Source organism: Steroidobacter cummioxidans (assembly GCF_003104955.1).
In genome coordinates, this window is sequence record NZ_LSRW01000040.1 from 1 (window position 1) to 56,387 (window position 56,387).

The window sequence follows — 56,387 nt, forward strand, 5'->3', positions numbered from 1 at the left end:
GCAGCGTCAGATGTGTATAAGAGACAGGTCGTCGCGCACGGCGGGTCGTTGCGAGTCTTGCGGTGCTTGATCCTGGGACAACCGGTCGAGGAGCGCTGGTCCTGGTCGCTGAACTGGGGCGAGCACGCCCGCTTCGAGCTCGCCTGAAACTGCCGCGCAATAAAAACCCGCGTTCCCGGTCTACTCCCGATGAACGATGCTGACAGTGCTCGTGAGCGCGGGCGCTTCGAGGCGCTGTGCATGCCGTTTCGGGCCGACGTGTTTCGGTTCGTGTACTGGCTTTGCCGAGATCGGGCTCTAGCGGAGGACGTGGTGCAGGAGACGCTGTTGCGGGCGTGGCGATCGCTGGATTCGCTCGGCGAAGAAAAGTCGGCGCGGCCGTGGCTGCTGACCATTGCACGTCGCGAGCTGGCGAGAGTGTTCGAGCGCAAGCGGCTGCCCATCGTGGATCTCGATGTGGCCAACGAAGCCGAGCCTGAATCGCTGGCCGTCAACGACCAGCACGAAGTCGAAGACATGCGACGCGCGATTCTGAAACTGGACGTGATTCATCGTGAGCCGCTGGTGCTGCAGGTGTTGCTGGGCTATTCCACCGAGGAAATCGCTCAACACCTGGACATCAGTGTGGCGGCAGTGCTGACTCGTCTGTTTCGCGCTCGACAAGTATTGCGTCAGCAGCTGTTGGGCGCGGAGAGTGCGCGGCCATGAACTGCGAAGAACTGCGCACGATAGTTGGGGCCGAGCCGAATACGACCCAACCGGAAGTCCTCGAGCACATGGCAGGCTGCGCGGAATGCACGCGCTATCGCGAGGAACTGCAGGCGATGGATCGATTGATCTATCGCGCACTCGCCGTCGATGCACCGGCTGAAAAGAAAGCCTCGTACTCGAATCAGAAACAAAGCACGACTCGCGTGTGGCGCATGGCTGCGAGCGTGCTCATCACGGTGCTCGTCGGCACCATGGCCTTGTGGCTGCTGACGCCGAGAGAAAGCATCGCCGCCGAAGCCATTGCCCACGTGCAGCATGAGCAATTCTCTCTCGTGCGCACCTCGAAAACTGTCGATGAGCAGCGGTTGGAAAAGGTTCTCGCAGCGTCGCGGCTGCGACTGAAACCGGGCGCGGCGCAAGTTTCATACGCGGAAAGATGCCCGTTCCGAGGTCAAAGCGTTCCACATCTGGTAGTGCAGACGGAACAGGGCCCGGTAACTGCGCTGGTCGTGACGCACGTTCCGACGCAACAGCGCGAACATATCGATGAAGATGGATTTCAGGGCGACATCGTTCCGGCACCGCGCGGAGTGATCGTCGTGCTGGGACAGAATGTCCCGGTGGATGCGGTGGTAAAGACGCTGTTGAGCGCGCTGGAATACTGAGCCGACTGAAGCATCCGGCGGGCCCAAGCTGGCGGGCCCGCCGGTATCGCGATTATTTCTTCAACTTCGCCTTGGCAGCATCGCAATCGGCCTTGCTCAACATCAGGTAGCCGTGGCCCTTGCACGTGTTCTGGCCCGCGCAGGCATTGGTGGCCGTGCTGCAGGCCGAAGTCCCTTTGCACGAATTGACGCCTTCGCATTTCACCTTGGCTTCATCCGCCGCATTCGCGGTGGTGGCGACGGTGCTGAATAGCATTGCCGCGGCGGCGGCCATGGCGGCGCGAGTGGCTTTCTGGGTGCTCATGTTCTCTCCTGATCGGATTTCCCTAGCGGGTATGAAACGGATCGTCATCGATGCCGCGAACAGCATCTTGCCCACAAGACCGGCCCAAAGGCCACCGCATTACAGACCCAGGCCAGTAATAAGCAGCGCTTCAGACCGGTCCTGTCCCGCAACAACGACAATCGGGAGCTGAATATGTTGAGCACCGCCTTGATGGACCCGAAGGGCTCCCTGCCCCGTCTGCTCGACTGCCTGCAAGCACCGTTCGCCCTTGCCTCCCGGATTTATGTGAGTTGGGTGTTCCTGAAGAGCGGCTATCTCAAGATCTCCGACTGGGACAGCACGCTCGCATTGTTCGAGTACGAGTATCGCGTGCCGCTGCTGTCCCCGCACCTGGCGGCAATCGTCGGCACCGCCGGCGAGCTGGTGTTTCCGACGCTGTTGATCCTCGGTCTATTCGGCCGGATCAGCGCGCTCGGGCTGCAGGCCGTCAATGTGCTGGCGGTAGTCTCATATGCGCACGTGCTGCTCCAGGACGGCTTCGCGGCCGCGATCGGTCAGCATTATTTGTGGGGTTATATTCTGCTGGTCCTGACCGTCTACGGGCCCGGGGCATGGTCGCTGGACCACCAACTGCGTGGGCGACGCAAGAATTTGCCGGACACTTGACGATTGCCGGCGCGGACCTCATCCTCGCGCCGCGCGACAAGTTCCCCGTCCAGGGGATTCAAAGGGAACTCGGGTGTGAAACCCGGGCTGCCCCCGCAACTGTAAGTGGTTCGCCGCGCGTCAAAAACCACTGGCGTAAGCCCACGGAACTGGGTGCGCTGGGAAGGTGACGCGAGGACTTCAGCCATCAGCCAGGAGACCTGCTTGCCGCCGTCGTCCATCGATCGGCCGGGGTGTGCCGAGAGAACGGGAATTTCCCTGTAGAGGCGACCGGTGCATGGGTCGCGACGCATTTGTGAGTTGCAGCCCGTGCGGTTTGTGACTTACAGCGGAGCCTTCTGTGACTACCATGCCCCTTTGCCGGCCCACTACCCGGGTCCCGTCTCGCCTTCTTTCCATATCCGTTGCATTGCTGCTGCATCCGGCGCTTGCTGCAATGGCCGCCGATGCCAGCGATGGCATCGAAGATGTCATCGTCAGCGCCAATCGCATCGCGCAGGAAACATCGCGCATCGGCGATTCCGTCACGGTGATCACGGCGAAGGAGCAGCGCCGCAGCCAGAAAACCGCGGTCTCCGACCTGCTTGCGACGACGCCGGGCATCAGCGTGGCGCGCACGGGCGGCTTCGGCGGCACCACGACGCTGCGCATTCGAGGCGCGCAAAGCCATCAAACCATGGTGCTCATCGACGGCGTCAAGCTCAACGATCCCTCCTCGGCGAGCGGTGAGTTCAACTTTGCGGATCTCATCACCACCGACTTTGCACAGATCGAAGTGTTGCGCGGCTCTCAGTCCACGCTTTGGGGCAGCCAGGCCATTGGCGGCGTAGTAAACATCGTGACGCCGGTACCCGAAGGCCCGCTGTCCGGGACCGTGTCCGCCGAGGGCGGCACTCACAACACCGCGATCGTGCGCGGCAACGTTCAAGCGGGCGGTGACCGCCTCGCCTGGCGCGTCGGCGGCAATTACATGACTACCGACGGCATCTCTTCGTACTCGCGTTACCAAGGCGGTCGCGAGGCCGACGGCTATCGGAATGTCGGCTTCAACGCGCGCGGCATTCTGCGCATCACCGACAACGTTTCCGCCGAACTGCGCACGACATGGAGCGAAGGCCGTACGGAGTTCGACGGGTTCCTCGTCGACTCACCCGAATACGGCACCACCGAAGAATTGACCACTTACGGGGGCGTGAAAATCAACGCCTTCGGTGGCCGCTTCGAGAACCGCATCGGCTTTGCGTACACCGACACGGACCGCAAGAACACCGACCCCTCCTCATCGGTGCGCACGACTTTCGATGCCGATGGCCGCAACGAGCGTTGGGAATATCAAGGCACGCTGCGAATCACCGAGCGCCTGAGCACGATCGTCGGCCTCGAGTCGGAACGTTCCAAGCTGAGTTCTGTGTCGCCGGCGACGTGGGATCCGAATCCCACCCCGCTGACCGGCGACGTGCAGATCAACAGCGCCTACGCGCAGGTCAACGTGACGCCGATCGATGCGTTGTCGTTGAGCGCTGGCATCCGCTATGACGATCACGACACGTTTGGCAGTCACACGACGACGCGCGCGTCGGCCGCATGGTCCGTCACTCCGTCCACGATCTTGCGTGCCAGCTATGGCGAAGGCTTCAAAGCGCCAACGCTGTATCAGTTGTACAGCCAGTACGGCAATCTGAATCTCGACGCCGAAGAGGCCGAAAGCTGGGATGCCGGCATCGAGCAGCATTTCTTCGGCAAGCGGCTGGTGGTATCCGCGACCTACTTCAATCGCGACACCACGAACATGATCGACTTCGTCTCCTGCTGGTCCGCGCCCTTCCCGCCGGGCTGTGGGACGCGGCCCGACGGTTATTACGACAACTTCGCGCAAACCAACGCCAAGGGCGTCGAGTTGGGGGCAGTGGCACGCCTGACCGAACAGCTGTCGCTTGCTGTGAACTACACCAATATGGACGCGAAGAGCACAGCGCGCGGCACGGCAAACTTCGGCCGTACGCTGCCGCGTCGCCCGGATGAGATCGCCAACGCGCAGCTGAGCTATGAGTGGCCGGTCGGCCTGACGACCACGGTCGCCGTTCAGCACGCCAGCCGCGCGTTCGACACCATCTCCAACGCCGCCGTGCTCGATAGCTACACGCTGTGCGACTTCCGCGCCTCGTACGCAGTGAGCGATTCGTTGGAAGTGTACGGCCGCGTCGAGAACGCGTTTGACGAGAAGTACGAGACCGCGAAAAACTACGGCACGCTCGGCCGCACGTTCTACGCCGGTTTGCGGCAGACCTTCTGATGAACAGTGGCGCCGACATCGCAGCCGGACGCTTCGCACATCACGGTGGCCGGCTGTGTGTCGCGCGCACGTTGTTTCCTGATGTGCCGCAGCCGTGGATCGACTTATCCACCGGCATCAATCCTTCGTCATATCCGGCGCCGCGAGCTTCGGCTCGCGAGCGCAATCGGTTGCCGGAACCGACCGAGCTGGCAAAGCTCGAAGTCGTGGCCGCGATGGCATTTGGCATAGACGATCCAGCGCGAGTGGTTGCGACTGGCGGAACGGAAAATGCGCTGCGACTGGTGCCGTATCTGTTGAAAACCGCAGCCGCAGCGATTGCAGGGCCGACGTATGGATCGCACGCCGATGCGTGGCTCCGCGCCGGCGTACGAACCGAGATCGTTGCCGACTCGGATCTCGACAGCCGCGCGGCGGGCAGCGTCGCGATGACTGTGGTCAATCCCAACAATCCGGATGGACGTCTGTTGAGCCAGGATCGACTGCAAACGCTGCACGATTCTTTGCAGGCGAATGCCGGCGTACTGATCGTCGACGAGGCTTTCGGCGAGCTCGAGCCACAACACAGCGTCGCCAGCCTGGCCGGAACCAACCGCGCGCCGCGCATGATCGTGTTGCGCTCGTTTGGAAAGTTCTATGGCCTGGCGGGCGTGCGCCTCGGATTCGTGATCGCCTCGCCCGCCATCGCCACTCAACTGCGTCGGTTACTCGGTGATTGGCCGGTTTCCGCAGACGCATTACGAGCAGGACTCGCCGCCTACGCCGATGAGGCTTGGGCTGAGAAAACCCGCGCGCGATTGCATCGAGCGGCGCAGCGACTCGACAAGTTGCTCACTGGCGCCGGCATGACCATCGTCGGCGGCACCTCACTTTATCGACTGGCTCGTGCCCCCAACGCGCGTGCCAGATTCACACAACTCATCTCGCACGGCATTCTTGCCCGGCCGTTCGACTACGACAGCACGCTGCTGCGGTTCGGCCTGCCACTCGCTGCTAACGACTGGCGCCGCCTTGCCGATGCGCTGAAGATGCAACCATGAGCACACCGACCGACGGCCTTTCCGAAGCCGAGAAAGACCACCTGCACGCCGAAGAAATGAAGCTGCGCCAGGCCGAGCGCCGCGCCGAACGCGCGACCAAGAAAGAGCGCGGCGGCCTGCTGATGATTCTCACCGGCCCCGGCAAAGGCAAATCCTCCAGCGCTTTCGGCATGGTGGCCCGCGCACTTGGCTGGGACATGCGCATTGGCATCGTGCAGTTCATCAAAGGCAAGTGGCAGACCGGCGAGAAACATTTCTTCCGCCGCTTTCCCGACCTGGTGACCTTCGATGTGATGGGAGAAGGCTTCACCTGGGACGTGCAGGACCGCCAGCGCGATATCGCCGCCGCTCAGAAGGCGTGGCAGCGCAGCTGCGAGCTGATCGTCGATCCCGACTATGACTTCGTGCTGCTCGACGAGCTGAACATCGCCATTCGCAATGACTACGTCAGCATCGACGAGGTCGTCGCGTTCCTGAAGAATCGGCCGCGCGACAAGCACATCTGCATCACTGGCCGCGACGCACGGCCGCAGCTGTTGGAAATCGCCGATCTCGTCACCGAGATGACGTTGATCAAACATCCATACGATGCCGGCTTCAAACCGCAGCGCGGAGTGGAGTTTTGAAACTCTGGCTCGCGCCGTTGCTCGCCGCCCTGTGGCTCACGCCCGGCGCGCAGGCCGAGGAATCGTCGCCGCACCCGATGCGCATCGTTTCACTCAACATGTGCGTCGACAGCATCTTGATCGAACTGGTCTCTCACGATCGGATCGCGGCGCTGAGTCACTACGCGCGCGATCCGCAGCGTTCGACGATCGCGGACGCCGCGCGTCACCTGCCGATTACTTACGAAACCGCCGAGGAAGTCGTCGCGCTTCGGCCGGACCTGGTGCTCACCAGCCGTCATTCGGCTATCGCTACTCGCAACGCTCTGAAGCGGGTCGGCATTCGATTCGAGCTGTTCGGTGTGCCGAACAGCGTTGAGCAGAGCCTGGCGCAAGTAAGACAGGTTGCAAAGCTGCTCGGCGCGCAGCCCGAGGGCGAAGCACTGGTGGCGCGCATTCAGGCGGCGCTCGACGCTGCTCGCTTGCCTCCGAACGAGCAACCCTTGACGGCTGCGGTTTATCAGCCCGGCGGCTTGTCCGCGGGCGCAAACTCTGTCGTCGGTGAATTGATGGAGCTCACTGGACTGCACAACATCGCCGCGCGTTACGGCGTCGAGCAGTATCGTCCGCTGCCGCTGGAAGTACTGGTCTCATCGCCGCCCGACGTTCTGCTGGTTGGTGAGACTTCGCCCGGCGCGCCCATGCAAGAAGAAAAAATCGTGCGCCATCGCGCACTACGAGCTTTGGAATCTCAAATGACACAAGCCGTGTTTCCAGCGCGCCTTTTGTATTGCGCCGGACCGACCATGGTTCCCGCGGTCGCCGCGCTGGTGCAGGCCCGTGAAGAAGCATTGGCCGCGAAACGGGCCAGGAGCGCGCAGTGACCTCACGTCGGTGGGCCATGCCCGCGTTGTTGGCGCTCGTGGTCGTGCTCGCGATCCTGTCGGTCGCGGTCGGACGCGTGACGCTGACTTGGGATATGTGGAAAGCGCAGGACGCCGTCAGTCGCGCGATCCTGATCGAACTGCGACTGCCGCGCGCCATTCTGGGTGTATTGGTCGGCGCGTCGCTCGGTCTGGCAGGCGCGGCGATGCAAGGCTATTTGCGCAACGCGCTCGCCGAGCCGGGAACTTTGGGCGTGTCGGCGATGGCGGCCCTCGGTGCGGTGCTCAGCATCTTCTTCAACATCGCGGGCCTGCATCCGTGGGTGCTGCCGATCTGCGGCGTGATCGGCGGCATGACAGCCATGGCTGCGTTGTTTGTTTTGTCCGGCGCGGCCGCCAGCGTGCTGACGCTCGTGCTGTCCGGGATCATTCTCAGCTCGCTCGCGATCGCTGGTATTTCGCTGGTATTGTCGCTGTCGCCCAGCCCCTGGGCGGCCGGTGAGATCGTACGCTGGATGCTGGGCGGGCTCACTGATCGAAGTTTCGATGAACTGACGATTGCCGCGCCGTTGATCATCATCGGCTGCATCGCTGTGCTCGGCTGTCGTCGCGCGCTCGATGCGCTGACGCTCGGCGAGACCGGCGCGCGCTCGCTCGGCATCGATCTGAATCGGGCGCAATGGCAGCTCGCGTTCGGCATTGGCCTGATCGTTGGCGGCGGCACCGCTGTCACGGGCGTCATCGGCTTCGTCGGCCTGATCGTGCCGCATCTGATGCGTCCGCTGGTTGGCTCGCGTCCAGGCGCGTTGCTGGTTCCCAGCGCCATCGCCGGCGCGGCCCTGGTGCTCGCTGGAGACATTGCCGTGCGGCTGCTTCCCGGCGGCTCGGAGCTCCAGCTCGGTGTAGTGATGTCACTGATCGGCGCCCCCTTCTTCTTCGTGCTGTTGCACTCCATGCGGCGCAAGCTCACATGACCCGGCCCGCTAGCAACCTGCAGATCAGCGGATTACAGTTTCGGCGTGGTAGCCGCGTCATCCTAGATGGCATCGATCTGCACCTGCAGTCGGGCGCCGTCACCGCGGTGCTCGGTCCGAATGGCGCTGGCAAATCCACCTTGTTGTCGTGCATCGCCGGCTTGCTTAGTCCGGAGCGCGGCTCGATCGAGCTGGATGGAGCATCACTGCACTCACTGGCTGCCATGCAACGTGCCCGTCGCATCGCTTTTCTGCCCCAGACTCCCGAGATCGCGTGGTCGATCGACGTGCAGACCCTGGTCGGGCTCGGCCGCATTCCGTTTCATGGGGTCTGCAGCGACGAGGAAGATCGCGCCGCTGTCGCACACGCCATGACTAGAACCGAAGTCGCCCAATGGGCCGACCGCACAGTGACCACACTATCGGGCGGCGAGCGCGCACGCGTGCTGCTGGCTCGAGTGCTGGCGGGCGAATCGGATTGGATTCTGGCGGACGAGCCGTTCACTGGACTCGATCCGTCCCATCAATTCGAAGCGGCCGAGCTGTTGCGAGCAATGGCGGTCCAGGGCGGTGGCGTGGTGCTGACCATTCACGATCTCACGCTGGCCGCGAGAATTGCCGATCGCGTCATCATCATCGACGCTGGCCGCATCGTTGCGGATGGCACGCCCCAAGACGCGCTGACGCCGCAGATTCTGCGCGACGTCTATAACATCGATGCGCAATGGCTCAACGGCGCGAATGGCACGTCACCGACGATCGCCATTCACGGGCGCGCGACCCGGGGCTAGCGATATGTTCTCCCCCTGGCTGCTGGTCGCTGCGCTGATTGTCGAAGCCTGCGTCGGCTACCCACACGCCGTCTATCGTGCGATTCGTCATCCGGTTGTTTGGATTGGCATCGCCATCGATGCGCTGGAACGTCGCTGGAATCGACCCGAGCTGGGCGATGGCGTACGCCGAGGCTTGGGCATTCTCACGGTCGTACTGGTCGCAGGCGGCTGCGCTGTCATTGGTTACATCGTGCAGACGCTGGCCGGCAATGTTTCTTTCGGCGCGGCGCTGATCGTCTTGGTCGCGAGCACTGGCCTCGCGCAACATAGCTTGTACACGCATGTTCGCGCTGTGCTGCACCCACTGGAGACGGGCAATCTGGTTGCCGCGCGCCGGGAAGTTGGACAGATCGTTGGTCGCGATACCGCAGCGCTGAATGAATCCGGCGTCGCTGGCGCCGCGCTGGAGAGCCTCGCAGAAAGTTTCAATGACGGCATCGTCGCGCCCGCCTTCTGGCTGTTCGTCGGCGGCCTGCCCGGGTTGTTTGCATATAAGGCGCTGAACACAGCCGACAGCTTGATCGGCCATCGCGAGCCACGCTGGCGAATGTTTGGTTGGGCGGCTGCACGCGCCGACGACGTCGCGAATCTCATCCCTGCTCGACTTGCTGGCGCCCTGCTCGCAATCGCTGGCGGCGGCGGATTGCTCGTCATGTGGCGCGACGCGCCGAAACATGCATCACCCAATGCAGGCTGGCCCGAGGCCGCCATGGCAGGTGCGTTGCGCATTCGGCTCGGCGGCCCGACGGCTTACGACGGCGTCATGCATGAACGACCGGTCTTCGGTGCAGGCTCATCGCCGACGGTTGATGATCTCAAGCGCGGGCTGCGCATCTATGTGATTGCTTGTGGCCTGCTCTGGCTTACTGCTGCCGCGGGGGCCTTCGCGATGTCGCAGTGGTTGGGAACGAACGGCTGATGGCTGCGATCATGATCCAGGGTTGCGGATCGGACGTCGGCAAGTCGTTGCTCGTGGCCGGCCTGTGCCGTCTGTTCGCGAATCGCGGCCTGATCGTGCGGCCGTTCAAGCCGCAAAACATGTCGAACAATGCGGCGGTCACCCCCGACGGCGGCGAGATCGGCCGCTCGACGGCACTGCAGGCGCTCGCCTGCCGGACGCCGCCAACCGTCGATATGAATCCCGTGCTGCTGAAGCCGCAGAGTGATGTTGGCTCGCAGCTGATCGTTCGTGGGCGTCGGCAAGGCGTGATGCAGGCGAGTGCGCACGGGCGAGACAAACGCGAGCTGTTGCAGATCGCGGTCGAGAGTTTCCGTCGACTCCAGCAAGAGTCGCAACTCGTGATCGTCGAAGGCGCCGGCAGCCCGGCGGAAACGAATCTTCGCACGCACGACATTGCGAACATGGGATTTGCACATGCGGCTGATGTACCGGTCGTGCTGGTCGGCGACATCGATCGCGGGCATGTGATTGCCTCTTTGGTGGGGGCGCATGCTGTGCTCGACGAGGCGGATCGCGCTCGCATCCGAGGCTTCATCATCAACAAATTTCGGGGCGATGCGAGCTTGTTCGACGAGGGGCTGCGCACGATCGAAGACCGCACCGGATGGCAGCGACTCGGCGTCGTACCCTGGTTGCATCAGGCCGGCGCGCTGCCTGCGGAAGATGCCATGCAGTTGGATCAGTCGGGGGTGGCGCCCGCCGCTGCCGGCCAAGGCCGCATTCGCATCGTCATCCCTCGACTGCCTCATATCGCGAACTTCGATGATTTCGATCCGCTGCGCGCCGAGCCGGGCGTCGAGTTGCTGTTCATTCCGCCGGGGCAGCCTTTGCCGCTCGATGCGACGTTGATCATCCTTCCCGGCAGCAAGGCCACCATCGCCGATCTCGAATTCTTCCGCTCGCAAGGCTGGGATATCGACCTGCTCGCGCACGTTCGCCGCGGCGGCCGCGTGCTCGGCATCTGCGCCGGCTATCAAATGCTCGGCAATGTCGTGCTCGACCCGGAGCGCATCGAAGGCCACCAAGATTCCGCCCGCGGCCTCGGCCTGCTCGATATCACCACGACCATGACCGGCGACAAACAACTCCGCGCCATCACTGGCACGGACGCCGTGACCGGCTCCGCTGTGAGCGGCTACGAAATGCACCTCGGCCTCTCCACCGGCCCCGCGACCGCCCATCCCTTCATCTGCTTCGACAACGGCACCACTGACGGCGCACTCTCCCCCGACACCCGCATCCTCGGCTGCCACATCCACGGCCTGTTCCACTCTCCCGCGTTTCGCTCGGCGTTCCTCGCACGCCTCGGCGCTCAATCCAACAATGAGGATTACGCGCATCGGGTAGAACAATCCCTCGATACGATCGCCAGCCAACTGGAGCAATCGTTGGACATTGAAAAGCTCGCGGGAATCGCGAGACGGGCGATCTAGCCAGCGATCGTCTGGATTCGCTCATGAACCAATTGAGCGCGATCCACCTGGTCATCGCCAGAAGCAATCAGCCCTGGCAGGTAATCGGCAAACAGCGGCGTCGCTAACAGATCCCTACAGCGCCGCGCCAGATACTCACGCAACTCGCCGGGACTCGCGGCTATCTCGTTCAGCAATCCGGGCCTGCCATCGATGACGTTAACGATGTCTTCCAAATCGTGACTCGCCAGCAGATCGCTGGCGCCACGATCGGCATGCGCCTCGAATTTCGTGGCCACGAAAACTGGTGCTGCAATCAAACGGATGTATTCGCCATCTGGCAGCCTGAATGGTGTTGCGCTGCTCACAGCGAGCGGATACCAGCGATTGGAGAAGCCCAGAATGCCTGGATCAGCGGGCATTACATCGACTTCGAGGCCTCGATAGCGCCAGCGACAGATCGGGGCTTCAGCAGCCATGTCACGTTTGAAGCCGAGCCTGGACAACTCCTTTTCAATCCCGTGGTATGCAGACAGCGCGGCAACCGATACTACGAGGTCCACGTCCAACGTAGCTCGCACGGGCGCAGCGGCCTGATCCGTTATGAGCAGGCCGACTGCGCAACCTCCGACGAACACAACTTGTTCGCGCAACGGTCCGAGTGCATGAGCAACTAATTGCAACTTAGCAACATTGGGATCACGCGCTGCCACCGAAATATTTCTCCAACAGCTTCTGCGCCGCCGCTCGCTCGCGCGCTTGGCCGGAACGGTATGCATCGAACAGCGAGAGCACGGCATACAAGTCCGTATCTCGCGGAGCCGCTTCGGGAATGGTGGGATAGAGCGGTGCCAAGCTCACGCCGCGGGCCTTTCCATTCCTATGAGCCCAAACCGGGATCGGGTCGGTGGACGGAGCGATGACGCTCTTTAGCGGCTCCGCTGCATAAGCAGTGGGAACACCGCGACCCACTCGGCCAAGCACTGCAGGGAAAGCGTACTTGGCACCTCCCAGAACAAACTCCTTCAGCTGGGGCCTAAGTATTGCCGGCTGTCCATCACGGATGACCGCCAAGCCCGCAAGCACGGCCCGCTTCAAAGACGCGTGAACTGCTGATGCCGCCAAGCCGGTGCGCTCCGCGAGGCGGGCGTAGGTGGGATGACGTTCAGAGCTGGTGAGCAGCGCCAGCAGGACGTACAGATCCTGGGGTTTCAACACCAGCTGCTGAGTGCTCCGTCGCGCCATATTCTTGATTCTTGAATTGAGAATGCCGGCCTTCGTCGGGACCCTATCAGCCCTGCGGGCCGAGTCAATATTCTCAATTCAAGAATTAAGAATACGCTCACACCAATTTTCAATAAGTAATTGAAAACACGCGATAATCTCTAATGTCGCGTCGGCCGGATAATTTCGCATTTCGACAAATTTTTGGCTGCGCGGCGAAGCCATTCGACATTCCCGCCCGATCCGGGCAAGGTTAGCGCTTTCGATCACACTGACGAGCAAGCCATGGGCCACCGCCTCTCGAAGATCTACACACGCACCGGCGACGACGGCACGACCGGATTGGGTGACGGTTCCCGCGTGGAGAAGACGCATGCGCGCATCGAGGCCTACGGGACGGTGGATGAGGCGAACAGTGCGATCGGGATGATCCTGGCCGTTCCGAACCTGCCTGCCGACGTGGCGGCTGCGCTGACACAAATTCAGCACGAGCTGTTCGATCTGGGCGGCGAGCTGGCGGTGCCGGGGTATCGGGTGATTACGACCGCGCATATCGATGCGCTGGAGGACACGCTGGATAAGTTCAACGAGCCGCTGCCGCCGTTGAAGGAATTCATTCTGCCCGGCGGCGGCCCTGCAGCCGCTACCTGCCATCTTGCACGGGCCATCACCAGGCGGGCGGAGCGCTGCTCGTGGGCGGCGTCGAAGCAGGAAGAAATTGCGCCGGAAGTGACGCGTTATTTGAATCGTCTATCCGATCTGCTCTTCGTGATCGCACGCGTACTCGCGCGGCATGAGAACGGGCAGGAAGTGCTTTGGAAAAAGACCGTGCCGGTCAATTCAAAGCCAGCACGCTGATCAAATCGTCCTTGGGCGTGAGCCGGAGCGTGATTTCCTGCTCCAGCTCGCGCGACACCACCAAGGTGGCCTCGAAGCGATTGACCATCACGGGCTTCACCGTCGCACCGCCCGGCCGGTGGGTCAGCATGAAGCTGTGATATGCGCCGGCGTGAGTCGCCGCGAACTGCACGAGGATGTTGATGCCCTCGCCCTCGCCCTCGTCATTGATGCGCTCATCGCAAATGACCAGGAACGCCTGATCGGCCGGCACTGCAGCGAACGCGCCCGCGCTGCGCAACTCGCTCAAGAAATTGGAGATCTGTCGCGATACGCGCATCCAAGTACCGGCGGCGTTGGGCAAGCCCGCACACCACCGCGTACCGCGCTCGATGGCATTGATGACGAACAGCGAAAAACGCCGCTGTGCCAGATAAGACCAATCTGAAGACGCGCTCGCGCCGCACGCCAGCGTCCGCAGGGCGGGCCATTCGCGATCGGGATTGCGCACCGACTGCAGCACATTGACGCCCATCGCGGCCAGCAGCCAACGATCCGAGCTGTTGACCTCTTTCGCCAGCTTGGCACTGGACCGCAACATCGGCTCGGGCTCGCGCTCCGACACCGCCGCCGCGACCGCCTCACCCGAACGCGACAGCAATCCGGCGACCGCGCCGCCATTGCCAAAGACCTCGGTGCGCCCCCGCAGCCGATCCATCGCCGAGATCCGCGGGAAAAACATCAGCGCGTTGTCACTACGGAAGTCGAGCGCCTTGAGCGAACGAATCGCTTCGGGCGCACTTTCCCAGGACGACGGCGGATCGACGATCAGCATGGCCCGCTTGTCCCGGCAAAACCGGGTCGCGACCAGCAACGCGCTCACGCCCACATCGATGACGCGTGCGAGCGGCGGGATATAGACGAACGCCAGATCGTCGACGCTTTCCAACGCAAACAATCCCGTGCCCCGGGCGGCCGAGCCGATCACGTCATAGTCCGTAATGGGCTTGCCATCATCGCCATCGGGACTGGAGCTCACATAGCCCACCGGCAGATTCGTGCCCGGCATGAGCGTGCGATCGGGCCGGGTCAGCGGCACATTGCCGCGCACCCGCATCAGGTCCGATTCCAACAACACCGAAACGATGAAACGCGGCGACTGCGGATCTACCGACAGGCCGCGGAACGTTTCCTGTTCCTCGACCCGCTCCGAGCCCGGCGAGCGCACCCGTTGAATGACCAGATTGAAGCTGTGTTCGTCGCTGTTATCGACGTGGTCGTAATCGACCGAGGCTCGCAGGAACTCACGGGTTCCGGGCGCCTGGGCTTCCAGACGCAACGTTTCGCGACCGCATTTCAAAGACAGGGTGGCGGGCGCGGCGCCGTTCGCGACCCGAACGATGACCGCCTGGCGACCGCCCTGTTCGAAGAAATGCTCGACTGCGTAGGACAGTGGGCTCGGCTGCCACAAGCCGCCGAAGTGCTGTTGAAAGTCGGCGAAGCTGCGGACGATGATGGGTTGATGCAGCGGGCCGCGAAGAGTACGACCGACGAATGCGGTCAGTTGCGCACTGGCGCGCGCAATCGGCTGATCCGCACTCGACGTTGCCGTGAACTGGATACCAGCGAGCGTTTGCTCCCGCACCGTACCTCCCCAGGTGTGTGCGGAGCGTACGTTAGCATATGTACTGACATGTTAAAGTGATTTCGAGGCGAAAGTATCACAAGCCTGCAGCGAGCCACTCTCCAAACCGCGCTTGAACCATCGCACTCGCTGTTCCGAGCTGCCGTGAGTAAACGATTCCGGCGCTACATAGCCACGCGCCTGTTTCTGCAGGCGGTCATCGCCGATCGCCGCGGCCGCCTTCAAACCTTCCTCGATATCACCTTGCTCCAGCAGCTGACGGGAACGATCGGCGTTGTGCGCCCAGATACCGGCGAAACAATCCGCCTGCAGTTCCTGCTTCACCGATAGAGCATTCGCCTCGACATCGCTGGCGCGTTGCCGCGCCGCCATGTTGCGTTCCGAGATGCCCAACAGGGTCTGCACGTGATGCCCGATCTCATGCGCGACCACATACGCCTGCGCGAAATCGCCCGGCGCGCCGAAGCGGTTTTGCAGGTCCTCATAGAACGACAGATCGATGTAGACCTTGTGATCGCCGGGGCAGTAGAACGGCCCGACCGCGGCTTCCGCGAACCCGCAAGCGGACTCGACCGCGCCGGAGAACAGCACGAGCTTTGGCTGCTCGTAGGTCCGCCCCATCTGGTTGAAGATGTCGCCCCAGGTTTCTTCCGTGTCGGCCAGCACCACGCTGACGAACTCGCGCAGCTGCGCTTCCTCGGGTGTTTCCTGATACGGCCCCTGCTCGGAAGTGGGCGCCGAAGGCTGCACCCCTTGCAGGACCACCGACGGATCCTGGCCGAAATAGATGGCGATCAACGCCAGCACAATGGTGCCGATGCCAATGCCGCCGGCCCGTCCGAAACGGACGCCACGTCGGTCTTCGATGTTCGAGCTGCCTTGCCGACCTTGCCAACGCATGACGCTACTCCGCCGGATTTCTTTGTCGGTAGAGGTTATACGGCTTGCGACGGCAAGGGTTCCAGACGATTGCCGCGGAGGTTATGCCGCCAGCTGTTTGCCCTCGCCGGCAATGAGCGAAGAATACAGCTCGGCCATGCGCGTTGCCGTGGCGCCAGCGGACCAGGTCGATGCGTAAGTACGCGCTTCAGCGGACATCACGCGACGGCGGTCCGGATCATTGAGCAGTTCGACCACCAGATTTGCAAAGCCCTCTTCGTCATCCGGTGCGACGCGAGCACCGCGTTCCGGCTTCACGATGTCGGCAGTTCCCATATACGCGGTCGAAACGACCGGTGTGCCGCAGGCCATCGCCTCCAGCAACACCAACCCTTGCGTCTCGGTCTTGGATGAGAAAACGAACAGATCGCCGGCGTTGTAACAGTCCGGCAGCTCGCGCTCGCGCGACAGGTAGCCGACGAAACGAACATTCGCCGACAACTGCAACGACTCGACATACGATTTGCAGTGCTCGAGCGCGGGCCCTTCGCCGGCCACCACCAGCATGGCCTGCGGCTTGCGCTTCACCAACCGAACGAACATCCGCAACAGAAAATCGATATTTTTTTCATGCGCGATGCGCCCGACGTGTACCAGCGTCGGCCGATCGGCGGGAATGCCGAGCCGCTCACGAAAGCGACGGCCGTCGCCGTTGGCGAAACGTTCCATTTCCATACCGGTGGGAATGATGTGCATGGGACAGCGCACACCGTAGTCTTCCAAGGCCTTCTGCATGGCCATCGAAGGCACGACCAGCGCATCGAGCGCTGAGCATTGCGACACAGTGAAGCGACGCGCAACGAAGCGCATCACCGACCGGGGAATCAGCGGCACATAGTGGTGCAGATACTCCTCGAAGTAGGTGTGATACGTCTCGATCACCGGCACGCCGAGCTCCCGGGCAACGCTGACTCCGTAGTAGTGAGCGATGAACGGCGTCTGGACGTGCACGAGATCGAAGCCGCCGCGCTTCAGCTCCGACCGCAGCGAGCGCAGCGCGCCCTGTCTCAAGATACGATCTTCGGGATCCCGCGGCAGATAGCGGGAAGGCACACGGATGATGGGCTCCTGGCCCGCATCCGAATATTCGGTGGGATATTCCGGCGCGACCAGCAGCGTTTCGTGCCCGGCCGCGTGCAGGCCGCGGCGGAATGTCTGAATCGAGGTGGAAACGCCGTTGATGCGCGGAAAATAAACATCCGAGATCATCAAGATGCGCATGCCGGCACTCGCGACTAACGATGGGCGCGGAGCCTATGGCGTTTACGTGACGTTTCGATGAAAAGTGCCGGGCCGATAAAGAAAAACGGCGACCAGGTCCGTAAACCCGGCCGCCGTCGTAGAGAAACGGACTGCGCTGTTTATGCTGCCTGGCGTAGGGCGGCGATGCGCTCTTCCAGCGGCGGATGGGTCATGAACAGCCGCTTCAGGCCGCCGTCCTTCTTCTCGGTGCTGATGCCCAGGGCCTGCATCGAGTCCGGCAGCGGCGTGGAATGCCCATGACGCAGACGCTCCAACGCGCCAATCATGCTCTCGCGGCCAGCCAGCTGTGCACCGCCAGCGTCGGCACGGAACTCGCGACGACGCGAGAACCACATGACGATCATGCTGGCGAGAATGCCCAGCACCAGCTGCGCGATGATCGTGGTGATCAGGAACGCCGGGCCGTGCCCACGCTCGGTCTTGAACACGACGCGGTCGACCGTGTAACCGATCACGCGAGACAGGAACACCACGAAGGTGTTCACGACGCCCTGGATCAACGTCAAGGTGACCATGTCGCCGTTAGCGACGTGACTCACCTCATGCGCGAGCACGGCTTCGGCTTCGCGTTGTGACATGCCACGCAGCAACCCGCTGCTGACGGCCACGAGGGCGTTGTTGCGATTGGCGCCGGTCGCGAATGCGTTCATGTCGGGCGCGTCGAAGATGCCGACTTCAGGCATGCCGATGCCGGCAGCCTGCGCCTGCTTGCGCACGGTTTCGACCAGCCAGGCTTCGGTGGCGTTGCTCGGCTGCTCGATCACCCGCACGCCCATGCTGCGCTTGGCGACGAACTTCGACATGGCCAGCGAGATCAGCGAGCCGGTGAAACCGACGATCGCCGAGAACACCAGCAGGTTGTTGTAATCCAGACCGGTGCCTTGCTCGTTGAGGATGCGATCCACGCCGAGCAGGCGCAGGGTGACGCTGAGGACCAGCAGGATGGCCACGTTCGTGGCGACGAACAGGAGTATGCGTTTCATAGATGACTCGGGGGTCGGTGGATCGATTCCTGAGAAACGTCGAATACAGGGTCAAACGTAGGCAAGCACAACGGACACGCGGGAACATCGAACGCAGCTAACCTGCGCACGATATGCGGCCGGACGCCCGCCGCTTCAAGCGGGCACCCGGTCGCAATAAACGAGGAGATTTAGGAGCCGCTGGCGGCGCCAGCAGGCTTCGCGGCAGTGTTTTTGACTTTGGGCGGCGTCTTCTTGGGCAACGGCTGACCGCTGCGCACCGCTTCGAATTGTTCGGCGAGGAACAGACCTTCTTCGGTGTAGTTCCAGGTGGCGCCCTGCGGCACCCGATTCTCGACATGACGGGCATTGGCGAGATAGGTCTCGACCGTTACGTTCCGACGCGACACCGGCATGGCGATGCCACGCGGCTGCGCGATGATTTGATTCAGCAACTCGAGGTCGACGGCCGCGGCGTGCTGTTGCAGCTTCTGCGACAACTTGTCGTTGATGCCGGCGGTGAGCAATTCCTCGGCACCCTTGGGATGCTCGCGCTCGTCATCCTCGAGCACCGGGAATACCTGCACGTACATCGCGTCCTTCTGCCAGCCGAACACGAACGGCTGGTTGACGACCGTCACCTTGGTACCGACCGGAATCTGCTCGTACAGATCGGCGATGTCTTCCGGATAGAAGCGAATGCAGCCGTGGCTGGAGCGCATGCCGACGCCGTAGGGCTTATTCGTGCCGTGGATCAGATAGCTCGGCCAGCCGAGCGTCATCTTGTAAGCACCGAGCGGATTGTCCGGGCCCGGCGGCACACGCGCCGGCAGCGGATCTCCGGCCTCTTTGTGCTCCTTGCGCACCGACAGCGGCGGCGTCCAGGTCGGGTTCTTTTGCTTGGCGGTGACTTTGGTGCTGCCTTCCGGCGTCTGCCAGCCGATCTTGCCAATGCCGATGGGATGGGTGATGACGGTACGCATGCCGTCATCGACTTCGCCTTTCTTCAGCTTGGCCGGCTTGGGAAAGTAGAAGACGCGCAACTGTGCAAGATTTACCACCAGACCGTCGCGAGGCGCATCCGGCAGTACGAACTGCGTCGGCACCACGATCTCGCGACCGACGCCTGGGAGCCACGGATCGACGCCGGGGTTGGCGCGGAGAATTTCCTCATAGCCGACGTTGAAGCGCCGTGCGATGTCGGACAGCGTGTCCTCGCCCTGCACGTGGGTGATCTGCACCTGGCCGACCACTTCGTCGTGCGCGGGATCGAAGCGGAATTTATGCGTAGCGAGCGGTGCTTCGATCGGCGGGGGTGCGGGCGGAGGCGGTGGCGGCGGTTCGACCGGACGGGTGATCTGGCAACCCGCGGCTGCCAGAGCCGCTGCCAAGACCACCAGACGGCTCAAGCCGGAACGGATCGACAGATTCATAGGGATACTTATTACCTCATTGAGCCACGCTTTGCCATGTTCGTACCTACCCGGCGTCGACCATCGACCCTCACAACAGCGTCGGGCGGTCCGGCAGCTCGTTGCGATCGGCCACCGGGAAATGCCGCGCAATGAGCGTGCCCGCGGCCTGAATGCCAGCAATCAGCGCTGCTGCCGCCGACTCCTGGCTGAACAGCCGCTCCATGCGATGACAGACCTCGCTCCACTCCTGGGCGGTAATGCGCCCGTTGAAGCCACGATCGGCAACGATCTCCACGTCGTGGTCGGCCCAAAGGACATAGATCAGCACACCATTATTTAGTTCGGTGTCCCACACGCCAAGGTGGGAAAATGCCTGCAGCGCTCGCTGACGCGGCGAGATCTCCCTGAACAGCTCGGCCGGATCGAGGCTCGCCTCGAGCGCCACGCGAATCTCACCGCCGTGAGTTCGCTCGGTGTCGGTAATTGCCTTCTCAATGGCATTCAGCGCGGCCTCGTCGAAAGCACGACGCAAGTGACGCCGCGGCATGAAGAGGTGTCGGCTGAGTCGGGCGAAATTCATGCGCTCACCACCGCCCCGAGGCGCCGCCGCCACTGAAGCCGCCACCGCCGCCGCTCCAACCACCACCACCGCCGAATCCACCGCCGCCGCCGAAACCGCCGCCCCAGCCGCCACCGCCCCAACCGCCGCGACGGCGATTGCTCCAGCCGCTGCCGCCGCCGCCGCCGAAACCACCGCCACCCGTGAGCAGCGCGAACAGGAAAGCCAGCACCGCCGCACCGATTGAAAGCGCCATGATGCTGGTCAATACCCACATCAACAGACCGGCAATGCCCGCGGTCGCACCGGCGCCGCCAACTCTGCCAAGCATGCTTCGCAATATTCCGCTGCCGACGAAAACAAACATCAGCAGGATCGGCAGTGCATTGCCAATGCCGCCCAGGCCTTCGGGCTGACGCGACGAGCGCCGCTCGGGCTCGGGCAGCGGCTCGCCTTCGATCACGGCGATGATGCGAGTGATCGCTGCGTTGATGCCGCCGGAGAAATCGCCTTCGCGAAAGTGCGGCACGATGACCTGCGAGATGATGCGATTGGCGATCACATCGGGCAGCGCGCCTTCCAGGCCAGTCCCGACTTCGATGCGCACCGCGCGATCGTTTTTGGCGACCAGCAGAATGACACCGTCATCCGCCTTCGTACGACCGACCTTCCATGCATCGGCGACGCGAATGGAATATTGCTCGATCGACTCGGGCTGGGTGGTCGGCACGATCAGCACGGCGATCTGACTGCCCTTCTGTTTCTCGAATTCCAGCAGCCTGCTCTTGAGCGCCGCAGCTTCTTCGGGGCGTAGCGTGCCAGTGAGATCCAGCACCGGCGCGTCCCTGGGCGGTGCTGGCACCGGCACCAGCGTCTGCGCAAACGCGGAGACTGCCAGCAGCAGCGTCAACAGCAGCAGCCAGGGAAGCGCAGCCCGCGGCGCTGGCAAGCGTCCGCGGGAAGTAGCGAAGGCGGCCATCAAAGTGTTCGCGCTGTTCTTCGGCCGTGCGTCCGCTTCAACCCTGCTTTTCAACCTGCGGCGGTTGCGGTTGCTGTTGCTGCGGCCCGGACTCCGTCCGGCCGAAGTCCACTGCGGGCGGACGCGCGATCTCGCGCTCGTTCTCCACCGAGAAGTTCTGCTTCAGATCGTGTCCGAACACTTTCGCGGTGAGGTTGGTCGGGAACGAGCGCACGGTGACGTTATAAGTTTGCACCGCCTCAATGTAACGTTTGCGCGCGACGGCAATCCGATTCTCGGTGCCTTCGAGCTGCGCCCGCAGATCGTCGAAGCCCGAGATGGATTTCAGCTCGGGATAGCGCTCCACGACCACCATGAGTCGCGACAAAGCCTGGCTCAACTCGCCCTGCGCCGCCTGCCACTGCTGGAACGCCTGTGGATTGTTGATCAGCTCCGGGGTCGCCTGAATCGACGTTGCGCGGGCTCGGGCTTCCACCACACTATCGAGAATGTCCTTCTCGGACTGAACCGCGCCCTTGACCGTGTTCACCAGGTTGGGCACCAGATCGGCACGGCGCTGATATTGGTTCAGCACTTCCGACCAAGCCGCAGTCACCTGCTCGTCCTGTTGTTGCAACCGGTTGTAACCACACCCGGTCAACAGCGCTCCGAGCAGCACCAGCAAACCTACGCGCAGAAAATGCATGACGGAGCCCTTCATAATAAATAGTCGTCGTCGGGGCATCTGGCCCAGCGTCGCCGGCAGCGCACGTCAGCCGTGCATGCCGGACCCGTCAGCGAAACCGTCCGGGATCGGTGAGAGTTCCGCCGACAACGGCTGTTAAATTGGGGAAATTTTGCGCCGGTTTCAAGCGCCTGCCGGTGAATGCGGCAAAGTTACCGGCGACCTCACCAAATTCGTACACGGTCGGCGGGGGCTTTGTACATTTTGTCGCCCGGCTGCACGTCGAATGCTGCATGGAACTCCGGCAGGTTCGACACGACGTTATTGGTGCGGTACTCGCTCGGGCTGTGCGGGTCGGTCAGCAAGCGGCGCCGCAACTCGTCGTCGCGGTACTTGCGGGCCCAACCCTGGGCCCAGCCGATGAAGAAGCGCTGCTCGCCGGTATAGCCGTCGATGACCGGCGCGGGCCGGCCTCGCAACGACAGTTGCCAGGCGCGGTAGGCCATGGCGAGCCCGGCCACATCGGCAATGTTCTCGCCCATGGTGAGATCGCCGTTGACGAACAGGCCTGGCAACGGGCTCAGCGCGTTGTACTGCGCACCGAGTTGCTTGGCGCGCCGCGTGAACTCGGCGTTGTCTTCGGGCGCCCACCAGTCGTTCAGGCTGCCGGTGCCATCGTAGCGCCGGCCTTGATCGTCGAAGCCATGACTGATCTCGTGGCCGATGACCGCGCCGATGGCGCCGTAGTTGATGGCGTCCTCGGCGTCCACATTGAAGAACGGCGGCTGCAGGATGGCCGCCGGAAACACGATCTCGTTGGTCGGCGGGTTGTAGTAAGCATTCACCGTGTGCGGTGTCATGAACCATTCAGTGCGATCGATCGGTCCGCCGAGCTTGCCAAGATTGCGCTCGAACACCACCGTCGAGGCGCGCAGCTCGTTGCCGACCAGATCGTCGCGGCGAATCTCGAGTTTGGACCAGTCACGCCACTGCGTTGGATAACCGATCTTCGTGGTGAGTCGCTGCAGCTTGGCGTGCGCCTTTTCTTTGGTGGCCGGCGTCATCCATTCCAATGAATCGATCCCTTCGCGGTAGGCCGCCAGCAGATTGCCCATCAGTTCGTCCATGCGCCGCTTCGCGTCCGGGCTGAAGTGACGTTCCACATACATCTTGCCGATCAGATCGCCCATCGCGCCGTCGACCGTATCCACCGCTCGCTTCCAGCGCGGCTTGACCTCTTCGATGCCGGACACAGTGCGCTGGCTGAATTCGAACTGCAAATGCGCGTACTTGGCTGGCAGATCCGGCGCGTAGGTACTGATCAGCTTGTAGCGGAAGTAGCCGCGCCAATCGGCCACCGGCGTAGTCGCGATCAGCTTGCCGAGCGCTTCGAAATAGCTCGGCTGCGAAACCACCAGCGCCTGCGTCTTGTCCATCGGAATCTGCGCGCCGGCGAAGAATGCGTTCCAGTCAAAGCCCGGCATGAGCTTGGGCAACGCCGCCACTTCGTAACGGTTGTATGTTTTCTGCGCGTCGCGATTCTGCACACGCGTCCAATGTGACTTCGCCAGCTGCGTTTCGATCGCGACGATCTTCTGGGCGACGCTGTCGGCTTGCGGCGTGCCGGTCGCAGCGAGCAGATCCTGCACGTAAATCTGATACTTCTCGCGAATGCCCTTCAGCCGCTCGTCGCTGGAGAGATAGTAGTCGCGATCGGGCATGCCCAGCCCGCTCTGCGCGATGACGCCCGTGTACTGACTGGAGTTCTTGCGGTCGACGGAAACGTAATACACGAACGGATGCATCACCGAGATGCGCTGGCTGTAACCGATGTGACGTGCGACGTCCTGCTTGGTCTTCAAGTCGTCGATGCGCTTCAGCTCGGCCGCGAGCGGCTCCAGCCCGCGCGCTTCGATCGTCGCCTCATCGAGATAGCTGGCATACAGATCGCCGACCTTCTGCACGTCCGAACCGACCGGCGCATTCGCCGCGGCGGCTTCATCGAGAATGACTTTGAGATCCTGCTCGGCGCCATCTTCGAGCAGCGCGAAGGTGCCGAAGTTGGAACGATCGGCCGGGATCGTGGTGTTGGTGAGCCACTGGCCGTTCACGAAGCGATAGAAGTCGTCCTGCGGCCGGACACTTTTATCGAGATTCGAGCTGTAGACGCCGGAGCGCAGCGTCGCCGTCGCAGACGCTGCGGGAGGCGCACTCGTCGGCGGGCTGGAACAAGCGGCAAGAACGACGGCGCAACTCAACGCGGCAAGCAAAGGTTTAGCGTTCATGCCTGGATCATAAACGCGCTCGTTGCCTTCCGGAGCGGCAATTGAACAGTCAGTGCGGTCTACCGACCTTCAGGTGCAACGGCCAGGTCACCGTCTTCGCTGCCACCGGTGAGCCCCAGCTCGGCGCCATTTCCGCCCGCAGCGCGGGCAACGGATCCTGCCCGGTCGCGCGCTTGTAGCGCTGCACGGCCGACCAGGTGCCGAGATAGCCGATCAAGCTGTCCAGATCCCATTGCAGCTGCAGCTGAAACTGCGGCGTGCCGATTTCCTGAAACGGAAACGGCAGATCGCGATAGGCGCTCTCCACCCAACGCCGCTCGGGCGGCCAGTAGCTGCCAACCACGTCGCTGTAAAAGTGCCGGACGATCGCGTCGATCTGCGGCTCGACGTAAGCGAGGCCGTAGGTCCACAGCGCCAGCGCGCCGTCGCGGTTCAGTACGCGCTGCACTTCGGGATAAAAACGTTTGTGATCGAACCAGTGCGCGGCTTGAGCGGCGACGACCAGATCGACCGTGCCATCGCGCAGCGCCGGTTGCTCGGCGAGATTGCCGATGTAGGCAACGTGCGAATGCTGTTCGGCGTTCTGCAGCTGAGACACGCTGCCATCGCTCGCCACCACCAGCTCGAAGTGTTCCGCCAATCCGACCGCCGCCTGCCCGCTGCCGGTAGCGCAATCGAGCGCGACCTTTCTTTGCGGTGTCAGTGACGCGAGATAGTCGAACAGCTCGGGCGGATAGTCGGGGCGATATTTCGCGTACGCGTTCGCGTGGCCGGAGAAATGATCTTTGAAACTCATGGCAGCTCCGCCAGAAATTGATCGAGCGCGGCGCGACACTGCGGCTCGTCGAGTTGCGGCACGTGACCTCTGCCCTCGACCGTCACTCGCTGCAAGCGCGGATGCTCACGTTGCATACGATCGAACACTTCGACGGACAACAGATCGGAGAGCGCGCCGCGAATCGCCAGCGTTGGCGTGTCGCGCAGGGCATTGAATGCGAGCCACATGCCTTGCGTCGCGCCCGGCGGCGGCTGAATGGCGCGGATCGCGTCGCCGATGCGAGGGTCGGCCTCGAGTCGTGGCGAGCCGGTGCTGTCCTCGCTGTAGGCAAGCCGCACGAAATCGCGCCACTGCTGCTCGGTGAAATCCGGCAGCGCCACGCTGAACACATACTTCATCTGCTCGATGGCTTCGTCCCAGCTGCGCGGCGGCGGGAAGCGGCCTGCGTAGCTCCTGATACGCGCTGCGCCGACGGGATCGACTTCCGGCCCGATGTCGTTGAGCACCACACCGGCGAAGGTCTGCGCGCGCACCGCGCCCATCAGCAGAGCAACGAGGCCACCCATCGAGGTACCGATCGCGATGATCCGATCGATCCCCAACTCACGCAGCAACGACCACATATCGTCGACGTAAGTCATCGGGTGATAGTTCATCCACATCGAGTCGTACTGCGACTGACCTCGTCCACGGAAGTCCGGCGTGATGACTCGCCGCCCCGGCGCAATACGCAACGCCAAGGCTTCGAAGTCACGACAGTTGCGCGTCAGCCCATGCAGGCACAGCACGGGCACCTTTTTCATGTCGCCCGGATAGTCGCGGTAGTAAAGCTTCAGCCCGTCGCGGGATCGGTAGGTGTGCTCGGCAAAGATCGGCATGCGTGCAGGATAACCTGCAGCAAAATTCAGGCAAAAAAAAACCCCGAGTTTAGGGCTCGGGGCAGAGAAGCGGACTTTCTGAAGGGAAGTAAAGCCCGCTAGGGGATTCGAGAACAAAGCACTAAATTCATCAGTGCAGCCTGGACCACTGCAGAACCTTGATATCCTTGGTGTCGCATTCGAAGTTCTTGGCCAGCACCGAGGCGGCTTCCTTGAGGTCGCCACGCAGCAAGGTGCGGTTCACTTCGACGACGCCGCGGAACTCACTCATTCCCTTGGGAGCCCGTTCCTGCAGTAGAAAGTGCGTGTAGTACTTGATGCTCATGGGACGGCAGAGTAAAGAGCGGAAGAGTTGGCGACCGTGAAGGATTCCACAGAATTTTCGCCATTTGACGTTATCAGCGACGGCCTTACGAAAGCTTGGCAAACCGGCTCACATGTCCCGTTACCGACCGCCTCAACCAAAAGGTTCAAAGTTCATTACTCCTGTCGGTGCGCAACGACTAAAGGACGAATTGGACCACCTGTGGCGCGTATTGCGCCCGCAAGTCACGCAAGCGGTGCAAGAGGCCGCAGCGCAGGGCGACCGCTCGGAAAATGCCGAGTACATCTATGGCAAACGTCAACTGCGTGAGATCGACCGCCGCGTACGTTTTCTGCGGCAGCGACTCGATGGCATGGTGATCGTCAGCCAACCCCCATCGGATTCATCTCGTGTGTTCTTTGGCGCGTGGGTGACGCTCGAAGACGACACTGGCGTCGAGAGCGAATACCGCATCGTAGGCCCGGACGAGTTCGATGCTGCCAAGGGGTACATCAGCATGGACTCGCCGCTGGGCCGCGCGGTGCTGCGCAAAGCCTTGGACGATGAAGTGCGAGTGGAGATTCCAGGTGGCACCAAGGCTTATGTAATAACCGCCGTGCGCTATGAGGCGCCATCAGGCGGATGATCAAACGCCCGTCACCCCGACCATGACGGGCTGAGCAACTACAGCCCAAATAGGGAGAACAGGCGGCGCACCGGCCCCGCCGCCGCATCCAGATCGCGTTTACGACGCGTATGCATGCGTTTCTGCAGCGACTCCCGACGCTGACTCAACCATTGTTCGCGATCGGCACCGGGCGGCGAATGCCGCTTGGCCAGCTGCGCGGCCCGGAATTTACAGAAGTCGCGATAGCCATCGAGATCGTGATGCAGATCACGGCTGACCAGCTCGATCATGATGGCCTGATCGAGCAGCGCCGAGGATGCGCCCGAAGCCGGTTCGGTGAAGCATGCCAGCGCGTTGACCAGTCGCTGCGAGTCCTCCTCGCTGAGCCGCCAGTCCACGTCGTCCACCATCTCCAGCATGACTCCCAAGCGCGAATAGCGCTCCTTCACGAAGTCGGCGAGATGCGCCTGCACGCCTTTCAAATAAACCTCGCGTGCCGAAGCAACGATGCGCTCGATGGGTTGCGCACGCGCCGCCGACCGCCGCACCTGCGCGACTTCCGCGAGGTGCTGCAGATCGGCGTCGCCGAGATCGAAGCTGACTCTGAATGTCATTGTCGGACTATCCGTAGTCCCGAATATTTAGTCAGCTCAAACGATCACATTCTTGAACTGCCACGGATCGCTCTTGTCGAGCGATTCCTCGAACAGCCGGTTGCGATCGAACAGCGGCGTCCAGTCGCTGTACGCGCCGACCACAGGGCCGAGGTACGGCATGCAGATCTCGAGGATGCGACGGAAATCGATCTCGTCCGGCTCGAGCACGCCGCGATTGGGATTTTCCATCGCGAAGATCATGCCCGCCAGCGCCGCGACACAGACCTGCAAGCTGGTCGCCGTGTTGTGCGGAATCAATTTGCGAGCTTCGTCGATCGACAGCTGCGAGCCGTACCAGTACGCGTTCTTCTTGTGACCCGCGAGCAGCACGCCGAGCTCGTCGATGCCGCCCGAAAGAATTTCCTGATTGAGGATGCGCTTGTGATCCTGCATCCGCCAGTTGCGGCCGGCGAATTCGTACACCGACATCACTGCGTCATCGCACGGGTGATAGGCGTAGTGCACCGTCGGGCGGTACACGACCTTGTCGCCTTCGCGATGTGACAAATAGTCGGAGATCGAGATCGACTCACCGTGCGTAATCAGGAAGCCATGGAAATGGCCGGCCTTCGGCGTCCACGTGCGCACGTTCGTGCCAGCGCCCGGCTGCATCAGATAGATCGCGCTCTGGCGGCCGAACTCGTGACGACGCCCCTGCGGCGGCAATTCCTTCTCGTGCGTGCCCCAGCCGAGCTCGGCCGGCTGACAGCCTTCGCTGACGAACCCGTCCACCGACCAGGTGTTCACGAACTCGTTGATCTTCTTCGGCGTGTTGGCGACCTGCGTGTCGCGCTCGGCGATGTGAATGACTTTCACGCTGAGCTTGGCCGCGAGCGCCGCCCACTCTTCGCGCGTGTTCGGGTTGCCTGCGTCAACGGACGTGTCGGCGGCGATATTCAGCAGCGCCTGCTTCACGAAGTGCGACACGAGGCCGGGGTTGGCACCGTGTGTGATCACGGCCGTCGGCCCGCCCTTCAGTCCGGCGCGCACCTCCAGCATCTGCTCGCGCAGCGCGTAATTGGTACGCAACGACGGCGGCACGTTCGGATCGGTGTAGCCGCCCGGCCACGGCTCGATGCACGTGTCGAGATACAGCGCGCCCTTTTCGTGCGCGAACTTGACCAGCGCGATGCTGGAAACATCGACCGAAAGGTTCAGCAGGAAGTCGCCCTTGCCGACCAGCGGCTCGAGCACCTGACGATAGTTCTCCTGCGTGAGCGGGTTGATGACGAACTTCACGCCGTACTCGGCGGCCTCCTGCTGCCCGAGATCCTCGGCTGTCACAATCGTGATGCGCTCCGGCGGGAGCGCGATGTGACGCAAGATGAGCGGCAAAACTCCCTGTCCGATGCTGCCGAAGCCGACCATCACCAGACGGCCGGGGAAATTGAAATGCACGGGATATTGGGACATGGCGCTCACTTGAGAAACCCACGGAGAATTAGGAACGTCGAACCTCGATTGCGAAAAGCTCGCTTCGGCGACGGCGCGAAGTTTACTGACTTTTGCCGCCGCGTCGACCGTAACGAAAATCGACGCCGATAAGTGCGCCAAGACAGCGCACTTTCAAGGGGCCGGCCGAGGAATTTTTATTCTTTTTCTTTCCAGTGCGGCGGATAGGTTTTTTCGTAGCCCGGCAGCGCTTCGACGCGCTTGATCCAGGCGGCGATGGCCGGGAAATTCGTGTCCAGCGGCAGCAGGCGCGCGCGCAGATCTTCAGCGTCGCGGCGCTCTAGCACGCGCAGCAACTGCTGGATCCCGGGGAACACGACGATGTCGGCGGCGGAGAATGCCTCACCGACCAGCCACGAGGACGTCGCCAGACGATTCTCGATGGTGCGCGCCTCGGCGATCACGAAGTTCAGCGCGCGCTCGATCTCCTCCATGTGCCCCTCCACGCCCTGGAACAGAATCGCGTAGATGAGCTTGGAGAGGTGGTCCTCGGCGTACGACTGGTACTCACAAATCACGCGCGTGATGGTGCCCTCTTCCTCGGCAGTCGCACCGAAGATAGGTATCTCGGGATATTTGCGGTCCAGGTAGCGCAGGATGGCGAGCGACTCGAACACCACATAATCGCCGTCCTTGAGCACCGGCACGCGCCCGCGCGGGTTCATTTGCAGCATCTGCGGCGAGCGGTGCTCCTGCTTGGAGAACTGCACCAGGTGCGAAACGTACGGCAGGCGCTTGTGCTCGAGCGCGAGCAGCGCGCGCCACGAATAAGGACTGCCGCTACCCCACCACAGTTCCAGTGCCATGAACTCGTCCCAGCAAAATGCAAGGTCGGGATTGTAACCAAGCTGGGCGCCGGGGCCAGCGTAGAATGACCGCCCCGGCCCACGGCCTCGCCACGCGCTTGCAGACGCCATGCACACCACACTCGTCAACGCCGGCACGCTCGCCGCGCATCTCACCGATCCACAGTGGTTGATCGTCGATTGTCGCTTCGATCTGACGCAGCCGGCGGCTGGCGAGGCAGCCTACGACGCCGGCCACATTCCAGGCGCGGTTTACGCCCATCTGGATCGCGACTTGTCGAGCCCGATCACGGCCACCACCGGCCGGCATCCGCTGCCGGATCCTGAACACTTTGCGCAGACGCTGAGCCGCTGGGGCGTCAGCGCCGACACACAAGTGATCGCGTATGACGCCGACAACGGCATGTATGCATCACGCCTGTGGTGGCTGCTGCGCTGGGTCGGTCATCGCGCAGTGGCAGTGCTCGATGGCGGCTTCAAGGCGTGGACCGCGGCGGGACACCCGGTGAGCACTGAAATTCCTGCACGCCAGCCCACTCGGTTTCGAGCGCAACCGAATCGCGAGCTGTGGCTCGACGCCGAGCAAGTGCAGGCGCGCGTGCAACAACCCGACTGGAGATTGCTCGATGCGCGGGCGCCCGAGCGCTTCCTGGGCAAAGTCGAGCCGCTCGACAAAGTCGCCGGTCACGTGCCAGGCGCTCACAATCATCCGTTCTCGACCAATCTGTCGAGCGAAGGCCGCTTCAGCGCGCCGGAAGATTTACGACGTCGCTATGAGCAGTCGCAGGCCGGCGTTGCCGACGATCACACCATTGCAATGTGCGGCTCCGGCGTGACTGCATGTCATCTGTTGCTGGCGATGGAAGTCGCAGGCAAGCCCGGTGCGCGCTTGTACGCGGGCTCATGGAGCGAATGGATCACAGATCCACGGCGAAGCGTTGCAACTACTGATTAATTGGCGCGCTTCTTTTTTTACTTTTTGCAGCAATCTGTTTCCGCTATCGTTCGCGCCTTTCTTACACAGGCCCCAACTTCCGAGGCCCGCGCACTTGGACTCCACCGCAAAAAAACCGCTGCCTTTAGGCGTTACCAACGGCTCCTGGGACACCGAGGATTCGCTCGACCTGTATCAGGTACCCGCCTGGGGCAAGCATTACTTCAGCATCAACGCCGCGGGCCACGTGGTGGTGCGGCCGGATGGCTCGCCCGAACGCGAGATCGATTTGTATGAAGTCGTCGAAGGACTGCGTCAGCGCGATCTGACCGCGCCGGTGGTGGTGCGCTTCTCCGACATCCTGCGCCATCGGCTCAGCCGGCTGCAGAAGGCGTTCGCGCAGGCGATCGCCGAGAACGACTACAAGAACCGCTACACCGCCGTGTTCCCCATCAAGGTGAATCAACAGCGCCTGGTGGTCGAAGAGGTGTATCGCTACGGCGATGAATTCGGCTTCGGCCTGGAAGCCGGCTCCAAGCCCGAGCTGCTGGCCGTGATGGCGCTGACCGAAAATGCTCCCGAGCAGCGCATGATCGTCTGCAACGGCTTCAAGGACGACAGCTACATCGAAGCGGTGATCCTCGCCACCAAGCTCGGCCGCACCATCATTCCGGTGATCGAGAATTTCGAGGAGCTGCAGCTGGTGCTGAAGCACGCCAAGAAATATCAGGTGCGGCCGCGCATCGGCGTGCGCGTGAAGCTGGCAAGCGAAGGCGCCGGCCGCTGGCGCGACTCGGCCGGCGAGAAATCCAAGTTCGGCCTGTTCGTCACCGAAATCCTCGAGCTGGTGCAGGTGCTCAAAGCCAATGACATGCTCGACTGCCTGGAGCTGGTGCACTGTCATGCGGGCAGCCAGCTGCATGACATTCGCCGGGTCAAGGACGCGATCAACGAGCTGGCGCACGTGTACGCCGAGCTGAAGCTGATGGGCGCCGGGCTGAAATACATCGACATCGGCGGCGGCCTCGGCATCGACTATGACGGCAGCGGCACCAACTTCGAATCGTCGATGAACTACACGATGAACGAGTACGCCAGCGACGTCGTATATCGCATCGGCAGCGTCTGCAACGCGCGCGGCATCGACCATCCCGTCATCGTCAGCGAGTCCGGCCGTGCCACAGCCGCGCATCACAGCGTGTTGGTGTTCAATGCGCTCGGCTCGTCGTGTTTGGATAAATTCCGCATCTCGGATCGACTCGAGGATGAATACAGCGGCAACAAGGACGAGCTGCCGCAGCCCGTGCTCGATCTGTTCGAAGCCTATCGCACGATCTCCGAGCGCCGTCTGGTCGAGTGCTATCACGACGCCCTGCAGGCGCGCGAACAGGCGCTGCAAATGTTCAACCTGGGCTTGTTGAGCCTGGAGTTCCGCGGCCTGATGGAGCGTTTGTATTGGGCGACCTGCGCCAAGATCCGCGATCACTGCCGCAGGCTGGACCGCGTGCCGGAGGAGCTGGAAGGCCTGGAGCTGATCCTTTCCGACACCTACTTTTGTAACTTCTCCGTGTTCCAGTCGCTGCCGGACAGCTGGGCCATCGGTCAGGTGTTTCCCATCATGCCCATCCACCGGCTCGATGAGAAACCGACACGCAATGCCGTGCTGGCCGATATCACCTGCGACTCGGACGGCAAGATCGACCGCTTCGTCAGCCAGCGCGAAGTCAAGCGCACGCTGGAGCTGCACGAGCTGAAGCCCGACGAGGAGTACTACCTCGCCACCTTCCTGGTCGGCGCGTACCAGGAAACGTTGGGCGATTTGCATAATCTGTTCGGCGATACGCACGTCGTACACATCCGCCTGCACGACGAGGGCGGCTGGTGGATCGAAGAGATCGTCAAAGGCGATACCGCCCGCCAGGTGCTCAGCTACATGGAGTACGACGTGGAACGGTTGTTTCCGCAATTCGCCCGGGACTGCGAGCGCGCGGTGCGCGAAGGCCGCATGACACTGGCCGAAAGCCAGGCGCTGCGCCGGTTCTACGAATCGGAGCTGAACGGCTACACGTATTTGGAAGGATGAACGTCACTCCCCGGCCAGGCGGCTCGCTTGGCCGGGACCCGCAAGGCCGGACCCGGCCCATCGCTGTTTCATTCGCAGCTGCAAAAAAATCGAAAAAAGCGTTTGTCAAGTAGGATCATTGCAGTGGACAAACGGCTGACGTAGTATCGGTCGCGGTCAGCTGAATACGCATTTCAACCTACAAGAGCGACCTTCGGACATACGCGCTTAATAGAGCTCGTCTCCCGCCACGCCCATTCCCATGGTTGATTGTCAGCGACCAAGACACGGCGATCGTACTTTCATCCGGAAGCCCATGAGCTTTGCGGAGGCGATCGTTTGGCTGCAACTTTTGTCTGGCCTCAAAGAGTGACTTCGATGACGACGATCTACGTTGGGAATCTGCCGTTCAGCGCCACTGAAACGGACGTTCGCTCCCTGTTCGAAAAACACGGCACGGTGCAATCGGTCAAGCTGATCAACGATCGCGAAACCGGGCGTCCGCGCGGCTTCGGCTTCGTGGAAATGCCCTCTGGCGATGCCCAGACCGCCATTCAGCACATGAATGGTTTCGACATGGGCGGTCGGCCGCTGCGTGTGAACGAAGCCCGCGAGCGCGAAGCCCGTCCGCCGCGGCAGAACGGCCGCTGGTAGCCAGCTCCGACAGCCTGCTGCAACCAGGCTGCCGTAACTGAACCAGTCCGTCAGCCCAGGCCGCGCTCCGCAGGGCGTGGCCCGGGCTGGTTTTGATTTGCCACTGCTCCATCCACTATCTTCGCGGCTCATCAGGTTGCGAGGAGAAGGAATGAGATTGCCCTGCGTCGCCCGGCCGTTCCACTGGCTCGTGCTGAGCGCGATGATCCTGACTGGCTGCGCGACGACGCCTGCCACCGATCCGGCCACCGACGCCGCACTCGATACCACCCTGCGAGGCGAGCACCGTGCCCTCGAGCATCGCGCGCGGGACAGCTACCGGCATCCCAAAGAGACATTGGAGTTCTTCGGCATCCGCCAGGACATGACCGTGGTCGAAGTGTGGCCGGGTGCCGGCTGGTACACCGAGATTCTTGCGCCCCTGTTGAAGGATCACGGCCAGCTGTACACCGCCCTGCTCGATCCCTCCTTGGGCGATTACGCCAAGGCCACGGTGGATAGCTATAAAGAAAAACTGCGAATGCGGCCGGACCTGTACGGCAAAGTGACCACGACCACTCTGGCCGCGCCGCCAGCGAAGAACGAGATCGCGCCCGCCGGCACGGCCGACCTGGTGCTGAGCTTCCGCAATCTGCACAACTGGATGATGTTTGGCTGGGAGCGCGACGCACTGGCTGCCATGCACAGCGCGCTCAAGCCAGGCGGCGTGCTCGGTGTCGTTGCACATCGGGGCGACCCGCAGCTGCCGCAGGATCCGAAGGCCGCCTCGGGGTATGTGAACGAGGACTATGCGATCCGGATGATCGAAGCCGCCGGCTTCCAGCTGGTCGCACGCTCGCAGATCAACGCCAATCCCAACGACACCAAGGATTACGAGAAAGGCGTGTGGACGCTGCCGCCCGGCTTCGCCGCCGGCGACGATGCGCGTTACAAACAAATCGGCGAGAGCGACCGCTTCACGCTGAAGTTTGTGAAGAAGGCGTCATGAAATCATTGGTCAGATCATGGCTGCTCGGCTGCCTGCTGTGCACGGTCGCCCACTCCGCCGAGGAGAAGCCCGCGCCCACGCCGGCACCCGCCACCATGGAGGGCTCCGAAACTCTGAAGCCCAAGGGCCGCCTGCGATTGCTCGGCAGCGAAGTGCCTCCGGGCACGCGTAAGAAGCTCACTTGGACCAGCGGCGCAGGCATGGAAGGTTTTGTATCGCCGGTGCCGGTGTTCGTGCTCAATGGCAAAGGCCCGGGACCGGTGTTGTGCCTGACCGCGGCAGTCCACGGCGATGAGTTGAACGGCATCGAAGTCGCGCGCCGCGTGCTCGATGACATCGACGTCGAAGAGTTGAATGGCGCGGTCATCGGCGTGCCCATCGTCAACGTCCAGGGCTTTTATCGGGGTGCCCGCTACCTGCCCGACCGCCGCGATCTGAATCGTTATTTCCCCGGCAACCCCAAAGGCAGCGCCGCCACGCGCATGGCGCATTCGTTCTTCACCGAGGTCGTGAAGCATTGCTCGGCGCTGATCGATCTGCACACCGGCTCGTTGAATCGCACCAACCTGCCCCAGGTGCGCGCCGATCTGCGCTTGCCGCAAGTGTCACGCATGACCAAAGCATTCGGCGCGACCGTCGTCCTGCACAGCGTCGGCGAGCGCGGCTCGCTACGACGGGCAGCGACCGAAGCCGGCATTCCTGCAGTGACATTCGAGATGGGCGAGCCGATGCGCGTGCAATCCGAACAGGTCGAGCATGGCGCGAAGGCGGTGGAAACATTGCTTTACTCGCTGCGTATGACCAAGCAACGCCGCTATTGGGGCGATCCGGAGCCGGTGTACTACGCGTCCAAGTGGGTGCGCGTCGATCACGGCGGCATCCTGTTCTCCGACGTGGCCCTCGGCGAGCGGGTCAGCGAAGGCGAGTTGCTGGGCGTCGTGACCGATCCGATCTCGAGCCAACAGCACCGCATCTACGCGCCCACCAGCGGTCGCGTGCTCGGCATGGCCTTGAATCAGGTCGTGCTGCCGGGCTTCGCCGCCTATCGCATTGGCACTGCCACTACGCCGTCGAAGATGTCCAAGCAGTCCGCCGAAGATGCGGCCGAGGAGGACGAGTCGGCGCCCCCCATCGAAGAAGCCGATTCACCACCGGGATGAGTCTATGAGCAGCGCAAAGATCACCCCCGTTTTCACCGGCCGTGTCATCCAGGTAAACGTCGAGGTCGTGCAGCTGCCCAACGGGCACGTCGCGACGCTCGACATAGTGCATCACCCCGGGGGCGCTGCCGTGGTCGCGCTCGACGATGCCGGTCGCGTTTGCCTCGTGCGGCAATACCGTCACGCGGCCAATGGCTACATCTGGGAGTTCCCCGCCGGCAAGATCGATCACAAGGAGCCGCCGCTGCAGACCGCGCAGCGCGAGCTAGAAGAGGAAGCCGGTCGTCGTGCACGCGAGTGGCGGAGCCTTGGCGAGTATCTGTCTTCCCCCGGCATCCTGACCGAAGTGGTCCATCTGTTTCTCGCCACCGGGCTCACCGAAGTCACCCACCAGCTGGAAGCGGGCGAAGTCCTCGAAGCGCATTGGCTACCGTTCGAGCAAGTCATGCAGATGGCGCACTCGGGCGAGCTGCGCGATGGCAAGACGCTGGCGGCGCTGCTGCGCGCAGCTCCTTATGTGCAACCCCCGACACCGTAAGGTGGCTTCGTCACAGGCAACTGTCGGTATTTTTAGCGCTTCGGTGCCATTGTCGAAGCGCGTGACACTCGGCTGTTCGCATCCGGCACTCACATCACACTTTTACAACTTGCCCGCATTGCCGCGAAGCAATTCAATAGCGCCACACATCCAAAGGGATGAGCGGATGTGGAATCTCAATAGGTCCTATGGGTGCCGCCCATAGCGATGACACGGAGAACCGGGCGTTGAATGACGATTTGAAGAAACTGGGTTACCGCCTGCGGCCGCGCGTGGTCGAGCCACAGCAGCCGGGCCGCATCGCCTTCGACGAGCGAGGCAATGCCGTTTATGAGTGGAATGACGATCGCTTCAGCGCAGACGGCGAAGCGGGCGAGCGCGCCCGTCGCAAAGCTCTCGATCACCCGGGCTTGTCGTTCGTCGAGGAAGAGCAGCCGACCAACACGCCCATCCAGAACAACGCCAGGGGCACGCGCATCGGCTACAACCCCTACGAGAGCGGGCTGCTGAAGCGCAAGGCGGCCGCGCCGAAACGCGACCTGCGCGAGCTGTCGAAGTGGATCGAAATGAAAAAGCGCGTTGGCGAGAAGAACCGCGGCGAGTGAATCTCAGACCGCGAGCTGCCTGATCTTTTCCTGGTGACCGCAGCGGAAGAAGCGACGCAGCTCGGCGAGCCACTTCTCCGGCTGCGAGCGTCGCGACTGCAGATAGCGCTGGTCCAGTGACCGGCAGTACCGGGCCGCGTGCCGATTCGCCTCTTCGTAGCGGCGCCGGCTGATCTCATCCAGCTGCGGCAGGAAACTCACTCCGCCGAACATTCTGGCGTGCAATGAGCTCGGGAAAGCGCCTGCGCGCTGCCGGGTGATCAATGCGAGCGCGGTGGCGTACTTGTCCACCTCGGCCTGCAGCTCCAGCTCGAGCAACGACACCGGCCGGCCGCGCGCCAGACTCCAGATCAAGTAATGGAAATGACTGACGCCCTCGAGCGCCGTGCAGAAGTCATGCAGGTTGCGCTCGTCGAGCGCGTCCAGTGGATCGCGACGCTCCAGGCGTTCGATGACGCGCTCATCGATGAATAGACCGATACGGACGCCACCATCTTCCTGCACCACGAATACCTGCTCGTCGCTGAGCGGGCCGCTTTGATCGCCGACCACTTCGCGCAGCCGTTGCGGATCCGAAATCAGGAAATCCTCGGCGTCGTGTTCGACGGGTGCATCGTACAGTCGGGTCAGGAGCGACTGCATCCGACGCAGCAGCATGTCAGTGCTCCTTTCTCCCGGCATTCACCGGCGCGACACCGAGCCGCTGCAAGATCGCGAACGCGCGCGGGCTGCCGGTCTTCAGCCAGATCTCGTACAAGCGCAGGATGTCCTTATCGGTGTGCTGGTAAGCCATCTCGGCCACATCGTTGAGCACATCGACCAGCTGCTGAAACTTTCGCGCCAGCTCCAGGAACACCGCGGCGAATGCCTGGCCGCGAATCGAGTAGCGCATATTCTCGGCGAGCGTGCCGTAAGCGCGACCGCCCATGGCGATGTGGTAATCGATGTCGACGAGCTTGCGAGCGAAGCTTTGCGCGAAGAAACCGGCGATGAACAAAGAAACATCGCCCAGCCGGCGCAACGCTTCATCCCGCTGCTGGCTGGACTGCGCGGCCGACGCATCCGCCAGCATATGCGCCAGCGGCTTGAGGCGCACACCCTCGGGAGTGCGTTCGTAAAGCTCCTCGGAGCGCGCAAACACGGTCAGCACGTTTACGACGTAGTGCTCGGTGTGATCGTCGACAGCCACGCGCTGATTGCGGAGCGCCTTCTGCACCGAATCGTGGAAGAACTCGCGCAGATTGGGAACCGCAACGACCGTTCCAGAGCCATCGTCACTCATCGCCAGGCACCTCGTGCATGACTACTTGTACCAAGACATCGGCAAGCTTCGTCGAGAATTAAATCCTCAAGTCTTTGATACGGTTCCCGTCGGCAGTTTCGCTATCAGTCCTACCATGAATGTGGCGTCGGCGCGGTAAGAAAGTTCCCTTAGCACTCAACCGCAATGTTTGCTAATCAACCTCGAGGCGCCGGGACCGGCTATTTCGCCAGCTGACTGAGGCTCAGGCCGACCACCAGCGAGCCGATCGGCTTGCCACTATCGAGCACGGGCACCGCGACCTGCAGCTGCTGCAAGCCGGAGGACTCATCGACTTCGACATCGCCCTGCCAGGTCTTGCCGCTCATCGGCTGCTCGTGCTTGGGCTTGTCTTTGTGACTCCAATTGGTCGGCTTGCCGAGAAACGCGACCTTGCCGCCGTCCGCACCCGACAGAAACGCTTCCGACACCCCATCGCCGCGTCTGGTCTTGAGCACTTGCGCCGCCGGTGTCTTGGTGAGGCCGCGCACGAAGGGATCGATGACGCTGGTGTTGGTCCACCTGGCCTGATCCATCGCCGCCGCCTCCGGCGACTTGCTGGCGTTGTACTCCTTCACTGCCGCGACGATGACGGGATCGGCGGCCCACGTTCGCAATTCCTTGATCTTTGCAGTCACGCTCGGCTGCAGCGCCGGATCCAGCGGCGCCGCCGCGGCCACTTGTGACAAACAAAGCAACGTCGCCAGTAGCGAGCCGCCGAACACTTTGACGTTGATCATTTCCATGAGCCTCTCGGATACGCCTGGTTAGAATCGAGTATTGAAATCGAGCATCAGACGATCGAAATCGTGTCGGGTGCCGACTTCCCTGTTGTTGACGTTCTTGAAATACGTGGCGTTCAACACCCAGTTTCTGGTCGGCGCATAGCCGGTGCGAAATACCCAGCCATCGGCATCCGACAGGCCCGCGCCGAAGTCGGAATCGATGTGCTGAGCGAACAGCGCATCTTTTTCGATCAGCTGATAGGCGAGACCGGTTTCCCAGGTGCCCGGATTCGACGCCTTGCCGACCATCGTGCCCATGCTGTACGCCGTGTCGAATTCGGCATCGAGATTGCGCGCGACATCGGCCCACACTTGCAGCGGCAGTGCGCCCAGCCTGGTGTTGTATTCCGCCATGAGGCTCACGACCTGGAAGTCATAAGCCAGACCGCCGGTGCTGGTCAGCGAGTTGCCGTTCGCGGCATTGTTATAAAACGGACGACGGCCTTGGGCCGCGGCAAGATCGTAGTACGACGCCGCGATCACCAAAGTGTTGCCGCCCAAATCGAAACGATTGCCCAACTGCAGACCGTACATCTTCGTGTCGGTCGACGTGGTCGTGGTGGCCGTGGACTGCACGTTCTCGTCGAGCCAATAGCTCCAGGCCGAGCCGAACATCGAGCCGAGGCGGTAGGTCAGCGCAACGCCTTCGGGATTGATGTCGTTGTCCCAGAACAGGCTCTGGCCGGGGCGCACGAACGGCATTCGCATCTTGCCGGCGATGAAATGCGCGTTGTCGGCAAACGTCCAGTCGAAATAAGCCAGATCCAGATACAACGACTTGCGGGAGAACGAGCCGTCGAGCTGCACGTTCGCGCCGCGCGGATTGCCGGGAGCGGAAGAGGTCGCGAAGACGATACCCGCGACGATGCTGTCGTTGATTTTGGCATCCACACCGAGGCGCGCCCGGAGGAGATCTTCCTCGCGTCTGGCGCTCGCACCGTCATCGTCCGTCTGTTGATGACGATAACGAACATCGCCCTTGAACACGACGCGGTTCGGCCCGTCGACGGCTTTCACGGCAGGCACGGACGGCAGCATATCGGCGCTGCGCGCGACTTGTTTGCTCACCTGTTCGGTCTGGGCCCTGAGCCGATCGTTCTGCGCCTTGAGCGCATCGTTTTCGGCTTCGAGCCTGTCGACTCGCTGCATCAAATTTTGCAACTGCGAACGGATCTGCGCGAGCTCGTCATCCGAGGCCGCGTGCGCCGCCGAGCCCAAGCTCAGGGCGGCAGCAACGGCGGCCCCGAGGAGCGGATTCTTCAAGAGGTTCTCCGGTAAGGACCCTATATCGGTGCGTCGCACCGATGTCACATCCGGGTCACACGATTGCAACAATTGGGCATGGTTACCGGCCTGCGGCACTGCCGTCATGCGACTTCGCCTGATGCCCCCCTACGGCCGGACCCGGCAGTTGTGGTTATGTGAATTGGCTCCCAGGCGAGCTGTGACGAGCATCAAAAAGCAAAAACCCCGCGGTATTGCTACCGCGGGGTCTTTGACTTGCACTCAACGAAACTGGGCGAAGCTAGCTTCGTTGTTGGCGCCGCTTACCAGCGGCCGCCACCGCCGCCGCCGCCGCCCGGACCACGGGGGCCACGGCCGCCGCCGCCACCGCCACCCTGGCGCTCCTGCGCTTCATTGACGCGCAGAGGACGACCACCCATGTCCTTACCGTTCAACGATTGAATAGCGCGCTGTGCGTCGGCACGCGGCATTTCCACGAAGCCGAAGCCGCGAGGACGGCCGGTTTCACGGTCGTTGATCAGGGCCACGGACTCCACAGTGCCGTGCTGTTCGAACATCTGGCGAACCTGATCCTCATTTGCCGAGAACGGCAGGTTACCCACATAGATCTTTGTCATAGCGATACAGTCTCTCTGAAAAAGCCTCGAGCGCGATCCCCCTGCTGGGAAATATCATCACTGCGAGGCCTGGTTACATACGGGCTCCGCCCCTGCACTCCCCAGTCAGTTCCAGACTTGAAGTTATGCGGTTTAGGTCCCAGGCCTACGTTCGCGGTCTCGTCGGATTTTTCAGAAGTTGGCCGAAAAGAGGGTCGTCAATGACCCGGCTGGCCAAGCCAGAGAAAAAAGCGGGCAAAGGCACAACGAACGGCGCGGAATGTACGCCAATAAAAGAGTCAAGGCAATCGGCGACAAAGGCCATAGGTCCTTGAAAATAGGGATACAACGGCGAATGTATCCGGTGCGCAGCGCACCTACTGCGCTGTCTCATGGCGCACCCTTGTCACGACTGCAGCCCCAACAGCGTGCCGAGCTCGTGCAAGGTTCGCACTGTATGCACCGGTTCGCCGAATTCGGCCGACCACTGGAACTCGCCCCGGTTGATCCATACCGGGTGCATGCCGGCGGCCCGGGCGCCCACCACGTCCAGCGCCGGATCGTCACCCACATACACAACCTGTTGGGGTGTCAGGCCCGTTCCTTCAATTACCTTGTGGAATAGCAACGGATCGGGCTTGAGCGCACCCACGTCGCGAGCGCCCAGACTGCGCTCGAAATAATGCGCCAGACCGATGCGTTTTAGATCGGCGTTGCCGTTACTGGCGGTAAACAGACGGAAGCGCGGCTTGAGCCAGTCCAGGCCCGGCAGCACGTCCTCGTACAGCACTACTTCGTTGCGTACCTGGTTGAAGGCCTCGAACGCCTGGTCGGCCATGGCCTCGGCGTACCCGAACTCCCGGGCATGATCGGCCAGTGTCTGCCGACGCAAAAAAGTGAAGTCATGCGCCATTTGCGGGTACGCCCGCGCAGTCTCCTGGCGGGCTTTGCGCAGCATCTCGACCGTCATGGCGGCAGTCACGCGCGGGTACCGGAGGGAAAGAAAATCGTACATAGCCTGCTCGGCGCGCTCGATCACCGGCATCACGTCCCAGAACGTGTTGTCCAGATCGAAGCAGACGGCGCGAACGGTCGACAGGTCGCCGGCCGTCATGCCGCCTCCCCGCGAACCGCCGCAAGGCCACGCTCCAGATCGGCTTGCAGATCGCGCACGTCTTCCAGGCCGACCGAGATCCGCAACAAACCTTCGGTGATACCGGCGCGCTCGCGCTCGGCAGGACTGATGCGCGAATGCGTCGTCGTCGCCGGATGAGTGATGGTGCTCTTGGTGTCGCCGAGATTGGCGGTGATGGACAGCAATTTTGTCGCATCGACGAACGCCCAGGCGCCCTTGCGGCCCTGCTCCACGTCGAAGGCGATGATGCCGCCGAACCCGCTCTGCTGACGCTTGGCCAGCGCGTGTTGCGGATGCGACTCCAAGCCCGCGTAGTGGACCTTACTGACCCCCGGCTGCACTTCCAGCCAGCGTGCCAATTGCAACGCCGCCGCCGAATGCGCGCGCATGCGCAGCTCCAACGTTTCCAAACCTTTCAGGAACACCCAGGCATTGAACGGGCTCATGCTCGGCCCAGTGGTGCGCAGGAAGCCGAACACCTCCTTGCCGACCAGCTGCTCGTCGCCGAGCACCGCACCGCCCACACAGCGCCCCTGACCATCCAGATATTTGGTGGCCGAGTGAATCACCAGATCCGCGCCCAGCTCGAACGGCTTCTGCAATGCCGGCGTGCAGAAACAGTTGTCGACGATCAACAACACGCCGCGCTCGTGCGCGATGTCGGCAATGCCACGAATGTCGGCGATCGCCGAGAGCGGGTTCGACGGCGTTTCCAGAAAGAACAATTTGGTGTTGCTCTTGATGGCACTGCGCCACGCCTCGTTGTCGTCGGGGCGCACATACGTCACCTCGACGCCGAACTTCACCAGATAACGATTGATCAGCGCGATCGTCGAACCGAACACGCTGTCGGAACAAACGATGTGATCTCCGGCCTTCATCAAGCTCATGCAGGTCGCCAGAATGGCCGCCATGCCCGACCCGGTCGCGACACATGACGCCGCGCCTTCCATCGCCGCCAGCCGCTCCTCGAAACACCGCACGGTCGGATTGGTGAAGCGCGAATAGATATTGCCCTTCACGCTCTCGTCGAAACGCGCGGCGGCATCGGCAGCGCTCGCGAACACATAACTCGACGTAGTGAAGATGGGCTCGGCGTGCTCGCCTTCGTGGGTACGGCTCTGGCCGGCGCGAACCGCGAGCGTGGCTAAGTGATGTTCAGACATAGTCAACGAGGGTTTAATAAATCTCGGTGGACGGAGCGCGGGGGCGTGCCGCATCCTGCGCGGCTGCCGCCAAACCGCCATTCTGACCAGTCACCCCTCATTAGTCATTACTCACGTCCATGCTTACTTTAGTCATTGGCAACAAGCATTTGTCGTCCTGGTCGCTGCGCCCCTGGCTGGTGCTGAAACACTTCGGCCTGCCGTTCCAGGAGGTGAAGCTGCCGCTGGACACGCCGGCATTCCATCGCGACATCGTCAAGTATTCGCCGACGCGGCGTGTGCCCATGCTGATCGACGGCGAGCTGAAGATCTGGGACTCGCTGGCCATCGCCGAGTACCTCAACGAGAAAGTACAGGGTCGTGCCTGGCCCGCTGACGCCAGTGCTCGAGCGCTGGCTCGCGCAGTCAGCGCGGAAATGCATTCAGGCTTCGCGGCCTTGCGCACTCACTGGCCGATGCAAGCGATCGGCCACTCGACCGTGCAGCTGCCTCCGCAAGGCATGGCGGATGTGGAGCGCGTTCAGCAGCTGTGGCACGAGCACCGCTCGCAATATGTGCAACGTGGGCCGTGGCTGTTCGGCGAGTACTCGATCGCCGATGCGATGTACGCGCCAGTCGCCCTGCGCTTCCATCATTACGGCGCGCAGCTCTCCAGCCCGATCGTCGCGGCGTACCAGCAACAACTCCTCCAGGATCCGCACGTGCAGGAGTGGGTCGCCGAGGCCCAGGTGGAAGTGGACACCGGCTACGGCACTTAACCGAGTCGGTAAATAACGCTCACCTCGCGGCGCCGATCACGACAAAACATTGCGGCGGTGATTGCAGAATGGCATTTAACGAAAGAATGCCTAGAATCGAGCGCTCGACTCGCTTTCAAGCAGGAAGGCTATGCGTTGGGCATCCGCCGTCGACACAGATAATTCACTGCGCGCCGCAGTGGAGCATGCCGCTGAGACCGTGTTCCTCGGTCTGGGTCGTCAGGAGCCGGATCTGGCCATCGCGTTCGTCAGTGCCGAGCACGCAGCGCACTTCGATGCCGTGCCGGCGCTGCTCCAGCGCGAGTTCGAGAACGTCTTCATCTTCGGCTGCTGCGGCGGCGGCGTGATCGGCGGCGGCCGCGAGATCGAGGATCGTCCCGCTTTTTCATTGACGGGCGCAGTGTTGCCGGGCGTGCGCCTGAAGGGGACGCATCTCGACGCGGCCCAAGTGCCCCCGGTGTACGCCGAGGCGCGCGCGTGGGAAGACGCGTTGCGCATCACCGCCAGCCAGCAACCCTCCTTCCTGCTGCTCGCGGATCCTTTCAGCTTCGAGGCCGAGACCTTCATCCGTGGTTTGGACCGGATCTATCCGCTCGCGCCGAAGATCGGCGGCCTGGCGAGTGGCGCGCGGCAAGTCGGCGGCACCGCACTGTATTTGGGGAATCAGGTCTATCACTCCGGCTGCATCGCGCTGGCCCTGACCGGCAACATCGACATCGACATGGTGGTCGCGCAGGGCTGCCGGGCGATCGGCGATCCGATGTTCGTCACCTCGGCGCACGAGAATCTGGTCCGCGAGCTCGATGGCCGCTCGCCCCGCGATGTGCTGTCCGCGCTGTTCGAGCGCCTGCCGGCGGCCGATCGGGAGTTGTTCAGTCAATCGCTGCACCTGGGCATCGCGATGCGCACCGACGCGAGCGAGTTCACGCCCGGCGACTTTCTGATCCGCGGCATCCTGGGCATGGATCCGCAAAGTGGCGCGCTGTGGGTCAGTGCCAATGTCCCGTCGAACAGCGTCGTGCAATTCCATCTGCGCGATGCCGCCACATCCGCGATCGACCTGGAGCGCACGCTGACGGCTTACCGGGCCGCGCATGCGGTCTCAGCCGATGCCGGCGCGCTGCTGTTCTCCTGCCACGGCCGCGGCATTGGCCTGTACGGTCAGGCGGATCACGACAGCAATGCGTTCCGGCGCCTGGTCGCCGACCTGCCCATTGGTGGCTTTTTCTGCGACGGTGAATTCGGGCCGATCCAGAATTCCACCTTCCTGCACAGCTACACCAGCGCCTTCGCCGTCATCCACGAGAAGAAATAGGCGTCGGCAATTATACTGCCGCCCTTTCTGACGGACCGGAGTCCCTTGATGCGTCAGTCGCTGGCCCCTGCCGCCTGTGTGTTGTCTGCTTGTTTGTCGATGCCGCTCGGCGCGATTGCAGCTCCACATCCTTTCAACGTCGAAGACCTGGTCAACATGCAGCGCGTGTCCGACCCGGTGCTCTCGCCCGATGGCCGCACGGTGGTTTACACGGTGCGTGAAACCGACCTGGCGGCGAATCGCGGCCGCACCGATCTGTGGTCGCTCGATCTGGCAACCAAAGGTGCACAGCCGCGCCGGCTCACCACCGATCCGGAAAACGACAGCTCGCCCGAATGGACCGCCGACGGCCGCGAGATTTATTTCCTGTCCTCGCGCAGCGGCTCCAGTCAGGTATGGCGCCTGCCCGCAAGCGGCGGCGAAGCAATGCAGGTCACGAGCCTGCCGCTGGATGTCGGCACGTTTCGCCTGGCCAGCAATGCCGGCCGTCTCGCCGTGACCCTGGAAGTGTTCCCCGACTGCGATCAGCTGTCGTGCACGGTCGACCGGCTCGAGCAGGCCAAGCACCCGAAGGACAGCGGCGAGGCTTACGAGCGCATCTTCGTGCGCCATTGGGATACCTGGGCCGACGGCCGCATCTCGCAATTGTTCGTCCTGCAGTTGAGCAATGGCGTTGCCTCCGAGCCGGTGTCGGTGAGCAAATCGCTCGACGCCGACGTGCCGTCCAAGCCGTTCGGTGACGCCAGCGAATATACGTTCTCGCCGGACGGCTCCAGGCTGGTGTTCGCGACGCGCATCAAAGGCAAGTCCGAGCCCTGGTCGACCAACTTCGATTTGTATGAAGTCGGCGCCGATGGCAACGGCCTGCGCAACCTGACTGAAGACAATCCTGCCTGGGACACGCAGCCGGTGTTCTCGCGCGATGGCAGCCAGCTCGCATGGCGCGCGATGACCCGACCCGGCTTCGAGGCGGATCGTTTCCACATCATGGTCATGGATATGAAGAGCGGTAAGCGGCGCGCTCTCACCCAGGACTGGGATCGCTCGGTGGATGCCCTGGCGTTCGCCAAAGACGGCCGCACGTTGTATGTGACCACCGATCATTTCGGCCAGCATCCGCTGTGGTCGGTCGACGTGAAGAGCGGCAAGCCGACCATGCTGACCGGCCCGGGCCGGGTCGAAGCCTTCAGCGTCGGCGACAAAGAGATCGTGATGGCAACCTCATCGCTGAAGTCTCCGGCCGAGCTGCAGGCGCTGACCATCAAAGGCAGCGATCTGCGCACCCTGCCTCGCATGAACGAGGCGGCGCTGGCGGAAATCAGATTCGGCGAGCCCGAGCAGTTCACGTTCGCCGGCGCCGACGGCGCGACGGTGTATGGCTACGTGATGAAGCCCGCCGACTTCAAACCGGGCACGAAATATCCGGTCGCCTTCATCATCCACGGCGGCCCGCAGGGCTCGTTCTCCAATTCCTGGAGCTATCGCTGGAATCCGCAGACCTATGCGGGCGCGGGCTACGCGTCGGTGTTCATCGATTTCCACGGCTCGACCGGCTACGGCCAGGCGTTCACCGATTCGATCAGTCAGGACTGGGGCGGCAAGCCGCTGGAAGATTTGCAGAAGGGTCTGGCCGCTGCGCTCCAGAACTATCCGTGGCTGGATGGCGCACGCACCTGCGCGCTGGGCGCGTCGTACGGCGGTTACATGGTCAACTGGATCGCCGGCAACTGGTCTGAGCCGTTCAAATGCCTGGTGAATCACGACGGCGTCTTCGACTCCCGCGGCATGTCCTACTCCACCGAGGAGCTGTGGTTCACGGAATGGGAGCAAGGCGGGATTGCCTGGGAAGTGCCGGAGAACGTCGAGAAGTTCAACCCGGTGAATCATGTCGCGAACTGGGACAAGCCCATGCTCGTCATCCACGGTGTGCGTGACTATCGCATCCCGTATGCGCAAGGGCTCTCGACCTTCACGGCCCTGCAGCGCAAGGGCATTCCCAGCCGCCTGCTGATATTCCCGGACGAGAACCATTGGGTGCTCAAGCCGAACAACAGCATCCGCTGGCACCACGAGGTGGAGCAGTGGCTGAATCAGTGGACCGGCAAGAGCACCGAGTAAAACGACTCTGCTGAGATCTTCAGGAGGCCCGCGGCAACGCGGGCCTTTTCATTTGGGCAACTATTCTTCGTCGGCGCGCCAGGCCGCTTGATAGTTGTTGCCCACGCGGATGATCTGTTCCAGCAATGCCGGATACTCGATGCCGGCGGCGAGCGCCGAATCGGCGAAGTCTTCCTGGCGGCTGATGTTCGGATTGCAGTTGGCTTCGAGCACGAACACGCTGCCGTCCGGGCGCATCCGAAAGTCCATGCGCGCATAACCGCTGAGATACAGCGACCGGAAGATACGCTTGGATAACTTATCCAGATAAGCGGCACAGCCCTCGGGGAGGTTCTGCGCGGCGCCGGTGCGGATGCCATGTTTTTTCTGGTAGCGGCGATCCCATTTCACCTTGCGGGTCGCGATGCCGGCCATCACATCCGGCAGCGTGCCGAAATCCATTTCCCAGACCGGGAAGGTCCGCAGCCGGTCGTTGCCGAGCACCCCGACGTACAGCTCGCGGCCTTCGATGTATTCCTCGATCAACGCGTCCGAGCTGGTCTGCTCGTGGATGAACTCGATGCGCTCTTTCAACTTGTCCGCATCCGCCACCACCGACGCTTGTGAGATGCCGAGCGACGCGTCCTCGGTCACCGACTTCACGAACAACGGAAATTTCAGCTTGCGCGGCAGCCGGTAACGCTGCCCTTTCTTGATGACTGCGAAGCCCGGGGTGGGAATGCGGTGATAGGAAAGAATCTGTTTGGAGAGCGCCTTGTCGCGCGAGATCATCATGCCGCGGGGATTGCAGCCCGTGTACGGCAGCTTCATCAGTTCCAGGAACGCAACCACGTACTGGTCGTATGTGACGATGCCCTGGAATTCCTCGAGCAGATTGAACGCCACGTCGGGCTTCCAATCGGTGATGGTGGTGCGCAGCTCGGAGAGGTTGTCGCCCAGACCGAGCGCCTTCACCTCATGACCGGCCTTCTCCAGCGCCGCCTTCACATCGTATTCCGTCCTGAATTCGTCGATTTCCTTGTCACTGAGGCCCTTGAGGCTCGCCGGCGGCACGAGACTCTCATGCATCAGTACCAGGACCCGACTTGGCTTCATAGGGTGTAGCGTTCGCGGTCGCGCCGCAGGATGTCGATCAAGATTCGCTCCAGTACGCCCAGCAACGCGCGCTTGGCCTCGCGCTTGGAAGTATCAACCACCAGATCCAGCTCTCGGCAGCGTGCAATCACCGTCCTCAGCACATGATGCACGAGATAAGGGTACAACCGCGAGCGCCGCATCAACCAACGTTCCAATTCCGGCCGACTCTGACGCACGAACGTGCTCGCTCGTATGCGCCGGCGCCCCTTGTGATGTTTGCCGAAGACGCGCTTGAGCCGCAAGTCATAGGCATCGGGCGTATCGAACGCATAACGGGCGCGTTTGGCGCGATAGTGCTCGGCGAGCGTCGTCTTGTTCTTGCTGATAGGCTCGATCAGCTTGCGATTCATCACGTGCGGCAACGTACCGGACAGCTCGCCCATCAGCCGGTCCACGTATTCCAGCTTCGCGAGCGCTGGCAAGCCCTGATAGTCACGCCGCCAGCGCGCCTTGGGCTGCATCCACACCGCGAAAGTCTCGGCCCAGTCCTCGGTTGGATGGCTCTGCGCGTACCAGTGGCCCAGATGTAGTACGAAATCACGACTCGCCGGCCGCGGCCGGTAAACGTTTGGATAGGGCCGATCCGGATCGCCGAAGGTCTCGCGCCATTCTTTGCGACGGCGGATGCGATAGGCGTTGTCGAGCGCATGCGCGAACTCGTGGCGCATGATGCGGGTCAGCCAGTTGGAATTGCCGCCCTCCACCTCGTCCATCATCTTGCGTTCCAGGCGCATCAGCCGCGGATGCGCCATATAGAACGCGACGGCGATGCCGGGCACGCCATCGGGAGAGAACCATTCTTCGGACAGCCACACGTGCGGCGCGAACAGGATGCCGCGGCGTTTGAGATCGCGCCGGATCTCGCGAATGTGGCCATCGATGACCGTGTGCCGCAGCGTCAGGCGCAAATCACAGAAGCGCTGCTGTAACAACTCCTCATCGCTCAGGCGCGTCCAGGCCGGTTCGCGAGGACGCACTCGACGACGGACCGCAGCTCGCTTGTTCCGAGTCGCCATCGCTCAATGCATCAAATGGCGAGCCAGGGAGCGCAACACAGCTTCTTCGGGCAACTGCCGCTGCAGTTCAGGGGAGATGGCGTCGCTACCCTGATAGGCACCGCAAAGGGCACCACACAGCGCGGCCGCCGACGGCGCCGCTCGCGACGAAGTAAGCACGCGGATCAACGCATCATGCAGTGTCTTGGCAGTGGCAAAGCCGTCCAATGCCACGCATGTTACTGAGAGTGCATCACTCGCATCGGCGCAGGGCTTTGCGCCACGCCCTTCGAGCAACTGTTTGACTGGCGCCTTGAGCTGGCGCTGACGGACCAGCTGCATTGCCGGCCCGCCGAAGCTCAGCAATGTTTGTTTTTCGACGCCCGCGAACGCATCGACGAACAGCGCGGCCCAGACGCGGCACAGATCGAGCACGACTGGCGACTGCTGTGTCGTGCGCGACGCTTCGACCGCAGCCTCGATCGCCGCTTGAGCATCCCCGCGAAGAAACATCGCAACTACCAGCGTGCGCGGCAGAGAGTGCGGATCCAGATTGGCCGGATCATGCGAGCCCGCCAGCTTCTTTCTCGACCATTGCCAACCGGCCAGCGCCCGCCGCACATCCTGCGGCACGCCGATATTGCCGACGCTCTGACTCCAGGCGAGATAGCGCCGCATCTGGTCGTCCGAATCGTTGATGCCGCAGGCCAGGAGACTCTCGGCCAACGCGCGAGTCATGGCCGTGCTCGCGCCGGTGCTGAGGGTGCTCAGGCCGCCGCCAGCGACCAGCGTGGCGGCGTCGAAATTGCTGTTCGCAACCATGCTGCCCAGCGCGTCGCCAAGCGCCAGACCGACGATGCTGGCTTCGTAACGTGCCTGCACATCGACCGCGCTGCCCGGCACCGCCGACTCCCGCCAGCGACGCACGAATTCGATTTGTTCGTCGGTCTCGGGAATGCTCGGCCAGCGGCGCGACCGGCCGCTCTGTTGCCACAGATCCTGCAGTCGATCGAGCGCGTCCTCGCTGCCCAAGCCACTGCGGACCAGATGGCAGCCTACCGTGGTGCCAGTGCGACCGATGCCGGCCCGGCAGTGGACATAAACGCAACGGCCGGCAGCCAGCTCCCCGTCGAGGTAATCCAGAATCCGCACCATGTCGGCGGGCGACTCGGGCAAGCCATGATCGAGCACCGGCAGGCGTCGATAACGGATGTGCTGCTCACTGAGCTCGGCCAGCAACGGATCGTAGGCGGGCATTTCGCCCTCCTCGGTCAAGTCGAGGAAGCTGTTGACGCCCCCGTGCAGCAGCTTCTGTACGCGTTCGGTCGCCTCGGCGCGCGACATCGAGCCCGGATACTCACCGGCGAGCAGCTGCCCTGGGCGCACCCAATAGCTGTTCGGGATCGGCACCGAGGTGACGCCGACGGTGAATGGATCGGTACTCATGGCGGCAATGATAAGGGATGCAGTCGGCATAAACCCGCACGCCGGGCAGTGCGTTCCACCTATTACACGGGTCCCCCAGGAGGGCGGGCTACCGCTCTTGACTTGGCCCCCACCGCCGCCAATTCTGGCAGACCGCTACCCGAGGACTCCGCCATGCAAAAGCTCAACGAACCGGCCGCCACCTCCGCCAGCGGCTATGACCTGCGCCCGCTGGGCAAGGCCGAGCGCGAACGGCTCGCCGCCTCGCTGACCCCGGAAGAGCGCCACATCATTCTGGATCACGGCACCGAGCGGCCGTTCTGCGGCACGTTGCTGAACAACAAGCAGTCGGGGCTGTATGCGTGCCGGCTGTGCGGGCTGCCGCTGTTCCAGGCCAATGCCAAGTTCGAGTCCGGCACCGGCTGGCCGAGCTTCTACCAGCCGTTCGATCCCGAGCACATCACCGAGCTGCGCGATATCAGCCACGGCATGATCCGCACCGAGATCCGCTGCCGCCGCTGCGACGGCCACCTCGGGCATGTGTTCCCGGACGGCCCGCCGCCGACCCATCAGCGTTATTGCCTGAACTCAGCGTCGATGCAGTTCTATCCGGAAGGTCAGCAGCCGGAGCAGCACACGGCCGCCTGAGGCCGGTCCTGCGTCTTCAGCCCGAGGGCGAGATCAGGTCTCGCCCTCGTGATCGTGACTGCCATGGGATTTGGCGGTAATGCGATCGAGCACGCCCATCATCACGGCTGACACTACGAACGTCAGATGGATGATGACGTACCACATCAACGTGTTGCCTCTCTCGGCAAGCGTCGGTGTCTCCATGAAGGCACGCAACAAATGAATCGATGAGATGGCGACAATGGACGATGCCACTTTCAGCTTGAGGGAATTGGCGTCGAGCTTGCCGAGCCAGCTCAACTTTTCGGCGCCCTCTTCCACATCCAGCTGCGATACGAAGTTCTCGTAACCCGAGAACATCACCATGATGATCAGGCTGGCGACCAGCACCATGTCGACCAGCGCCAGCAGCATGAGCACCATCTCGGACTCGGCCATCGCCACGATGCCCGTGAGCAGATGGTACAGCTCCATGAAAAACTTGATGCCGAGCGCGACCAGTGCCAGCGACATGCCCAGATACACGGGCGCCAGAATCCAGCGGCTGGCAAACAACAACTTCTCGATCGTCTTTTCCATTGCTCCGTTCCGGGCGCTCTCGGTAACCGGCCGGGATTCTACCGCATGACCCGCTGAACGTATTGGCTGTCCGGCCCGGTCGGGGGTACAGTCGGTCAGCCTTCCATCGGATTGCAGGCAGATGGGTGCAGAAACTCAACAGGGAGAAGGCAGCGGCAGCCCAGCTTCTTTCGAAGCCGAACGCATGCAACTGGCCAGGCTGCACGCCAGCCCGGCGTCGCGGCTGCGCGACTTATGGTTGCAGCTGGCGCAGATCGCGGCACGCGCCCTGAACGTCGAGCGCGTCGGCGTATGGATTCTCGCCGACGAGAATCGCGCCCTGCGCTGTCGCTATCTGCTGCAGTTCTCCAGCCAGCAAGTCTTTCAGGGCGCGGTGCTGCGCGCGCAGGATTTTCCCGCATATTTCCAAGCGCTCGAGCAACAGCGCACCATCGCAGCCGATGACGCACTGGGTGCACTGACGACGAGCGAACTGCGCGAGTCCTATCTCGAGCCGCTGGGGATCACGTCGCTATTGGACGCCCCCATTTACGTAGGCGGCAAAGTAACCGGTGTCGTTTGTCACGAGCACATCGGCGCACCGCGCAAGTGGAGCGAAGGAGAAAGCGATTTCGCTGCGGCGGTCGCGGACACGATTGCACGCCTTTACGGCGAATATGAGCATCGTCATGCCGAAACCGCATTGGAAAGTTACCAACGGCACTTGATGGAACTGCATCGCATGGAGGCGCTCGGACGCATGGCCGCCGGCGTGGCGCATGACTTTCGCGGCATCGTGAGCATCGCGCTCGGCTTCACCGAATTGATCCGCCGCGTTCCCAATCTTGCACCCCAGGCGGATCACTATGCGCAGCGTGTGATCGAAGCTCTCCAGCGCGGCCAGAATCTCACGCAGGAGATCATGAACTTCGGCAAGGACGACCCGGTATCGCCGCGCGTTCTCGACGTCGGCGCGGTGTTGTCCAAGAGCTCACATATGTTTCGCGTACTGCTCGGCTCGGGTATTCGACTGCGCGTGCGCGGTTCGGGCCCCGTGAGCCGCGTGTTCATGGACCCATCGCAATTCGAGCGAATGATGCTGAACCTGGTGATCAACGCACGCGATGCCATGCCGTCGGGCGGAGATCTGGATATCGATTACCAGGACGCCATCATCGGCGATGAAGATGACGAACGTGCGACATACGTCGCTATCTATGTGCGCGACACCGGCGTCGGCATGGATGAGCTGACACGGCTGAATGCGTTCAAACCGTTCTTCACGACCAAGGGCGCGCGCGGTACCGGGCTCGGCCTGGTGATTGTCGATCAGATCGTGGCTCGTGCCGGTGGCCGAGTGAAGATCGATAGCGAGGTCGGTCGCGGAACGACGCTGCAAATTTATTTACCGCGCATCGCGGCAGCCGCGCGGTAGAGCCCCCGCCGTCCGCTACTTCTTCGCCTCGCGGGCGGCGTCCGTCTCCGCCACCTCATAGTCCGGAAAGGTCGCGAGGAAGCGGCGCCATTCGCGATCGGCCTCCTCTTGCTTGTGATCTTTTCTGAGCTGCCGAATATCTTCCAGCCACGCCTCCGGATCTGCGTAGTTGCGCTGGATCGTCGCCGTGCTGCCGGGGATCGCGCTGATGGGGCGTGAGTAGCTCAACACTGCCTTGGGCTCAGGCGTCTCGACAGTGTCACGCGGGCCAGCCACTTCGTTCTCTTCGCCCCGCGCAACGCGCTGAGTGGCCGACAGCTCTCGTGCACGCGCGGTTGCTTCCAGTTCCGCTTTTTGTCGTTCCGCGTTTGCCAGCTGCGCATCGGAAATCTGCGCATTGTTATCTCTTTGCGCGGCAGCTTTGGCGACTTGCTCCTGTAGCACAGTGTCACCCGCCTCTTTGGCGACCGGCGGCCTGGCAAGCTTCCTGTTCTCCGGCGCAAAAGCGGGAGCGACGGGAGCTGCCGCCGGCGGAGGAGCAGCGACTTGCGCTGGCGGCGGAACGGCGGCCGACTCCTCGCTCATCCTCGTCTCCATCGGCAGTTGCGCCGCTGGCGCAGTGACCAGGGTTTCATCTTTCATGCCCGTCTCGAGCACGATTGAAACAACGAGCACTGCCGACGCCGCCACCGCCAGCGGCGCCGTCCACCGCATCCACGCCGGCCGCGACGGACGTTTCACCGCATCCTCGGCCTGACGCAGCACCAGACGATCGAGCGACGCAGGCACCCCCTCGCCGGGCAGCTGACGATACTGACGTGACACGCTGGAATCCCCCTTCAGGTATTCATCCAGCTGTTGCTCGTCTGGCAACCGCTTGTCGGTGGGTTCAGTCATGACACGCTCGACTGCAGAGACGGAGATTGATGCTGGCGCAGCGCCCCACGCAGCTTGCCCAAGGCATAACGCAAGCGGCTCTTCGCCGTTTCCATGGCAACACCGGTGATGCGGCCGATATCCTCCAGGCCAAGCCCCGTTTCTTCGTACAGCAAAAATACATCGCGCTGTTCCGCTGGCAATTCATCCAACGCGCGCTTGAAATCCGCGCGCAGCTGCGCCTCGGACACCGCAGCATCGGGACTTTCATGACCCGGCCCCGACAACTCGTCCGCCAGCGCATCGACGTCCTGTGCACCTTTTTCCTGCGGCCGTCCGGCGCGCCGGAAATGATCGATCGCACAGTTGTGCGCGATATGAAACAGGAACGTCGTGAACTTGGCTCGCACCTCGTAGCGCTCGCGGCTGGCGATCACCTTGCTCCACACCTCCTGAAACAAATCATTGGCCACCTCCGGGCTGCGACACAGGCGCTGCAGATAACGATACAGCGCCCCCTTGTGCCGCTCGTAAAGCATCTCGAACGCGCGCACGTCGCCCTTGCGATAGCGAAGCATGAGCGTCGCGTCGTCCGGCGCCGAGCCAATGGTCGACACCGTCGCGCTCTCGCCCGCCGCAGTCGGCAGGGGCTGCGAGCCAGGAGTGGAAGAAAGATCCATGCAGCTAGAATATCAGCAATCCCTCATTCTGAAATCCGACTGACCTTACCCACCTCTGGCGACGGCGTCAGGCTCTTGGCCAACGCCACCAATGACACGAATTCCTTTCGATAACCCTCCGCATCCGCACCCAGCGCGCCAGTCGCCAGCTTGGTGACATCGCCATAGCTGAAATCACCCATGTATTTTCCACCCCGCAGCAGCTGACCAAACGCCGCGACGCTGGCAGCGAAGCGGAAGTCCGTAGACACCTTGTCCGTCGCCACGACGGCGTCCTTGCGGATGGGATATTCCAGCAACTGACTGGAATCGGACCCCGGCTTCTTGTAGCGCAGTCGCAGGTTCGCAAGTTCGCCTTTGCCAGCAGCGGCCGGCGGCTTGGCACCGTACCGCAGGGAATCGATCCGTCCCTTCGCGCCCACCGGCACGACTTCATACAAAGCCGTGACGCGATGACCTGCGCCGATTTCGCCCGCATCGACCTTGTCGTTGTTGAAGTCCTCACGCGCCAGCATGCGGTTCTCGTAGCCAATGAGACGATACTCGAGCACTTCGGACGGATTGAACTCGACCTGAATCTTCACATCCCCGGCGATCGTGTACAGCGTCGAGCTGAGCTGTGAAACCAGCACTTTGCGCGCCTCGGACAGGGTATCGATGTATGCATAGTTGCCATTGCCGGCATCGGCGAGGCGCTCCATGAGCTGCTCGTTGTAGTTCCCCGTGCCGAAACCCAGCGTCGTGAGCTCAACCCCCGTGGCACGCTCGCGCTCGACGATATCTACCAGCGCTTCGAAGTTCACCGTGCCGACGTTGAAGTCGCCGTCGGTCGCGAGCACGACGCGATTGATGCCCCCTTTGACGAACGTGTCGTGCGCCAGTTTGTAGGCAAGCTGAATGCCCGAGGCCCCATTGGTCGAGCCGCCCGCCGACAGGCGCGCGAGCGCCTCTTGAATTTGATGCTTCGCATTGCCGGGCGTGGACTCGAGCACGACGCCCGAACTGCCGGCGTACACCACCATCGACACACGATCGCGGCCCGTCAGCTGATCGGTCAGCAGGCGGAACGCATTTTTCAACAGCGGCAATTTATCGGGCGAATCCATCGATCCCGACACATCGATCAGAAACACCAGGTTCGCGGCGGGCCGTTGCTGCGCCTCGATTGCAAATCCTTTGATACCGATACGCATCAGCAACGCTTGTGAATTCCAAGGTGCCGCAGCCAGTTCAGTCGACACACGGAACGGCGTGTCGCGATTGTTTGGAGGGGCGTATTCGTAGTCGAAATAATTGATCAGCTCTTCGACGCGGACGGCATCCTGCGGCGGCAAGCGCCCATCGTTGAGGAAACGACGCACGTTCGCGTATGCGCCTGTGTCGACATCGATGGAGAACGTCGACACAGGCTGCTCGGCGGCGACCTGAATGCCATTGTCCTGCTGATGCTGATAGCGCTCGGTATCTGCCGGATTCGGCATCGCCATTTGCGCCGGTGGCGCAAATGGCGCCGACACCATTTTCATTTCAGCTCTGGCGCGACCAAGCTGATCGGCCGCCGGCGCGGCGACGGGCGGAGGTGGCAGCCGTTGCGGCTGCGCGGAATTCGCGGCGTCAGCGCGAGTGGCGCCCACCACCGCCTCTTCTATCAGGCGAGTGTCGACCTCCTTTTCGTCGCGCTTGGCGGC

The 56,387-nt window shown here is 62.5% G+C and carries 57 protein-coding genes and 1 riboswitch (1 of these 58 running past the window's edge); of the genes, 25 read left to right on the forward strand and 32 right to left on the reverse strand.

Annotated features, from left to right (window positions below):
- The first annotated feature begins 189 nt into the window (after positions 1-189).
- Positions 190-708 (forward strand): sigma-70 family RNA polymerase sigma factor, encoded by a 519-nt coding sequence (locus tag D0550_RS19085; protein ID WP_116810792.1) that lies wholly within the window; start codon positions 190-192, stop codon positions 706-708.
- Positions 705-1,376, forward strand: a complete 672-nt coding sequence (locus D0550_RS19090) for a DUF3379 family protein (protein ID WP_116810793.1) — start codon at positions 705-707, stop codon at positions 1,374-1,376. The genes D0550_RS19085 and D0550_RS19090 overlap by 4 nt, the downstream gene beginning before the upstream one ends.
- A 52-nt stretch (positions 1,377-1,428) precedes the next feature.
- Here the strand turns inward: D0550_RS19090 and bufA2 are convergent, their stop codons facing one another.
- Positions 1,429-1,680 (reverse strand): BufA2 family periplasmic bufferin-type metallophore, encoded by a 252-nt coding sequence (gene bufA2, locus D0550_RS19095; protein ID WP_116810794.1) that lies wholly within the window; start codon positions 1,678-1,680, stop codon positions 1,429-1,431.
- Positions 1,681-1,854: 174 nt separating this feature from the next.
- Between bufA2 and D0550_RS19100 the strand changes: the two genes are divergently transcribed.
- The 9 genes from D0550_RS19100 to D0550_RS19140 all read left to right on the forward strand — a co-directional run bounded on the left by D0550_RS19100 (position 1,855) and on the right by D0550_RS19140 (position 11,351).
- Complete coding sequence (locus D0550_RS19100) at positions 1,855-2,328, forward strand: DoxX family protein (protein WP_116810795.1); 474 nt, start codon at positions 1,855-1,857, stop codon at positions 2,326-2,328.
- Positions 2,329-2,349: 21 nt separating this feature from the next.
- A riboswitch (cobalamin riboswitch) is annotated at positions 2,350-2,550 on the forward strand.
- Between the two features lie 214 nt (positions 2,551-2,764).
- Positions 2,765-4,621 carry a TonB-dependent receptor plug domain-containing protein gene (locus D0550_RS19105; protein WP_161965927.1) on the forward strand — a complete coding sequence of 619 codons (1,857 nt, stop codon included), beginning with the start codon at positions 2,765-2,767 and terminating at the stop codon, positions 4,619-4,621.
- Positions 4,621-5,661, forward strand: a complete 1,041-nt coding sequence (gene cobD / locus D0550_RS19110; RefSeq protein ID WP_116810797.1) for a threonine-phosphate decarboxylase CobD — start codon at positions 4,621-4,623, stop codon at positions 5,659-5,661. Before D0550_RS19105 ends, cobD begins: the two co-directional genes overlap by 1 nt.
- Positions 5,658-6,287 carry a cob(I)yrinic acid a,c-diamide adenosyltransferase gene (cobO, locus tag D0550_RS19115; protein ID WP_116810798.1) on the forward strand — a complete coding sequence of 210 codons (630 nt, stop codon included), beginning with the start codon at positions 5,658-5,660 and terminating at the stop codon, positions 6,285-6,287. Before cobD ends, cobO begins: the two co-directional genes overlap by 4 nt.
- Positions 6,284-7,150 (forward strand): ABC transporter substrate-binding protein, encoded by an 867-nt coding sequence (locus D0550_RS19120; protein WP_206606400.1) that lies wholly within the window; start codon positions 6,284-6,286, stop codon positions 7,148-7,150. The genes cobO and D0550_RS19120 overlap by 4 nt, the downstream gene beginning before the upstream one ends.
- Positions 7,147-8,124 (forward strand): FecCD family ABC transporter permease, encoded by a 978-nt coding sequence (locus tag D0550_RS19125; RefSeq protein ID WP_206606401.1) that lies wholly within the window; start codon positions 7,147-7,149, stop codon positions 8,122-8,124. Before D0550_RS19120 ends, D0550_RS19125 begins: the two co-directional genes overlap by 4 nt.
- Positions 8,121-8,915, forward strand: a complete 795-nt coding sequence (locus D0550_RS19130; RefSeq protein WP_116810800.1) for an ABC transporter ATP-binding protein — start codon at positions 8,121-8,123, stop codon at positions 8,913-8,915. The genes D0550_RS19125 and D0550_RS19130 overlap by 4 nt, the downstream gene beginning before the upstream one ends.
- Before the next feature lie 4 nt (positions 8,916-8,919).
- The gene (gene cbiB / locus D0550_RS19135; protein ID WP_116810801.1) at positions 8,920-9,876 is read left to right on the forward strand and encodes an adenosylcobinamide-phosphate synthase CbiB; all 957 of its coding nucleotides are present in this window, start codon (positions 8,920-8,922) and stop codon (positions 9,874-9,876) included.
- On the forward strand, positions 9,876-11,351 hold the full coding sequence (locus tag D0550_RS19140; protein ID WP_116810802.1) for a cobyric acid synthase: 1,476 nt from the start codon (positions 9,876-9,878) through the stop codon (positions 11,349-11,351). The genes cbiB and D0550_RS19140 overlap by 1 nt, the downstream gene beginning before the upstream one ends.
- On the opposite strand, the gene D0550_RS19145 is transcribed toward D0550_RS19140, so the two are convergent.
- Positions 11,348-12,043 carry a nucleotidyl transferase AbiEii/AbiGii toxin family protein gene (locus tag D0550_RS19145; protein ID WP_161965928.1) on the reverse strand — a complete coding sequence of 232 codons (696 nt, stop codon included), beginning with the start codon at positions 12,041-12,043 and terminating at the stop codon, positions 11,348-11,350. The two genes, D0550_RS19140 and D0550_RS19145, sit on opposite strands and share 4 nt — an antisense overlap.
- Entirely contained in the window at positions 12,030-12,575 is a 546-nt protein-coding gene (locus tag D0550_RS19150) for a MarR family transcriptional regulator (RefSeq protein WP_206606402.1), read from the reverse strand. Before D0550_RS19150 ends, D0550_RS19145 begins: the two co-directional genes overlap by 14 nt.
- A 264-nt stretch (positions 12,576-12,839) precedes the next feature.
- Here D0550_RS19150 and D0550_RS19155 point away from each other — a divergent pair, with 264 nt between their 5' ends.
- Positions 12,840-13,412, forward strand: a complete 573-nt coding sequence (locus tag D0550_RS19155; protein ID WP_116810804.1) for a cob(I)yrinic acid a,c-diamide adenosyltransferase — start codon at positions 12,840-12,842, stop codon at positions 13,410-13,412.
- Here the strand turns inward: D0550_RS19155 and D0550_RS19160 are convergent.
- The 12 genes from D0550_RS19160 to D0550_RS19215 form a co-directional block, all read right to left on the reverse strand.
- Positions 13,390-15,036 (reverse strand): hypothetical protein, encoded by a 1,647-nt coding sequence (locus tag D0550_RS19160; RefSeq protein ID WP_116810805.1) that lies wholly within the window; start codon positions 15,034-15,036, stop codon positions 13,390-13,392. The two genes, D0550_RS19155 and D0550_RS19160, sit on opposite strands and share 23 nt — an antisense overlap.
- 51 nt (positions 15,037-15,087) lie before the next feature.
- Positions 15,088-15,936: a KPN_02809 family neutral zinc metallopeptidase gene (gene ypfJ / locus D0550_RS19165; RefSeq protein ID WP_116810806.1), complete on the reverse strand. Its 849-nt coding sequence runs from the start codon at positions 15,934-15,936 to the stop codon at positions 15,088-15,090.
- Between the two features lie 81 nt (positions 15,937-16,017).
- Positions 16,018-17,196: a glycosyltransferase gene (locus D0550_RS19170; protein WP_116810807.1), complete on the reverse strand. Its 1,179-nt coding sequence runs from the start codon at positions 17,194-17,196 to the stop codon at positions 16,018-16,020.
- 140 nt (positions 17,197-17,336) lie between these two features.
- Entirely contained in the window at positions 17,337-18,221 is an 885-nt protein-coding gene (gene htpX, locus D0550_RS19175; protein ID WP_116810808.1) for a protease HtpX, read from the reverse strand.
- Between the two features lie 170 nt (positions 18,222-18,391).
- On the reverse strand, positions 18,392-19,633 hold the full coding sequence (locus tag D0550_RS19180; protein WP_116810809.1) for a L,D-transpeptidase family protein: 1,242 nt from the start codon (positions 19,631-19,633) through the stop codon (positions 18,392-18,394).
- Positions 19,634-19,703: 70 nt separating this feature from the next.
- Positions 19,704-20,195, reverse strand: coding sequence for a TPM domain-containing protein (locus D0550_RS19185; RefSeq protein WP_116810865.1), 492 nt, complete (start codon positions 20,193-20,195; stop codon positions 19,704-19,706).
- A 4-nt stretch (positions 20,196-20,199) separates the two neighbouring features.
- A complete protein-coding gene (locus tag D0550_RS36425) occupies positions 20,200-21,153 on the reverse strand; it encodes a TPM domain-containing protein (protein WP_116810864.1) in 954 nt (317 codons plus the stop codon).
- A gap of 37 nt (positions 21,154-21,190) precedes the next feature.
- On the reverse strand, positions 21,191-21,838 hold the full coding sequence (locus D0550_RS19195) for a LemA family protein (protein ID WP_116810866.1): 648 nt from the start codon (positions 21,836-21,838) through the stop codon (positions 21,191-21,193).
- A 203-nt stretch (positions 21,839-22,041) separates the two neighbouring features.
- A complete protein-coding gene (locus D0550_RS19200) occupies positions 22,042-24,102 on the reverse strand; it encodes a M13 family metallopeptidase (protein WP_116810810.1) in 2,061 nt (686 codons plus the stop codon).
- A 49-nt stretch (positions 24,103-24,151) separates the two neighbouring features.
- Complete coding sequence (locus D0550_RS19205; RefSeq protein ID WP_116810811.1) at positions 24,152-24,898, reverse strand: class I SAM-dependent methyltransferase; 747 nt, start codon at positions 24,896-24,898, stop codon at positions 24,152-24,154.
- A complete protein-coding gene (locus D0550_RS19210; RefSeq protein ID WP_116810812.1) occupies positions 24,895-25,758 on the reverse strand; it encodes an alpha/beta fold hydrolase in 864 nt (287 codons plus the stop codon). The genes D0550_RS19205 and D0550_RS19210 overlap by 4 nt, the downstream gene beginning before the upstream one ends.
- A 130-nt stretch (positions 25,759-25,888) precedes the next feature.
- Complete coding sequence (locus D0550_RS19215; protein WP_116810813.1) at positions 25,889-26,083, reverse strand: hypothetical protein; 195 nt, start codon at positions 26,081-26,083, stop codon at positions 25,889-25,891.
- 112 nt (positions 26,084-26,195) lie between these two features.
- Here D0550_RS19215 and greB point away from each other — a divergent pair, with 112 nt between their 5' ends.
- A complete protein-coding gene (gene greB / locus D0550_RS19220; protein ID WP_116810814.1) occupies positions 26,196-26,708 on the forward strand; it encodes a transcription elongation factor GreB in 513 nt (170 codons plus the stop codon).
- Between the two features lie 38 nt (positions 26,709-26,746).
- Here greB and D0550_RS19225 read toward each other — a convergent pair whose 3' ends face one another.
- From D0550_RS19225 to D0550_RS19235, 3 genes are all read right to left on the reverse strand, one after another.
- Positions 26,747-27,304: a hypothetical protein gene (locus tag D0550_RS19225; protein ID WP_116810815.1), complete on the reverse strand. Its 558-nt coding sequence runs from the start codon at positions 27,302-27,304 to the stop codon at positions 26,747-26,749.
- Between the two features lie 36 nt (positions 27,305-27,340).
- On the reverse strand, positions 27,341-28,759 hold the full coding sequence (locus D0550_RS19230; RefSeq protein WP_116810867.1) for a homospermidine synthase: 1,419 nt from the start codon (positions 28,757-28,759) through the stop codon (positions 27,341-27,343).
- Positions 28,760-28,935: 176 nt separating this feature from the next.
- A complete protein-coding gene (locus D0550_RS19235; RefSeq protein WP_161965929.1) occupies positions 28,936-29,604 on the reverse strand; it encodes a glutathione S-transferase family protein in 669 nt (222 codons plus the stop codon).
- A 109-nt stretch (positions 29,605-29,713) separates the two neighbouring features.
- Between D0550_RS19235 and D0550_RS19240 the strand changes: the two genes are divergently transcribed.
- The 7 genes from D0550_RS19240 to D0550_RS19270 all read left to right on the forward strand — a co-directional run bounded on the left by D0550_RS19240 (position 29,714) and on the right by D0550_RS19270 (position 36,545).
- Positions 29,714-30,559, forward strand: coding sequence for a sulfurtransferase (locus D0550_RS19240; protein ID WP_116810817.1), 846 nt, complete (start codon positions 29,714-29,716; stop codon positions 30,557-30,559).
- 94 nt (positions 30,560-30,653) lie between these two features.
- On the forward strand, positions 30,654-32,621 hold the full coding sequence (gene speA / locus D0550_RS19245) for a biosynthetic arginine decarboxylase (RefSeq protein WP_206606403.1): 1,968 nt from the start codon (positions 30,654-30,656) through the stop codon (positions 32,619-32,621).
- A 357-nt stretch (positions 32,622-32,978) separates the two neighbouring features.
- Positions 32,979-33,254, forward strand: a complete 276-nt coding sequence (locus D0550_RS19250) for an RNA recognition motif domain-containing protein (protein WP_116810818.1) — start codon at positions 32,979-32,981, stop codon at positions 33,252-33,254.
- Between the two features lie 151 nt (positions 33,255-33,405).
- Positions 33,406-34,242: a class I SAM-dependent methyltransferase gene (locus D0550_RS19255; protein ID WP_206606404.1), complete on the forward strand. Its 837-nt coding sequence runs from the start codon at positions 33,406-33,408 to the stop codon at positions 34,240-34,242.
- Complete coding sequence (locus D0550_RS19260) at positions 34,239-35,402, forward strand: succinylglutamate desuccinylase/aspartoacylase family protein (protein ID WP_116810819.1); 1,164 nt, start codon at positions 34,239-34,241, stop codon at positions 35,400-35,402. The genes D0550_RS19255 and D0550_RS19260 overlap by 4 nt, the downstream gene beginning before the upstream one ends.
- Positions 35,403-35,406: 4 nt before the next feature.
- Complete coding sequence (locus tag D0550_RS19265) at positions 35,407-35,940, forward strand: NUDIX hydrolase (RefSeq protein ID WP_116810820.1); 534 nt, start codon at positions 35,407-35,409, stop codon at positions 35,938-35,940.
- Between the two features lie 188 nt (positions 35,941-36,128).
- Positions 36,129-36,545, forward strand: a complete 417-nt coding sequence (locus D0550_RS19270; RefSeq protein WP_116810821.1) for a hypothetical protein — start codon at positions 36,129-36,131, stop codon at positions 36,543-36,545.
- 3 nt (positions 36,546-36,548) lie between these two features.
- Here D0550_RS19270 and D0550_RS19275 read toward each other — a convergent pair whose 3' ends face one another.
- The 7 genes from D0550_RS19275 to D0550_RS19305 all read right to left on the reverse strand — a co-directional run bounded on the left by D0550_RS19275 (position 36,549) and on the right by D0550_RS19305 (position 42,772).
- Complete coding sequence (locus D0550_RS19275) at positions 36,549-37,202, reverse strand: hypothetical protein (RefSeq protein WP_116810822.1); 654 nt, start codon at positions 37,200-37,202, stop codon at positions 36,549-36,551.
- Position 37,203: 1 nt separating this feature from the next.
- Positions 37,204-37,827, reverse strand: a complete 624-nt coding sequence (locus D0550_RS19280; protein ID WP_174842505.1) for a hypothetical protein — start codon at positions 37,825-37,827, stop codon at positions 37,204-37,206.
- A 200-nt stretch (positions 37,828-38,027) separates the two neighbouring features.
- Positions 38,028-38,591: a hypothetical protein gene (locus D0550_RS19285; protein ID WP_116810823.1), complete on the reverse strand. Its 564-nt coding sequence runs from the start codon at positions 38,589-38,591 to the stop codon at positions 38,028-38,030.
- A gap of 21 nt (positions 38,592-38,612) precedes the next feature.
- On the reverse strand, positions 38,613-39,893 hold the full coding sequence (locus D0550_RS19290; protein ID WP_161965930.1) for a putative porin: 1,281 nt from the start codon (positions 39,891-39,893) through the stop codon (positions 38,613-38,615).
- Positions 39,894-40,177: 284 nt separating this feature from the next.
- Positions 40,178-40,492, reverse strand: coding sequence for an RNA recognition motif domain-containing protein (locus D0550_RS19295; protein WP_116810825.1), 315 nt, complete (start codon positions 40,490-40,492; stop codon positions 40,178-40,180).
- 385 nt (positions 40,493-40,877) lie between these two features.
- Positions 40,878-41,585 (reverse strand): HAD family hydrolase, encoded by a 708-nt coding sequence (locus tag D0550_RS19300; protein WP_116810826.1) that lies wholly within the window; start codon positions 41,583-41,585, stop codon positions 40,878-40,880.
- Positions 41,582-42,772, reverse strand: coding sequence for an O-succinylhomoserine sulfhydrylase (locus D0550_RS19305; RefSeq protein ID WP_116810827.1), 1,191 nt, complete (start codon positions 42,770-42,772; stop codon positions 41,582-41,584). The genes D0550_RS19300 and D0550_RS19305 overlap by 4 nt, the downstream gene beginning before the upstream one ends.
- A gap of 119 nt (positions 42,773-42,891) precedes the next feature.
- Here D0550_RS19305 and D0550_RS19310 point away from each other — a divergent pair, with 119 nt between their 5' ends.
- The 3 genes from D0550_RS19310 (at position 42,892) to D0550_RS19320 (ending at position 46,963) form a co-directional block, all read left to right on the forward strand.
- Positions 42,892-43,530 (forward strand): glutathione S-transferase family protein, encoded by a 639-nt coding sequence (locus D0550_RS19310; protein WP_116810828.1) that lies wholly within the window; start codon positions 42,892-42,894, stop codon positions 43,528-43,530.
- 130 nt (positions 43,531-43,660) lie between these two features.
- Positions 43,661-44,845, forward strand: coding sequence for an FIST signal transduction protein (locus D0550_RS19315; RefSeq protein ID WP_116810829.1), 1,185 nt, complete (start codon positions 43,661-43,663; stop codon positions 44,843-44,845).
- Positions 44,846-44,893: 48 nt separating this feature from the next.
- Complete coding sequence (locus tag D0550_RS19320) at positions 44,894-46,963, forward strand: S9 family peptidase (protein WP_206606405.1); 2,070 nt, start codon at positions 44,894-44,896, stop codon at positions 46,961-46,963.
- Between the two features lie 60 nt (positions 46,964-47,023).
- Here the strand turns inward: D0550_RS19320 and D0550_RS19325 are convergent, their stop codons facing one another.
- From D0550_RS19325 to D0550_RS19335, 3 genes are read right to left on the reverse strand one after another with little or no spacing between them, the layout of a single operon-like run.
- On the reverse strand, positions 47,024-48,058 hold the full coding sequence (locus D0550_RS19325; RefSeq protein ID WP_116810831.1) for a D-alanine--D-alanine ligase family protein: 1,035 nt from the start codon (positions 48,056-48,058) through the stop codon (positions 47,024-47,026).
- Entirely contained in the window at positions 48,055-49,116 is a 1,062-nt protein-coding gene (locus D0550_RS19330) for a putative zinc-binding metallopeptidase (protein WP_116810832.1), read from the reverse strand. The genes D0550_RS19325 and D0550_RS19330 overlap by 4 nt, the downstream gene beginning before the upstream one ends.
- A 3-nt stretch (positions 49,117-49,119) precedes the next feature.
- On the reverse strand, positions 49,120-50,541 hold the full coding sequence (locus tag D0550_RS19335; RefSeq protein ID WP_161965931.1) for an ADP-ribosylglycohydrolase family protein: 1,422 nt from the start codon (positions 50,539-50,541) through the stop codon (positions 49,120-49,122).
- A 153-nt stretch (positions 50,542-50,694) separates the two neighbouring features.
- Between D0550_RS19335 and msrB the strand changes: the two genes are divergently transcribed.
- Entirely contained in the window at positions 50,695-51,168 is a 474-nt protein-coding gene (gene msrB / locus D0550_RS19340) for a peptide-methionine (R)-S-oxide reductase MsrB (RefSeq protein WP_116810834.1), read from the forward strand.
- 33 nt (positions 51,169-51,201) lie between these two features.
- Here msrB and D0550_RS19345 read toward each other — a convergent pair whose 3' ends face one another.
- On the reverse strand, positions 51,202-51,729 hold the full coding sequence (locus D0550_RS19345) for a TIGR00645 family protein (protein ID WP_116810835.1): 528 nt from the start codon (positions 51,727-51,729) through the stop codon (positions 51,202-51,204).
- Positions 51,730-51,850: 121 nt separating this feature from the next.
- On the opposite strand from D0550_RS19345, the gene D0550_RS19350 reads away from it, so the two are divergent.
- The gene (locus D0550_RS19350) at positions 51,851-53,143 is read left to right on the forward strand and encodes a sensor histidine kinase (protein ID WP_116810836.1); all 1,293 of its coding nucleotides are present in this window, start codon (positions 51,851-51,853) and stop codon (positions 53,141-53,143) included.
- Positions 53,144-53,158: 15 nt separating this feature from the next.
- On the opposite strand, the gene D0550_RS19355 is transcribed toward D0550_RS19350, so the two are convergent.
- The 3 genes in view from D0550_RS19355 to D0550_RS19365 are tightly spaced (at most 23 nt apart) and all read right to left on the reverse strand, a layout consistent with a single transcriptional unit that may run on beyond the window.
- Complete coding sequence (locus D0550_RS19355; protein ID WP_116810837.1) at positions 53,159-54,040, reverse strand: hypothetical protein; 882 nt, start codon at positions 54,038-54,040, stop codon at positions 53,159-53,161.
- The gene (locus tag D0550_RS19360; RefSeq protein ID WP_206606406.1) at positions 54,037-54,699 is read right to left on the reverse strand and encodes an RNA polymerase sigma factor; all 663 of its coding nucleotides are present in this window, start codon (positions 54,697-54,699) and stop codon (positions 54,037-54,039) included. Before D0550_RS19360 ends, D0550_RS19355 begins: the two co-directional genes overlap by 4 nt.
- A 23-nt stretch (positions 54,700-54,722) precedes the next feature.
- Positions 54,723-56,387, reverse strand: partial view of a vWA domain-containing protein gene (locus D0550_RS19365; protein ID WP_116810838.1) — the 3' portion only. It continues 60 nt past the right edge of the window; 1,665 of the gene's 1,725 nt are visible here — the last part of the coding sequence; the start codon falls outside the window, past its right edge — the gene reads right to left on this strand; it ends in the stop codon at positions 54,723-54,725.

Bases quoted from the DNA above. Each gene is read 5' to 3' on its own strand.
- D0550_RS19155 (WP_116810804.1), top strand. From the start codon at position 12,840: ATGGGCCACCGCCTCTCGAAGATCTACACACGCACCGGCGACGACGGC.
- D0550_RS19230 (WP_116810867.1), bottom strand. From the start codon at position 28,759: ATGTCCCAATATCCCGTGCATTTCAATTTCCCCGGCCGTCTGGTGATG.
- D0550_RS19350 (WP_116810836.1), top strand. From the start codon at position 51,851: ATGGGTGCAGAAACTCAACAGGGAGAAGGCAGCGGCAGCCCAGCTTCT.
- htpX (WP_116810808.1), bottom strand. From the start codon at position 18,221: ATGAAACGCATACTCCTGTTCGTCGCCACGAACGTGGCCATCCTGCTG.
- D0550_RS19275 (WP_116810822.1), bottom strand. From the start codon at position 37,202: ATGCTGCTGCGTCGGATGCAGTCGCTCCTGACCCGACTGTACGATGCA.
- D0550_RS19100 (WP_116810795.1), top strand. From the start codon at position 1,855: ATGTTGAGCACCGCCTTGATGGACCCGAAGGGCTCCCTGCCCCGTCTG.
- D0550_RS19215 (WP_116810813.1), bottom strand. From the start codon at position 26,083: ATGAGCATCAAGTACTACACGCACTTTCTACTGCAGGAACGGGCTCCC.
- D0550_RS19150 (WP_206606402.1), bottom strand. From the start codon at position 12,575: ATGGCGCGACGGAGCACTCAGCAGCTGGTGTTGAAACCCCAGGATCTG.
- greB (WP_116810814.1), top strand. From the start codon at position 26,196: ATGTCCCGTTACCGACCGCCTCAACCAAAAGGTTCAAAGTTCATTACT.
- D0550_RS19170 (WP_116810807.1), bottom strand. From the start codon at position 17,196: ATGCGCATCTTGATGATCTCGGATGTTTATTTTCCGCGCATCAACGGC.
- msrB (WP_116810834.1), top strand. From the start codon at position 50,695: ATGCAAAAGCTCAACGAACCGGCCGCCACCTCCGCCAGCGGCTATGAC.
- D0550_RS19210 (WP_116810812.1), bottom strand. From the start codon at position 25,758: ATGCCGATCTTTGCCGAGCACACCTACCGATCCCGCGACGGGCTGAAG.
- D0550_RS19285 (WP_116810823.1), bottom strand. From the start codon at position 38,591: ATGGAAATGATCAACGTCAAAGTGTTCGGCGGCTCGCTACTGGCGACG.
- cbiB (WP_116810801.1), top strand. From the start codon at position 8,920: ATGTTCTCCCCCTGGCTGCTGGTCGCTGCGCTGATTGTCGAAGCCTGC.
- D0550_RS19255 (WP_206606404.1), top strand. From the start codon at position 33,406: ATGAGATTGCCCTGCGTCGCCCGGCCGTTCCACTGGCTCGTGCTGAGC.
- D0550_RS19325 (WP_116810831.1), bottom strand. From the start codon at position 48,058: ATGAAGCCAAGTCGGGTCCTGGTACTGATGCATGAGAGTCTCGTGCCG.
- bufA2 (WP_116810794.1), bottom strand. From the start codon at position 1,680: ATGAGCACCCAGAAAGCCACTCGCGCCGCCATGGCCGCCGCCGCGGCA.
- D0550_RS19185 (WP_116810865.1), bottom strand. From the start codon at position 20,195: ATGAATTTCGCCCGACTCAGCCGACACCTCTTCATGCCGCGGCGTCAC.
- D0550_RS36425 (WP_116810864.1), bottom strand. From the start codon at position 21,153: ATGGCCGCCTTCGCTACTTCCCGCGGACGCTTGCCAGCGCCGCGGGCT.
- D0550_RS19315 (WP_116810829.1), top strand. From the start codon at position 43,661: ATGCGTTGGGCATCCGCCGTCGACACAGATAATTCACTGCGCGCCGCA.
- D0550_RS19205 (WP_116810811.1), bottom strand. From the start codon at position 24,898: ATGAGTTTCAAAGATCATTTCTCCGGCCACGCGAACGCGTACGCGAAA.
- cobO (WP_116810798.1), top strand. From the start codon at position 5,658: ATGAGCACACCGACCGACGGCCTTTCCGAAGCCGAGAAAGACCACCTG.
- D0550_RS19195 (WP_116810866.1), bottom strand. From the start codon at position 21,838: ATGCATTTTCTGCGCGTAGGTTTGCTGGTGCTGCTCGGAGCGCTGTTG.
- D0550_RS19200 (WP_116810810.1), bottom strand. From the start codon at position 24,102: ATGAACGCTAAACCTTTGCTTGCCGCGTTGAGTTGCGCCGTCGTTCTT.
- D0550_RS19105 (WP_161965927.1), top strand. From the start codon at position 2,765: ATGGCCGCCGATGCCAGCGATGGCATCGAAGATGTCATCGTCAGCGCC.
- D0550_RS19270 (WP_116810821.1), top strand. From the start codon at position 36,129: ATGGGTGCCGCCCATAGCGATGACACGGAGAACCGGGCGTTGAATGAC.
- D0550_RS19320 (WP_206606405.1), top strand. From the start codon at position 44,894: ATGCGTCAGTCGCTGGCCCCTGCCGCCTGTGTGTTGTCTGCTTGTTTG.
- D0550_RS19130 (WP_116810800.1), top strand. From the start codon at position 8,121: ATGACCCGGCCCGCTAGCAACCTGCAGATCAGCGGATTACAGTTTCGG.
- D0550_RS19360 (WP_206606406.1), bottom strand. From the start codon at position 54,699: ATGGATCTTTCTTCCACTCCTGGCTCGCAGCCCCTGCCGACTGCGGCG.
- ypfJ (WP_116810806.1), bottom strand. From the start codon at position 15,936: ATGCGTTGGCAAGGTCGGCAAGGCAGCTCGAACATCGAAGACCGACGT.
- D0550_RS19235 (WP_161965929.1), bottom strand. From the start codon at position 29,604: ATGGCACTGGAACTGTGGTGGGGTAGCGGCAGTCCTTATTCGTGGCGC.
- D0550_RS19280 (WP_174842505.1), bottom strand. From the start codon at position 37,827: ATGAGTGACGATGGCTCTGGAACGGTCGTTGCGGTTCCCAATCTGCGC.
- D0550_RS19260 (WP_116810819.1), top strand. From the start codon at position 34,239: ATGAAATCATTGGTCAGATCATGGCTGCTCGGCTGCCTGCTGTGCACG.
- D0550_RS19345 (WP_116810835.1), bottom strand. From the start codon at position 51,729: ATGGAAAAGACGATCGAGAAGTTGTTGTTTGCCAGCCGCTGGATTCTG.
- D0550_RS19085 (WP_116810792.1), top strand. From the start codon at position 190: ATGAACGATGCTGACAGTGCTCGTGAGCGCGGGCGCTTCGAGGCGCTG.
- D0550_RS19310 (WP_116810828.1), top strand. From the start codon at position 42,892: ATGCTTACTTTAGTCATTGGCAACAAGCATTTGTCGTCCTGGTCGCTG.
- D0550_RS19300 (WP_116810826.1), bottom strand. From the start codon at position 41,585: ATGACGGCCGGCGACCTGTCGACCGTTCGCGCCGTCTGCTTCGATCTG.
- D0550_RS19240 (WP_116810817.1), top strand. From the start codon at position 29,714: ATGCACACCACACTCGTCAACGCCGGCACGCTCGCCGCGCATCTCACC.
- D0550_RS19305 (WP_116810827.1), bottom strand. From the start codon at position 42,772: ATGTCTGAACATCACTTAGCCACGCTCGCGGTTCGCGCCGGCCAGAGC.
- D0550_RS19140 (WP_116810802.1), top strand. From the start codon at position 9,876: ATGGCTGCGATCATGATCCAGGGTTGCGGATCGGACGTCGGCAAGTCG.
- D0550_RS19335 (WP_161965931.1), bottom strand. From the start codon at position 50,541: ATGAGTACCGATCCATTCACCGTCGGCGTCACCTCGGTGCCGATCCCG.
- D0550_RS19250 (WP_116810818.1), top strand. From the start codon at position 32,979: ATGACGACGATCTACGTTGGGAATCTGCCGTTCAGCGCCACTGAAACG.
- D0550_RS19355 (WP_116810837.1), bottom strand. From the start codon at position 54,040: ATGACTGAACCCACCGACAAGCGGTTGCCAGACGAGCAACAGCTGGAT.
- D0550_RS19265 (WP_116810820.1), top strand. From the start codon at position 35,407: ATGAGCAGCGCAAAGATCACCCCCGTTTTCACCGGCCGTGTCATCCAG.
- D0550_RS19180 (WP_116810809.1), bottom strand. From the start codon at position 19,633: ATGAATCTGTCGATCCGTTCCGGCTTGAGCCGTCTGGTGGTCTTGGCA.
- D0550_RS19090 (WP_116810793.1), top strand. From the start codon at position 705: ATGAACTGCGAAGAACTGCGCACGATAGTTGGGGCCGAGCCGAATACG.
- D0550_RS19295 (WP_116810825.1), bottom strand. From the start codon at position 40,492: ATGACAAAGATCTATGTGGGTAACCTGCCGTTCTCGGCAAATGAGGAT.
- cobD (WP_116810797.1), top strand. From the start codon at position 4,621: ATGAACAGTGGCGCCGACATCGCAGCCGGACGCTTCGCACATCACGGT.
- D0550_RS19225 (WP_116810815.1), bottom strand. From the start codon at position 27,304: ATGACATTCAGAGTCAGCTTCGATCTCGGCGACGCCGATCTGCAGCAC.
- D0550_RS19330 (WP_116810832.1), bottom strand. From the start codon at position 49,116: ATGGCGACTCGGAACAAGCGAGCTGCGGTCCGTCGTCGAGTGCGTCCT.